Below are 57,671 nucleotides of genomic sequence, written 5' to 3'. Positions count from 1 at the left end.
TTTAGCGTGATCTTTCCCACCGCCGGTCCCATGGTCAACTTAGTCTTTATTTACATCGCTGTATTTCCGGTCGCCATGTTAGAAGTTTCTAATGCAACCTTTATGTTTATAAACTTTGCGGCCTGTGTGTTGGCGGTATTAACCAGCGAACTTGCTACTCATAACTATCACAGCAACGTCAATGAACAGATCTTCACCGCACTTTTAAAGTTTTCAATTCTGAGTCTGGTCTTTTTTGTCGTGTTTATGATGCGCTCAGTATTAGAGCATCGAAATAACGAAATTTATGACAAGTTCCAAGACGAAGAAGCTGGCGAATAATTGCGACAGCTTCTATAGCGCAAAGAACGGTTCAATTTCAATAGGTCTTTCATTTGCGGGATGCATGAACTTTGGCGCTTCCTGATCCGGTGGCAATAGCAGATAAACCCCAAAAGGCATTTTTCCAGAAACCCAGGTGCGCGGCGGGCGATAGATGTATTCACTGCGGGTTTGTCCATAAACAATGAACTCGTTTTCGTCAGCTTCATCAAAAGCCTTCCACAAAAGACTTTCAAAGATATCAGCATTATCCGCATTTAAAAAATTTAAATATTTAAAGTTGAAACTCGCTTCCATCTTTAAACGTGAATAGGGTTTCGTCAGAGTGCGAGTCCATCCTAGTCTGTTTCCAAACTTTAAAAATTGACGAAAGTTATGGGCGCGTAAAGAATACTGCATCGGAATAAATTCCTGCAAGCCCCCTGAAGACCACGGGGCCGCACAACCAATGACATTTTCGTTTTTATCAATCGCAATAAGAAAGTCATCCAGTCTTAGGCCTTTCCAGCGCTCTAACTTATCAAAGAAACTTTGTGCATCCCACACGGTAGAAAGATCTTTTTCCCGCGACTTGCGAATCAAATACGCAATCAAAGCATCCACATTCCCTTGATTGCCACGTCGAATGCGAAGATGAGGCAAGGGGTTGCTGGCCCAGGGCAGTCGTCCATGCACAGACACCATATTAAAGCGGCGGAAAAGGTGATAGTGGGGAAGTGGACGCTTCATTGTGCGCGGGCGCACGAAGGCATTTAAGGCCTGCACTTCGCTCATGCTAAGAACTGAAAATAAATACTTACAATCAAAAGTACGAAACACTTCTTCCATGGCAGGTAAAAAGTGCTTAGACCATTCCATAACCGCTCGGCGATTGGATGAAATCCGCAAATCGCGACCGAAGGCCACGGTTTGAACTTTATTATCTAAAAGAACGTCTTTGGTGATGAAGCTTGCAATACCTTCAATTTTTTCTTCGTCTTTTAACATGTAAGTCAGATAACGATCTGACTGGATCGAATAAGGGGCGAAGAAATCTTTTTCACGGTCAATTTTAATTTCGACCAAACCACGAACGGGGAAGCTTTTATAAAATTCAGCTAAACTTTGCGCGTCTTGCGGTGTTGCGACTTCTAACTTCATTAAGTTTTTTTCCAAAGCACATCTTTATGGCCGGTTTTTTCATTCACCCAGCGGGCAGCGACGAATAGATAATCACTAAGTCGGTTTAAATACTGTAAAGCCATCGCATAGCGTTCATCTTTAACGGCAATTTCAGCAGACCGTCTTTCGCTACGTCGGCAGCAGGTTCTTGCGACATGCAAATGGGAAGCAACTTGATGGCCCGCAGGAAGAATAAAGTTTTTTAGCTCTGGCAACTGTGCCGTCAGTTCATCGATTTCTTTTTCAAGAAAATGAATTTGTTCAGCAGTGATGGCTGGCAACAGTTTAAAGACTTCGTCTTTTTCAGTAGCTAATAACGAACCAATATTAAAAAGTTCATTTTGCACTTTTTCAAGGGGAGCATCCAAAGAAGTCAGCTCCGAATAGTTCACAAGGTTAGAGCGAACCACGCCAATATAACTATTCAGTTCATCCACTGTGCCATAGGCTTCAACCCGAGGGTTGAATTTTTCAACACAAGAACCGTCCACAAGACGCGTTGTCCCTTTGTCACCAGTGCGTGTATAGATCTTTGCTTTCGGAGCATCAGTCATCGTTGCCGTTCCTTCGATATGCCATACTCCGGCGAAGCAGAGCATAGATAACTAATTCTTGCTTTTTAAACCTAAGAGGTCAAGATGAGCCCATGAGTGCAAATGAAAATATCCCATTGCTGGTGACCATTCCCCATAGCGGCGAAAAAATTCCTTCCCAAGCCCCTTGGCTTAAAGGATTGCCTGAAGAAATCCTGATGTGTGATGTGGACCGTTACGTTGATTTTCTTTACGAACCCGCTTTGCAAAAGCTTAAAATTCCTTTGGTAAAAACAGAATGGCATCGTTATGCCGCGGACTTAAACCGAATTCCAGAAGATGTGGATTCAACTTCGGTGATTGGTAACAAAAATCCAGCAGGATCATTCAACCGCGGTTTTCATTGGGTCATTACGACCTACAAACATCAACTGCTTCCTGAGCCGATGAGTCCTGAAATCCACAAAGAACTTGTGGATCTGGTTTACACTCCCTTTCATGAGTCAGTAAAAAAACAGTTTCAAAACTATAGCGATCAAGGCTTTAAAAAGATTTTTCATATCGATGCCCATAGCATGCCATCAGTGGGAACAAGCGAGCACCGCGATCCAGGTGAAATTCGCGCCGATATTGTGGTCAGCGACAGCAAAGGCAAAAGCTGTGATCCAAGATTTAAGGATCTTGTGATTGCTGCCTATGTGACCGCTGGTTTTAAAGTTGGTTACAACTGGCCTTACTTTGGTGGCCGTGTCACAGAGCAATATGGTCATCCAAGCAAGGGACATCATACTTTGCAGGTCGAAATGAACCGATCGCTTTACATGGACGAAAAAACGAAAAAGTTAAAACCAGAAGAGGCGAAGAAAGTTCAGGATAAAGTCCTTTTTGCGCTGAACTATATCCGCAGCAATTTGATGCACATAATGTAAGGCGTCGAAGTGCTAAGAAGATAGTCCGTGAAGTTGTGTTAAATAATTGATATCTACCGATATTTGAACAGCTAAATTGATGAGGACATCTTCTTGAATAAGGCTTCTGCGCCCCAAAAAAATCTTATCAAAACACTCAATAAGCCCCTGGCTTCTTTGAAGCTTGCGGTCTTTATTATCATCTCTCTTGCAGTTATCACGGCCGTCGGAACTTTTGTTGAAGCAAAGTATGATGCCTATGCTGCAAAAAAGCTCGTCTATGACACTTGGTATATGTACGCCATCATGGGGCTTTTGGTTATCAACCTAACTGCCGTAATGTTGGATCGCTGGCCGTGGAAAAAGCGCCATGCCTCTTTCGTTTTAGCCCATATTGGTATCATCATTTTGTTAGCCGGCGCCTACATTACTGCGCACCATGGCCTTGATGGTTCCATGCGGGTAGGAATCGGTGAAAGCAATAATTTAGTGCAGGTTCCTGAAACAGATCTCACTGTCTACACATCGTTTGACGGTGATCGCTATTCAAAAACCTTAGAGCAAGAAGTGGATTTCTTTAAAAAACCGCCAAGCTCTGAAAAGCCCTTTGTTGTTCCCACTTACGAAGGACAAATTAAGATCGTCGACTACAAAAAATACGTTCTGCCTTCACGCAAAGTTGTTCCTGGGGAAGAAGGTAAAGCGGGTGCAGGGGTTCGCTTCCAGTTGCAAAATCCCAACGTAAATGTCGTTGAATGGTTGGTGCAGAAAAAACCAAACGCTTTAGCGAGCCAAAATTTCGGACCTGCGCAAATTTTCTTAGGCTCCGCACCGATCAAGGGGCGTGGTAAGAATGAAATCTTCCTGACTCCAGATAAAGAGGGCCTGCAATACGTCGTCTTTCAAAAAGATTCTGAAAAACCTTTGAAAAAAGGCTTCGTGAAAGAAGGCGATGTTTTTGATCCAGGCTTTAAAATGGCCCTTTCTTTTCGTGTTCTACGCTATTTGCCAGCAGCCCTTGAAGAGTGGGATCTGAAAGATTCTGATGCGCCTACGCCACTAACAACTTCGGCAATTAAAATCATATTCGAAAATAAAGAGCACTGGGTTTTGCTAAACGATATGGTGAAACTTTTCACGAACAACTCCGTTTATCTTTTAACCTATGGCAACCGTCGTATTGATATCGGTTTTCCAATCAAGCTGCACAAATTCGAAGTGGCTCGCTATCAAGGAACCATGCGTGCGGCGGCTTACCAAAGTTTAGTGGAAGTACCAAAAGCGGGTGAACATTTAATTTCGATGAATGAGCCTTTAAAACACAATGGCCTGACTATTTACCAAGCAAGCTTCCAAGAAGAGCAAGGTCAGCCCGTGGCTTCGATTTTTTCAATCAATCATGATCCAGGTCGATTCCTGAAATATTTAGGATCGTTAGTGATAAGTTTGGGTATCGTTTTATTGATGTGGTTTAAGCATCTTGATTTTAAAGTTGGAAAATCACGTAAACACGACGGGGATAATGCATGAAACATTTATTTCTAATTCTCATTTCACTTTTTGCGGTTTCATTTTCAGCCTCGGCAAAAGACGGTGATGCTTTAAAATCTTTGCCAGTTCAAGACGGCGGAAGAATTAAACCTTACGACAGCTTTTCTCGGGAAATGCTTGAAATCGTTTATGGCAAATCGAAGTTTGAAGGCCGTGCCGCCACTGAAATCGTATTAACATGGATGCTTTCGCCGCAAGCATGGCATGACAAGAAAATCTTTGAAGTGCGCAATCACGAAGTTCTGACAGCGCTAAATCTGCCAAAAGAACAGCGTTATTTTTCAGGGGAAGAGTTATTTGCAGGTGACCGTTTCACACTTCTTCGCCAAGAGCTTCAGTCTAAGCGCGAAACCAAGGAAAAGCTAAATCCCTACTTCCAAGCTTTGCAACGCCTTGAAAATCAGTATTTTGTATTCCAAGAAATCGCATCGGGTCGTATGCTGAAAGTCTTGCCACCAAAAGAAGGCGATACATGGCTTTCAATTGCGGATCTTGAACCTGCCTTCCAAGAAAAGTTCATGAACATCACGAAGAGCTTCGTGATCAATATTGGAAATGTCGCAAAAGGGGAGTCGACAGAGCAATCGGCAAAAGACTTAGATAAATCCGTTCTGGATTTTCAAGATGCAGCTCGTGCGCAGAATCCGGCACTCTATAATGTCGACTCTCGCATTAAAGCAGAGGTGCACTATAACAATTTTCATCCGTTCCGTTGGGCTTACATTTTTTATTTCTTAGCGTTCATCGGTTTGTTGTTAGTGTGGACTTTGCGCAAAGAAAGTTTGATGAAGGGCGTTTGGGTTTTGATGGCCCTTGGTTTTATATTGCACACCTACGGTTTTGGTTTGCGCATGTATATTATGGAGCGTGCCCCCGTTTCAAACATGTATGAAACTGTTGTGTGGGTTTCCTGGGGAACTATTGTTTTTGCTGCGATCTTAGAGCTTATCTATAAATTCCGTCTTATCCTAGTGGCCGGAACTTTGGTGGCGGCATTTGGTTTGGTCATCGCCGATTTTGCTCCGGCCGTTTTAGATCCAAGTTTGCAACCGCTGGAACCTGTTCTTAGAAGTAACTACTGGCTGACAATCCACGTGATGACTATCACTATCAGTTACGCGGCCTTTTTCTTAGCGTTCGGGCTAGGTGATATTGGTCTTTATTATTATTTACGTGGGGAACAAAAACACCAAGAACAGATCAAAGGAATCGTCACCGGAATTTACCGCGCGATTCAAATCGGCGTGGCCTTCTTAGCGCCGGGAATTATTCTTGGCGGTATCTGGGCTGACTATTCTTGGGGACGTTTCTGGGGCTGGGACCCGAAAGAAACTTGGGCGTTGATCGCATTATTAGGATACCTCGCGGTTCTTCACGCTCGCTACGCGGGTATGTTGAAACATTTCGGTATGGTAGTGACATCGATCGTGGCCTTTTCACTTGTGATTATGGCTTGGTATGGAGTGAACTTTGTTCTTGGCGCAGGGCTTCATTCCTACGGATTTGGTGCGGGTGGAGTGGAATATGTGTCTGCTTTTGTGGCAGCGCACATTCTATTAGTTATTTATGTGTCTGTGATTCGCAGCGGAAAAAGAAAGTTAAGCAGCTAAAGCGCTAAACTGAAAAGTGCAGAGTTGCTCAGTAAGTGAGCGAGTCTGCCGCTTTTTCATTAAGCTTGCAAAAAGATTATGGACAACTGGACTTTTCCACCATTAAATTAGAGCAAAATAAAATTTAGGACAGCATTCGTTTGTCTTTGGCCCAAACATAGACAGCTAGCGAAGGATGATTATGCATCGGGTATTTAGCAGAACGTTGGCGAGCGCAATCGCGTTGGTAGGCGCGCTCATCTTATCAACAACTCTTCTCACAGGTTGTAAATTTCAACCGGGGTTTGGATACAATAAGGGGTATGCTCCAGAGCAACCAATTCCTTTTGATCACTCCCTTCACGTGGGAACTCACAAGATTCAATGTCAGTACTGCCACAACCAAGTGGAAAGAACGAAGCATTCGAATATCCCGGCACTTTCAACGTGCATGAACTGCCATCTTCAAGTGGCAACGGATAAACCAAATATTCAAAAATTACGTGATGCTTATGATGCAGGTAAGTCTATTGAATGGACTCGCGTGCACATGCTTCCGGATTTTGTGCATTTCAATCACAATGCGCACATCGCTAAAGGCGTAAACTGCCAAACTTGCCACGGCGAAGTCGAAAAAATGGCGAAGGTAGAACAGTTCTCTGATCTATCTATGGGTTGGTGTGTGAACTGTCACCGTCAGCCAGAAAATAAAGCGCCACTTAACTGTTCAACTTGTCACTACTAAGGTTTCGGAAGGTTGCAATGTCTGAAATACATACTGATCACGAATTAGAAATGAAAAAAGCGCTTCGCCCGAAAGTGGAGCGTGATAATACTTACTGGTTAAGTCTTGAGCAGTGGAAAAACGACCCTGAGTTCATGGCTATGGCTGAAACTGAGTTCAAATCTTCGCCGCTAAAAGAAAAAGACGGTGAAGACGGTTGGGCACGTCGTGAGTTCCTAAAACTTATGGGTGCTTCTATCGCGATGGCTTCTGCAGGTTGCATTCGCCGTCCGGTACAAAAAATCGTTCCTTATAATAAACAACCTGAAGAAGTAACTCTTGGTATCGCCAACTATTACTCTTCAGCTTACTTTGATGGTTCTGACCCCATTGCGACGTTGGTGAAAACTCGCGAAGGTCGCCCTATTAAAATTGAAGCGAACAACAACACACCATTTAGCCGTGGTTTGGACATTCGCTCTCAAGCAGCTTTGTTGGCTCTTTATGATCCTGAGCGCTTGCAAGGTCCTAAGCGCAACCTTTTCAACGAGAAAAAATCAAACAGCCAAGTTGTTGATGTTAAGTGGGAAGAGCTAGATAAAAAGATCGTTGCTGAACTTCAAAAAGGTGACGTTGTTATCTTGACGGGCCCGGTTGCTTCTCCAGCGACTCGCGCTGTGATTGGTGACTTTGCTCAAGGCTTTAATGCTAAACACGTTGTGTGGGATGCATTTGCCAATGAAGAAGTTCAACAAGGTCAAAAAGCTTCTTACGGCGAAGCCGTAGTTCCTAACTACCGTTTCGACAAAGCAAAAATGATCGTTTCTGTTGACGCTGACTTCTTGGGAACTTGGATTGCGCCAACGACTTACACTGCACAATTCACTGAAGGTCGTCGTGATATCAAAAACATGAGCCGTTTGGTTTCATTTGATTCACACTACTCTTTGACGGGTGCTAATGCGGATATCCGCATGAAGATCAAACCTTCGCAACAACTTGATGTTGTGATGGGTTTGATCCATGAAATCGTAGTTAACAAAGGCAACTCTGTATACGCTGGCAACGCAGGTGTTAAATCTGCTCTTAGCTCTTATGCAAATGTTGCGAAGTCTTTAAATATCGAACCTGAGTTGTTTGCGAAAGTAGCGGCGGACCTATGGGCTGCTCGCGGTGAATCACTAGTAGTTGCTGGTGGTTTGCAAACATTGACGGAAAGATCTGCAGAGCTTCAAGCTGCTGTAAACTTCCTAAATTCTGTATTAGAAAATGACGGCAAAACTGTAGAAAGCCGCGGTCACTCTGCATTGAAAGCGTCTTACACAGACATGCTTTCTTTGATAAAAGATATGAAAGATGGCAAAGTTAAAACTTTGATCATCCACAGAGTAAATCCAGCATTCGTACTGCCAGCTGAAGCAGGCTTTGCTGATGCGATCAAAAAAGTAAACATGGTTGTTTACACTGGCGATCGTATCGATGAAACAGGTATCTACGCTGACTACGTAACTCCAGACAATCATGCTTTGGAATCTTGGAATGACATCGAACTAGCTAACGGCGTGTACGCGATCTGCCAACCAGCGATCCGTCCAATGTACGACACTCGTTCTTTCCAATTATCTTTGATGACTTGGGCTTACACTGCTAACAGAGGCCCTGCGCGTCTTCGTGATTACGAAACGTTCTATGACTATCTTCGCGTATTCTGGAAATCAGACATTTTACCTAAAGTAGGTAAAGGCAAAGACTTCGAAGATTTCTGGCAATCTACTTTGCAAGCGGGTTACGTAGGTGAAATGGCGAACGGAAGTTCAGCTCGTTCATTTAAAACTGACGCTTTCACTTCAATCAAACCTGCATCCGCAAAAACAGGTTTTGAAGTTGTTCTTTACCCAACTTCACAAATGGGTGATGGATCTATGGCCAACGTTTCATGGCTTCATGAAACTCCAGATCCAGTAACAAAAATCGTTTGGGATAACTACGTAAGCGTTTCTTTGGGCACAGCTGAAAAGCACGGTCTTAAAGAAGCGACTGTGGTTGAAATCACAATCGGTGATAAAAAAATGGAACTTCCAGTTCACATCCAGCCAGGTATGCATGATGACGTTCTTGCTATCGCAGTCGGTTACGGCCGTACACGCGCTGGTAAAGTTGGTAATGGCGTAGGTAAAAATGCCTTCGCACTTGCGACTATCAAAGATGGTCAAATGATCTTCTCTGGTCAAACTGCGACGTTCACCAAAACTTCTAAAAAGTATCAGTTAGCAAACGTTCAAGGTCACCACACAATGGAAGGCCGTAACATCGTAGCGACTGCGACTTTGAAGGATTATAATAAGAAAAAAGATGCTGGTATTCACAGACACCACACTTGGTCTATCTGGAGTGGTCACGAATACTCTGGTCACAAATGGGGTATGGCAATCGATACAAACACTTGTACTGGTTGTTCAGCTTGTATGGTGGCCTGCCAATCTGAAAACAACGTTCCTGTAGTAGGTAAAGAGTACGTACTTATGGGTCGTGAAATGCACTGGTTGCGTATCGACCGTTACTACTACGGTGATCCTTCAAATCCAGAAGCGGTTTTCCAACCAATGCTTTGCCAACACTGTGACAATGCTCCGTGCGAAACGGTATGTCCGGTATTAGCAACTGTTCACTCCGATGAAGGTTTGAACGACATGGTTTACAATCGTTGCGTGGGAACTCGTTATTGCGCGAATAACTGTCCTTACAAAGTTCGTCGCTTCAACTGGTTCAACTTTGCTAAGCAAATCGAAAAACCACTTCACATGGCTCTTAATCCTTCAGTGGGTGTACGTACTCGCGGGGTTATGGAAAAATGTACTTTCTGCGTTCAAAGAATCCAGGAAGCAAAAACTGTGGCTCGTAATGAAAAACGCGCATTGAAAGATGGCGACGTGAAGACTGCCTGCCAAACGGCGTGTCCTCCGGGCGGTATCGTATTCGGTGACTTGAATGATCCAAACAGTGAAGTGCACAAAATCTTCAAAAATGACGAGCGTGGCTTCTTTGTTCTTGAAGAGTGGAATGCGAAACCAAACATTCGCTACCTTTCTAAGATCCGCAACAATGATAAAGAATCAACTGGTGGCCACAATGGTCACGGTACTGCAAAACAAGGTGAGCACTCATGATTAAGCGCAACCCATTAGTCCTTGGTAACAAGACACTTAAAGACGTAACAGATGACATCTGTGCTCCGGTGGAAAGATTCCCTTCTAAAGGTTGGGTGGGTCTTTTCCTAGGTGCGAAGACGTTGTTACTTTTCTATATCGTTATCCTTGCATCAGTTGTGGGTGTGGGTATCGGTTTGCTTGGTATGAGCAACCCGGTTTTCTGGGGAACGATGATCGTGACGTTCGTATTCTGGATCGGTATCGGTCACGCCGGTACTCTGATTTCTGCGGTACTTTTCCTTTTCCGCCAAAAGTGGAGAACTTCAGTAGCCCGTACAGCGGAAGCGATGACGGTATTCGCGGTTATGACAGCGGGTCTTTTCCCGTTGCTACATACCGGTCGTCCTTGGCTTGATTACTGGTTATTCCCTTACCCAAATCAACGTGGACCACTTTGGGTGAATTTCCGTTCGCCACTTCTTTGGGACGTTTTCGCCGTATCTACATACGCGACTGTTTCAATGGTGTTCTGGTACATCGGTTTGGTTCCTGACTTTGCGACAATCAAAGACCGCGCAAAGAATAAATTGCGTCGTACTGTTTACGGTGCGCTTTCTTTAGGTTGGCGTGGAACTGCTAAAAACTGGTCACATTATGAAATGTTGTATTTGATCCTTGCGGGTCTTTCTACTCCGCTAGTTCTTTCAGTACATACGATCGTATCGTTCGACTTCGCGGTTTCCCACTTGCCAGGTTGGCATACAACGATCTTCCCTCCATACTTCGTTGCCGGTGCGATCTTCTCTGGTTTCGCGATGGTTGTGACTTTGATGACGTTGGTACGTATTGGTTTCAAAGAATTCCAAAACTACGTAACTCTAGATCATATGGAAGTGATGAATAAAATCATCATGACGACTGGTATGTTAGTTGGTTACGCGTACGCAGCAGAGTTCTTTATCGCTTGGTACTCTGGCAACCAATACGAGCGCTTCGTATTCGTAAACCGTGCCTTCGGTCCTTACGGTTGGTCTTACTGGATGATGGTAACTTGTAACGTAATCATTCCACAGGTTTTCTGGTGGAAGAAAATGCGTCGTTCAATCCCTGTGATGTTCGTTGTTTCTATCTTCGTAAACATCGGTATGTGGTTTGAGCGTTTCGTAATCACTGTGACTTCATTGCACAGAGATTTCCTGCCTTCTTCATGGGGTATGTACCACTGGTCTTGGTTCGATACCGGGGTTCTGGTCGGATCCTTCGGTATGTTCCTGACACTGTTCTTATTGTATCTACGTTTGTTCCCGGCGGTTTCTATCGCGGAAGTGAAGCCCGTATTGCACGTGGGTTATGACGAAAAAGGAGGGCACCACTAATGGCTAAAATCGTAAAAGGTATTGCCGGAATTTGGGAAGATGAGCATTTGATTTTGAAAGCGGCAGCGAAAACTCGCGAAATGGGCTTTCAAAAGTTTGAAGCTATCTCTGCTTATCCTGTTCACGGAATGGAAGAAGCTTGCGGTATCAAAAGATCTTGGATCCCTTACGTAACTTTCGTAATGGGTGTCGTTGGTTTGACTGCGGGTTTGCTTTTAACTTGGTGGACTTCAGCAGTAGACTGGAAAGTGAATGTGGGTGGTAAGCCTTTCTTCTCTTTACCAGCGTTCATTCCAATCATGTTCGAATTAACTATTCTATTTGCAGCGCTTTCTTCAGTAGTAGCGTTGTTTAAAGCTTGTGGCATTCCACGCATTGATCCGCCGATCATCGATCCGGATCTAAGCTCTCACAAATTTGCGATCTTCATTCCTCACAATGATGTGAATTATGATGAATCAAAAATTGAAGCTATGTTTAAAGAGCTGGGCGCAACTTCAGTGAAGAAGACGGAGTACTAAAAGATGAGAAGCCTTGTGAATTTAACGGTTGGTATGGCAGCAGCGGGCTTAGCGATTATGGCTTTAACAAGCTGTGGTCCTCGCGGCAACAAACCCAACGTAGAAATCATTCAAGATATGATGGACACTCCGGCAATCAAAGCTCAGGAGTATGACGAATCTTCACCAAACGGCAGCGGTATGCGTGTTCCTCCAGAAGGAACTGCTCCTGTAGGTTTTGAGCCGTACAGATATGCTACTGATGTTGAAGGTGCTTCTAAAATGAAGAACCCAATCGCTGGTGACATGGAAAACAGCACTTTGTTAGTAGGTCAAAAATACTACGAAACAAACTGCGCAGTTTGCCATGGTTCTAAAGGTGAAGGCGGCGTTGAAGCTAAATCTTCAGTCGCAGCAAAAATGGCTTTGAAACCACCTGCAGTTGTGAGTGACAAAGTAAAAGGTTGGACCGATGGCCACCTTTACCACGTGATCACAATGGGGCAGGGTGTGATGGGACCTTACGCTTCTCACATTCCGCAACAATATCGTTGGCAAGTTGTTAACTACATTCGCTTCCTAGAGAAGCAATCTAAGTAGGTTTTAATATGGGTGAACATAAACACGTAAATCTACATGTTTCTAAATTTGAAGCTCCAGCAAAGTTGAAAACTTTGTGCTTCGCTTTGATTGCGATTGGTCTTTTGACTTTCGTAGTTGGCTTGATGAAAAACCAAGAAAGACTTTGGACTTCGTATCTAGTGGCTTTCTTCTTTTTCTCTGCAATGGCACTAAGCGGACTTTTCTGGGTGGCTATCAACAACACAGCTAAAGCGGGTTGGTCAGTGACTGTACGCCGTTTTGCTGAAGCAACTTCTTCATTCATCCCTGGTATTCTTATCGGTGGTTTGATTTTGCTTGCTGGTTTTAAATATCTTTTCCCTTGGGCGAATCCAGAAGTTATTGCTCACAATCCGGTCATCGCTGCTAAAACAGCTTACTTGAATACGGGCTTCTTCGTGGTTCGTTTGTTCATTTTTGCAATTGGTTGCTTGATCTTCCGCTGGGTGATCGTTGGTAACTCTCTGAAACAAGATCAAACGGGTGATGCGCACTTAACAGAGAAAAACGTGGGTCCTGCAGTTGGTTTCATTGCTTTCTTCGCTTTGGCGTTCTCGTTCTTCAGCGTTGATTTGTTGATGTCACTTCTTCCAACTTGGTACTCTACAATCTTTGGTATCTATACTTTCGCGGGTATGTTCCAAGCAGGTATGGCATTCCTTTCTATCGTTATCGTTTTGATGAAAAAACACGGTTACGTAAAAGGTTATGTCACTGATGAACACCAACATGACGTTGTAAAATACCTTAAAGGTTTCTCAATCTTCTGGGCTTACATTGCGTTCTCTCAATTCATGTTGATGTGGTATGCGAATATCCCTGAGGAAACAGAATACTACATCATGCGCGCTCAAGGCGGCTGGTTAGGAATCTCTGCATTGCTAGTGATCTTCCGTTTCGTGGTTCCTTTCTTGGCATTGCTTCCTCGTGGAGCGAAAAGAAGTGATTCTACAGTTTTGGCGATCTCTACAATCGTGTTGATCTTCCAATACGTAGATATCTACTGGATGGTTTATCCAAACTTCTTCGATGGACACGTAACATTTGGCTTCTGGGAAATCGGCATCTTTGCTGGTTTTGCAGGGATCTTCTTGTTAACCATCATGGCTTTCTGGGCGAAGCATTCTTTGGTTCCTCTTAAGGATCCAAGAATTCATGAAGCGATCAATCACCACGTAGCTTACTAGTTACGTCGGTCGCCGATAAGGGCTCAATCGACTTCGTTGTGCGGTCCTTCGCTTCTCTCCGACGTACCTTACAGGTACGCCTCCGTTTCGCGAAGGATCCTCCGCCTTGCGCTTGAACCCTTCTCGCCAACCTTGGGCCTCGGTTTCGGGGGAGGCGAGAATGACAGATTTAGTTTTTTAAAAAAGGAAGCTTAAGCTTCCTTTTTGTATTTTTGGGCAGTGGCTTGAAGGTGCACCTTTGATTTTGAATGATTAGCCATCGGGGGATTTATGGCTAAGTCGTTTCTCTTGGTTCTTATTCTTAGTTTTTCCAGTTTGGGTTTTGCTAGTTCTTCTAAGGTTTCAAATCTTGTGAATGGTTATTATCAGCAGAAGGCGCTTTGGGCGGTGATGCTTAAGAAGCAGCCTTCTAATTCTTTGCCTCGGCCGCTTCCTGATCCTTCTGAGGATGAGCCTTCTGTGCCTCCACCTCGACGTAATCCAAATCCTGGGCCTATTGATTGTCGGCCTGCGCCGGGGGATTGTGTGGAGGCTGTTTGTCAGCAGCTCAGTCGTTTTGAGTGTGATGATCGGGATGATCTTTTGGACATCGCTAACGAATGCAGAAACGTTTCTGCTGACTGTGTGAAGTCGGTCTGCAGTCGGGTTAGTCGTTTTGCTTGTGATGAAAAATCAGAGATGTTTGAAGTGACGGCGATGTGTCGGGGGCTCTTTGATGTTTCTTGTATCGACTATGTTTGCTCGCGGATTTCGCGCTTTGATTGTGATGAGCTTTCAGAGTTGCATGAGATCGCTCGCCAATGCCGTTAAAAAAAAGGGAGCTTTCGCTCCCTTTTTGGTTTTAGTAACCAGTCTTATCTTTCACTTTATCAACCGTCGTGTCTTTTCCTTCTTCGACACGGTTGCCTGCTTTTTTAGCGGCGCACTCTAGGTCGCCTTCCATGCAGACGGCTTCTTCAACACGGTGAGCACCTTTTTTAGCCATACGTTTGGTTTTTCTGCCGGCTGATTTCATTTTGTCAGTGGCAGAGTCCATTGTGGATTCTGTCTTATCACCAACTGTATCATCAGCGTAAGAAACTGGAGCGAAAGCCAATGTTGCGATCATTGCCATCATAATGAATTTCATAGTCTCTCCTTGTTGTTTGAAGCCCTTAGGGCTGACTATTTGTTTCCTATTAATGGTGGTTCGAGAATTTATTGAGGTAAATCAGTAATTTAGCAATGTTGTTTAAACCTTTTTGTACGTATGGCCACGCTTTTGACAGCAAAACGGCTTTAAATTTTAACTGAGCTTAGGCTTCGACTTTGCAATGAAGGTTCGTATGTCAAAAGCGCCTTTGCGGAACTTGGTTTATCTCAATTCGAGTCACTCCTTGCCTTCATATTTGCAGGCTCTGGAAGGGGTGCGCTGGAGTTATACCACTTCTGCCGAGCAGCTAAAGTATTTCATCAACTCTCATCATGGGGAACTGACTGTGATTATTCGTGCTGATTTTCTAAGTTTGCGTGCGGTAAAAGCCTTTGCTACGTGGGCCCATCAGAGTGCTCGTTTAAGCTTTATCTTTATTGCGCAAACTATTGAAAATGCAGCATTTCAATTGGGTGATGGAACTTCAAAAATGGTCTTTTTATTGGAAAATGAAGGTTCAAGAATTACTTTACTTATCAATCGTTTCTTTTCTGGTCAGGTTGTTAAATGCCGTCGTCAGGAACGCCAAGCGGTTCAGTCCCAAGTCATGCTAAAGAAGTCTGTTTACGCCAATCATTCGCCGACAGGGGCCGGGGTTCAGTTCCTTCGCGAAGGTCAGATGAATGACTTTTCCCAAGGTGGCGCCCAAATCAGTGTCGAAGAAGGTGGAGTCCGGGAAAAGGACTTTATCAGCCTGATGTACCAGAACCGATTTGGCCAATGGGTCTCGGTTGAATCCCAAGTACGCTGGGTTGTGTCGACCAGTGCAGGGGAGCAAATTATAGGTGTGCAATTTCTTGCTGTGAATGCTTGACCCCATGTGCCTTGGCGGCTACTAATTATGTGATGCAAATGCATATTTCTTCATCACATTTAATTACTACAGAAGATCGCACATCCGCGGTCACTCCATCATAATGTCACAAATTACTATTATTCTGCCGGATAACTCTACCAAGGTGTTCGACCATGAACCGACGGCGCTCGAAGTAGCGATGTCTATTGGTCCTCGTTTAGCTAAAGAAACCTTGGGCGTAAAAATCAACGATTCTAAAGAGATCTCTGACCTGCGCACGCCGCTTAAGGATCAATCTAAAGTCGCCTTAATCACCACAAAAAGCCCTGAAGCCGTGGAAGTGATCCGTCACTCTTGCGCGCACATCATGGCCCACGCTGTACAAGAAATTTGGCCAGAAGTGAAAGTCACCATCGGTCCCGTGATCGATAATGGTTTCTATTACGACTTTGATTCTCCGTTTGCCTTCAATGAAGAGCATTTCGAAAAAATCGAAAAGAAGATGGCAGAGCTGGTTTCTAAAGACCTGCCAATTCACCGTGAAAACTGGCCGATCGCGAAAGCCATTGAAACTTTCAAAGGCATGAACGAACGATTTAAAGTTGAGTTGATTGAAGACTTGGCTAAAAAAGGCGAAACGACTGTTGGTATCTATTTTAATGGAACTGGTTGGTTTGACCTTTGCCGTGGACCGCACATCCAAAGCTCTGGCCAAATCAAAGCTTTTAAACTTCTCTCAGTGGCCGGCGCTTACTGGAGAGGGGATGAAAAGAACGCTCAACTGCAGCGTATTTACGCTACAGCGTTCGGCGATAAAAAAGATCTTGAGCTATACCTTCACAATTTGGAAGAAGCTAAGAAGCGCGATCACCGTAAGCTTGGTAAAGAACTTGGTTTATTCATGTTCCATGAATACGCTTCAGCTTCTCCATTCTTCACTGGCAAGGGCACGACTGTTTACAATGAACTTGTAAACTACATCCGTGAACTTTACATGGAATACGACTACCAAGAAGTGATCACTCCGCAGGTCTTTGACGTAGAGCTTTTTAAAGCTTCTGGTCACTACGGAAACTATAAAGATGCGATGTACTTTACAAAACTTGATGAGCGTGAAAATGCTTTGAAGCCAATGAACTGTCCATCTCACTGCTTGATGTTCGGTGCAGAAAAGCATTCTTACCGTGAACTGCCAATTCGTATGGCCGACTTCGGTCGTTTGCACCGTTATGAAAAATCCGGTGCGATTCACGGGATCACACGCGTTCGTACATTCTGCCAAGACGATGCGCACATCTTCTGTTCGCTGGATCAGTTGAAAGTTGAAATCTATCGCTTCGTAGAGATGCTAAATAAGATCTATCATGTTTTGGGAATGCCAAATTATAAGATCTTGCTAGCAACCCGCCCTGACAACCGCATGGGGGATGATTCTGTTTGGGATCGTTCGGAAGGCGCGTTGGCAGAGGCGTTGAATGAACTAAATCTTCCATTTGAATACTCTCCCGGTGAAGGGGCCTTCTATGGTCCTAAGCTAGAGTTCCATTTCGTCGATGCGATTGGACGTTCTTGGCAAACAGGAACCATCCAAGTGGACTTCAACATGCCAGCAGCATTTGATTTGAAGTACACTGGTGAAGACAATAAAGAACACCGCCCAGTGATGCTTCACAGGGCAGTACTTGGTTCTTTAGAACGCTTTATCGGCGTTTACTTAGAGCATACGGCCGGTCACTTGCCACCTTGGTTGTGCCCTACTCAAGTGGCTATTTTAAACGTTACTGACCGTGTGAATACATTCTGCGAAGACTTACAGAAGCTTTTAAAAGAGCACAAAGTTCGCGTGGAATTTGATCGTCGCAATGAAAAGCTAAACTATAAAATCCGTGAAGCTCAGTTGCAGAAGATCCCGTACATGATCATCGTGGGTGACAAAGAAGCTGAAAATAAAACAGTTTCATTGCGCCTGCGTGATGGTTCAGAACATAAAGGTGTCACTGTAGATGACCTTTTAAAATTGATTACGACAGATATTAAAGAACGACACTTGCAGTCCTCACTTGCGAAGGCTGCAACAACTAACGAAAGCCAGGCAAAGACCGAATAACCGGTCGCTTGGTGATTAAAACGAAAACCATTGGAGGTTTCCCATTAGCAAGTTTGAAGGTAATTTTAGAGGTGGTGGCGGCGGACGTTTTGACCGCGGCAAAAAAGACTCTAAAGACTCTTTGAGAGTAAACCGCGAAATTCGCGCACAACAAATCCGTGTTATCGATGATGAAGGTAACATGCTTGGAGTGATGACTGTTCCAGAGGCGTTACGTATTGCTGAAGATAGAGGCCTCGATCTTCTTGAAATTGCTCCAACAGCTTCACCTCCAACTTGTAAAATCATGGATTACGGCAAGTGGAAGTACGAAAATAAAAAGAAAGCCACTGCAGCTCGTAAAAAACAAACTGTTGTGACAATCAAAGAAATCCAAATGCGTCCTCGTACGGACCAGCATGACTTTGAAACTAAGATGAACCACGCTCGTCGTTTCTTACTAGACGGTGACAAAGTGAAAGTATCATTGCGTTTCATGGGTCGTGAAATGGCCCATCAAGAGCTTGGTATGGAAGTAATGAAAAAGTGTATCGCTTTCGTTGATGACTTAGCTTTAGTAGAAGCTCAGCCAAAAATGGAAGGTAAAAACATGTTCCTAATGTTGGGACCTGATCCACTTAAAATTAAAGAATACCAAAAACTTCACCCGAAAGGTTCTAAGCAAGACACTAAAGAACTTGCCGAACTTAAAGAAGTCGAAGAAGAAGAAGGCGAAGAGTAGGACCGCGGACGCGCGCAGAGCCGGAGCACCGGCAGGTGCGCAGGCTGGTTGCTTCCGAATCTTCTATATTCAAAGCCCACGAAAGTGGGCTTTGTCTTTTCAAAAGGTGCCTGCTTCTTTTTTCGGTCCCCACCGCGTTAAAAAATCAGGAGTATCATGAAAGCCGTAGTTCAAAGAGTCACTAACGCTTCCGTTACGGTAGATGGAAAAACTATTTCTCAAATCGGCAAAGGCTACCTAACTCTGCTCGGAGTTGCTAAAGGCGACACCGAAGAACAATTAAGTAAGCTCATTCAAAAAATCCTCGCGCTAAGAATCTTCCCCGATCAAGACGGCAAAATGAACTTGTCCCTGAAAGACGTGGGCGGGGAGCATTTGATAGTTTCGCAATTCACACTTCTAGGTGATGCCTCAAAAGGCAACCGTCCAAGCTTCATCAACGCCGAACTCCCAGAAAGAGCCAAAGCCCTTTACGAAAAGGCCTTGAAGCTAAGCTCCGAACAAGTCCCAACTCAGGGCGGTGAATTCGGCGCTGACATGAAAGTAAATCTACTCAACGACGGCCCCGTAACGTTGATCATCGAAATCTAAAAGGTGCCTGCTTCTTTTTTACGTCTACAGAGCGTTAAAACAAAAAAGCCCAAGCGTTTAACTTGGGCTTTTTAAATTTTACTTTAACCTAAGCGACTGCCATCGCTTTAGCTCTGCGGCTTCCGCCACTTATTTCTTCAAATTCAACGGGATCAAATCAACCGAGAATCTAGCGCCTTCAACATATTGATAGTCGATGTCGCCAGAAAGTTGGATCGAGTTGTCTTCTGGATTGTACAACCAACCACCGTTTGCACTTTGCGGGATCAACTGATTTCCGTAACGAACGCGCACTTGCAGTTTACCGTTCTTTTCAGCGCGAGGACGTTGGCTAAGGAAAATCGTTTTTTCCAAAGTTTTAACAGTGATATCAGAGCCGATCTTTGCTAGGTCAGAACCGAAAGTAGGGCTCACGATGCTCATGATGCGGTTGTTTCTAATTTGCGTCGGAGTCAAACCTTGGCCTTCATTCGCTTTCACGATGAACTTTTCTAAACGCTCTGGACCAAAACCAGTACAAGTTCCGTTGTTTTTTGCAGTTTGTTTAACTGCAGTAAAGCACTCCGGGTGATACTTAGGATGAATTCTTAAAGCCCAGTCTTTATATTGATCTGGATCGTTAGCGCGGACTAGGACGCCGTAAGCAGACACTTTTTTAGCATCGCCACCTTTAAACTCAACAAGCTTTTGTGCCAATTGTTCTGGATCTAATTCTTTAGTGCCGTCATCAGCATCACTCACTAGAACAACAACTAGCTGAGCATCGTCACGGAAGAACTCTTCATTGGTAGCACCACGACCTGTTTTTTCAATAGCCGCAGCTAAAGGAGAAAACATTTCTTCAACCTCAGGTCCGCCTTTTTCAAAAGGGGCAACACCGATGTTCAAAGTAGAGGCAAGAACACCTTTACCGTCGGCTTTAGTAACAAAGCGATAGTTCTGGTTTGTGCCACCTTTTACCAAACGAAGATCACCCACTTGGTAAGAGTTTGCATTGGCCTTTGCATAACGCTCAGACGAATCCCAAACTGACATTACGCCGATATGGTAATCGATCATTTTGTTTTTAGTGATTCTAGCTGTGAAGCCATCAATGTTTTTAACAAGATTTTCTTGCGCTGACTTCATACTGTCAGAGTTATCAACCACAAAAAGAATATCTACGCGAGGATTGAACTCTAGCTGGCTTTGGCCACCATCTTCAGTGATCCACTCAAAAGTTTGCTCAGGAACGTGTTCGGTTTGGGGAACAACAACCAATTCGTCATGCAATGGTTTTTCAGCACGCAAAGGAACTGACTCTGGGCTGCAGGCAGATACCAATAAAAAGGCGCCGATATAGATAGCAGCGATGATTAGATTTCTCACATCTTCCTCCTAATCCCCTTAGCACACACTTTCCCCGCAACTTCAAACTTATCCAATTCATCAATCCATGGCAGACCGTCATCCATAAACACCAATTGATCGTCATCCACGTTTTTGAAATTGCCTTTTTTGAACAAAGACTGACTTAATTCTAAATCAGTGTGAACGCGGTGGATGGCTTCAACCTCCACAAGGTTCAACTTTTGAATCACTTTAAAATTATTTTCTGTCTCAGTACTTGCGATTTCTTTAATGCGATCTTTCAAAGTCTCAAGACTTTTCGCATTGATTTTTTGCAGCGAAGACACCACTTTTTCGTGACGGCCATCTAAAACGGCGATGGCTTTTAGCGAAGCCTTGTAACGGAAAAGTTGCTTTTGAAATTCAACGTCTTTGTAAGTCAAAAGCGGAAGCTTCTGAACTGAATCCGTCATGTCTTCTAATTTCATCGGGAACTGATCTGCCTTAGCAACCACAGTCGCTACGCCATCATTCCAGCCCGTTTTAGCAAGATTTTGGATTTCCATGACGCGGGATTTTTGTTTTTCTTTAAACTTCGTATGGGTTTCGAAGACACCTTTATAGTCACACATCTTTAACTGAGTTAAAGATTGTAACAAGTAAGCCTCAGAATTAACGATCTCGCCAAATTGTGGGCTAAGAAGAGTTTTAGTTTGGCTCAAAGCTTTTTCGAAATCTTCTTTACGGAAGTAAGCCCAGCCTTTTTCTTCAACCGCCGCTAACCAGTTTGCTTCACCACGAGGAATAGAATTGTAAGCGGCAAGAGCAGCATCAAAATCACCCTTAGCAAAAAGTTTACGGGCATTTTTCAGGTTAGCTTTACTATCACAATCAACACATTTGGTTATGATGCTTTTTTCAACATCTTCAGTATCAAAAGTGCGTGTGGTTTTATCTTCAAGATTTTTAACCCAAGCCTTAGCCCAAGCTGTCGCAGATACAGTCTCAGCATTTGCTTGAGAGTGAAAAGCAACAAGAGCTAAAACAAAGGTAGCAAGAGCTAACAAGATTTTACTCATAAAATCCATCCCAAGCCAAGGCTGCCTACAACGGTATTCAAGTTGCGAGCACCAGTGACTAGTTGGTCTTCATATTTTTGCATACGGATTTCAGCACGAGCTGAAACGTGTTTCGTGATCCAAGCACCTAAGCCCACACCTGCAGTTAAAAGCGAAGTATTGCCGCTAGCAAGGTTCATCGAACCACCACCGGCAAGAAGATAGATATCAAACTGATTTACACCCATATCAAGGAAGCTTGTTTTTCCATAAATCGGGTACCAGTTTAGAACAGCCATAGTTGCATTTTGTGGAGCATCGATATCTACGATTGTCGCACGGCCACCAGCATTATAAGACGCTCTAGCGTCGTCAAAAATTCTTTGACCTTCCGCTGAAAGGGTAGAACCAAAATCAAGGTAACGGGCACCCAAAGACCAGCGTGGAGTGATGTGATAATCAACTTGAAAACCCACTGTTTGAGTTTTTAAGTAAGCATCCCCGCTAAATACGCTTCCGTAAGATAGACCGAATTCCAGAGTGTTGTTGCGATCCACCATACGTTGTTGAACGATGCGAGAGCGGCTTTCAGATTTAATCTTCGTAGCCATTTCCATAAGGTCTTTATTGCCACCCAATGTATCGATATCTTGGCTAGCATTGATTTGTTTTGCTGACTTCGTTGAAGAAGCCAAAGCGGGTGCTGCTAAAAGACTGAAAGTCACTAAAGCCGATGAAAGAAGAGTTAAAGTTCTCATTTTGCAGCCTCCGCAGAGCATAGAGTCGCGTCTTGAGTCGCAACAACTTTAATTTTAGCAGCAACTAGATTTGAATTTCTGCCGTTAACAATACTCAAAGCATTTACAGTGATGTCACCGTTTAAGTTTTCTAATTTGGTCTCACAAGAAACATTCAATGAAAGAGTACAGTTTTGTTTGTTAGCTCCCGTTGAAGCGTCCACGCAAGTTAATGAAGGATTCACATCCAATGAAGTTACTGGAGACTCAACTTTAACTTCAGCTTGCGCATCCGCAGAAGATACGGTGAAGTTTGCAACCACTGTTTTACCAGGGGACGCTTTTAAACCAGTTTGACCAATCGAAGTCAGGTCAAAACGGGGAGCTGAAATAGGTTTAGTGTAAGCAATCTTAATACGTTGAACTGTCGGAGCCGTTTGTAAACCATCGTAAGCTACGCGGAAAGCAACACGCACGAAAGTTCCATCAACGTTTTGCAAAATCGCACCTGTTTTACCTACCTGAGGTTGAACAGGGATATTTTGTGTATCAAAAGTCTTAGTGAACTTCCAAACAGAGTCCTTAACGTATTCAACTTTAGTATCAGCCGGGATGTGGCGAGAACCATCAAGGTCTTTAAAGCTTTGGCCAGCCGAAGATTGGTTCTCATCGGCAGTCACAATTAAAGAAGGTTTTTGTGGAGCATTTGCATCTGTACCTGGAACCTTCGCAGTCACAGAGAAAGTAGTGATTGAACCTTCAGAAACTTGCGTGCCCAAGCCTAAAACTTGAACCTCAGAAGGAGCATCTTCAGTTCTAAATACAGTCAAATTAAGTTCTTTCGTTCGAACAAGGCCTTCGTATTTTGCAGCGTCAGCGGCATTTTTAGTCGAAGTCACAACCGCTTTAAGTACAACTTTAAGCTTTTGTTTCTTTTTGTTCGCAGGAACTGTGTATAAAGCAGGAGTGTAAGTTAAAATATAAACGTCTGCTTCTTTTGTCGATTTTTCGATAGAAACTTCTTTAGGCTTTTCTTCAACGTTTAATTTAATTTCTACAGAAGGATCCAATACGCGGGCTTGGATTTTATATTGTTTGGTTTTGCCTTCTTCAAAATCCATATCTTCATCAGCGCTGATCACTAGCAAGCTGCCGTTGATAGTGGACTCCTCGATTTTAACGATGCGGTCTTCTTTAACGATCACTTCTTTAGTGATTTCACGAACAGAGTCTGGACCTTTTTTAAGTTCCAGTCTTGCGTTGTCACGCATAGCTGCTAAATCCTGAACAGGATTTTTAGAGTATTCGCCGCATCCAGCAGCAAGCAAACTAAGTGATAAAACTGAGATCAATGCGTGGTTCGTTTTCATGGTCAAAACTCCTTTTAGCGACTGCTCACGCGCATAAGTTCGAAGGGATAAAGAACATCAACATTTACTTTTCCAACCGGACGAGGGAACTGCCATGTTTTCATTTTAGACAACATGCAACCTTCAACAGTTCTAGAACCTAATGAAGACTCTGCTACGTTAGCAGTGGTGATACGGCCCGAAGCACCGATCACGAAAGCAACTGCGACGCGACCACCGATAGATGGTTGAGCTTGCAATCCTTTTTCATAACAATAGATGATTTGACCTTTGTTACGATTGATAACCGCAATGATTTGATCGCGGTCTAAACCGCCTTCAACAGTCGCTTCATCATCAATTGGTAAACTGACTGCAGAAGTGCCACCAACCATTGGGATTTTTCCATAGCCCGCGCGACCGCCACCAGAACCACGAGTTCCGTAGCCACCAGCACCTTGAGCACGAGCACCTTCACCAGCACTTCCAGCAATCAAACCGCTGCCAGGTAAGTAACCACGAGCGCCACCGCGACCCGCATTACCGATGCCACCGCCACCAGCGCCAGTTCCTGCTGCTCTGATGTTTTTAAGAGATCTCATATCAAGACCTTCAGCATCACGAGCACCTGTCGATAAACCACCTAAAGCTGCCAAGGCGCCAACACGGCGAACATCTTTAGCTTTAGCTGTATTCACATGGTAAGGCTTAGAGCGAAGTTTTTTAGCATTAGGGCTGTACTTCTTAGTAGTTTGTTTGATCTTAGTTTGTGACACTTTCACATGGGGACGAGCCTCAGGGTGAACTTTTTCAATTTCCTGAGGAATATTGATTGTAACTAAAGCCGGTTCTTCGGCTTTAGCAAAATACTGATTGTAGATCCAAGATCCACCCACCAATAAAAGCACAGCTACTAAGTGACCAATACCAGTTTTCTTAATTAATGTAGTTAAAGTTTTTTCGTCTTCTTCTTCACGAAGTTCATAAGTCGGGCTGTTATTCACTTCAACTGGGTAAAGGCGCAAACGTCCTAAACCTTGAAGCAATTGACCTTCTTCAGAAAGTTGCGAAAGTTGGATTTGTTGCAACAAAGTGTAGTTCACTTTGTTTTCATCAAGTTCATTTAAAGAAGCAAAAGCCTCTACACGGCGCGAGTCTTTTAAGTACACAAGGTTCAACGCTTCTGCTTGAACAGCAAAAGTACGAACCTTTTGGCCTAAAGTATTTTCTAGTATTAGAAGTTTAGCTGCGCTCATAATTAGTTTCTTTCAAGTTCTTCGTTGATACGATCTTCAAACTGCGTACGGCCTTTAAGAAGATCCTCGAGTAACTTATCGTTTTCGACCGTTGCCGCTGTATTCATCGAGCTTTGGTATTTACCGCGTAATGCGCTTCCATCAAACTTAAAGGAAGTACCTAGTTTCGCTCTTTTAACTGCAGCAGGATTCACGCTTTGTGAATTCTTGCCAGCGGCAAAGGTCGTTACTGATACCAGCAAAACAAGGGCCAAAGAAATTACTGATTTCATAGGCTATTTCCCTTCTGTAAGTGGCTTATACGCGCTTCCAGATAAGTGGCCATAAGTGGATGGCCAATTTTTGTCTCAATCTGTTTCAATTGTTCAATTTCGCGCACGTTAGCAGGGTCTTCTGCCACTACCTTGCGCGCGGCAGTTAAATCGCGTGCCGATAATTGTCTCTCATCCAAAGTGTCCTCTAAAGCGTCCTTCATAGGGCCTTTACCAGGGATTGAATTTAACAGAGTCAATTCACGAGCTAAAAGCTTACGGATCTCTGGGCGAGCGATTTTATAATCACGTAAAGTCTGTGATAGTCCTAAAGAACGATTCCAGATTTCTTGCTGTTTTTGTTGGGCATAACGAGCTTTCAACAAGAACGGCTTAGAACGGCCTTTAAGAATAGAGATATATTGTTGTTGTTCAGCTTTTGTTAAACCTTGAGGCATTGGTAAAGAAGCAAGGTCCTTAACCATACGCTCGTTTTCACTAGAAACCAGGTTCAAAGCTAGCATCTGAGCAGTCACATCCTTATAACCAAGGCTGTCTGCTTGAAGACGGTCTGCTTTTTTAAGCATTTTCACGCGCTCTTCGATCGTCTTTTGCATTAAACGATCTTTGCTTGAATCTAGCTCGTGCTTAGCAATCTTAGCTTTTTCATTTTGTAGCAGAGTATAGAACTCTTGTTTTTTAATGAATAGGTTCGCCGATTGTTTACGCATTTCTTTTAAATCAAGAACTGATTTCAAACCGTCCGCATTGCCATTCTGAGCGTAAACCAAAAGAACAGTCTCGTTTAAAAGAGCTGGCTTTTGTTTTAACTCAGGAGCTTGAGCTTTCAATTCACGAACTGGATTTGCAGAAGTCAAAACCAGACGAGTGCGCACCACTAAAGAACGCTCGCCACGAAGTCCTGCATCTAAAGATCTTCTATAGTGTTTAGAAGCAGCATCAAGACCCGCAAGGTCCGCTAATGTACCAAGACGGAATTCTTTTTCTTTTTCAGAAATCTTAGAGTTTTCTAAACGCAAAGCTGTAACATAAGCGTTCTTAAAGTCTAATTTCTTCTCATAATAACCAGTTAATTGCTCTAGGCTTTTTTCACGAAGTTCTGAGCTGATGCCAGGAACGGCTAATAGGGAAGTGATCGCGCCAACATAAACTTTTTCTTCATCAAGCTTTTTAGCAAGCACCGCCTGGTTATTATAGAAAAGGATTTTTTCTTGTTGGGAAGCGTTTTGCAATTTACGTGAATCCATGCTGTTCAAAGCTGACTTAAGATCAGACTTCGAAGATTTAGGATTGTTCGCAACTGCGGCAACACGGTTCATTAAGCTTTTACGAGCAATACTTTCAAATTCAGTACGAGCCAATGGGAAGATCTCAGAGTAATCCCAAGCAAGTTCTTCCAAAGTTTTTTCATTTTTAATTTGTGCTAACGAATCTAACGAAAGGTCAGCTGCTTTTTTACGAAGATCTGCTTTACCGTTTTTATCTTTAGCTAGGTCTTCAAAATCAGCGGCTGCATTAGAGTAAAGCTTTTGCTCGTAAGCTAAGTAAGCCAATTGGTATTGAACTTCAAAAGACTTTTCACCTTTCGGAGCTTCATCGATAAAGTGCAAGTAAGCTTCACGCTTTAAAGCCGGGTTGCCAGATTTTTCTGCTGCAGCTACTTCGTTTAGTAAAGCTTCTTGTCTTTCTTTTTTAGAGAAGGAACTGCTTTCACTAACTGTGCGGTACAATTGTACGGCCATAACGTAGTTACCAAGATCCATCGCGATCTGAGCCCCACGTTGGGTCATTTCCATGTCAGACGGGAAGGTCTTATTATAAGTTAAATAAGCGTTCATCAAGTCTTGGTCAGGTTTAAGTTTCTTAGAACGATGAAGTTCCGTTACATAACGCTTCATCGTTTTTTGGAATTCAGCGCATTTGTCTTCAGAACAACCGCTTTTTTGTAAAGCCGTAGCTGCCTTAGCAAATTCAGCAATGGAGGCAGAAGTTTGACCACGGTCATAGTTGATTTGTGCTAATTGAACAGAGGCCTCGATACGCTCTTCTTTAGTCAAAGAAGAATCAGCTAAGTAGCGGTTTAAGATATCGTGGGCCGCCTGTTTTTGACCAATACGGTCTGCTTCTTTAGCAAAATAAAGCATCAAACCTTTACGTTTATCAGCCGGAGCCAAATTCTCAAACGTATCGATTTCTTTTTTAGTAATGTCTTTTTTGGAATAGAAAGTAGCAAGATCGCGCAAAACATCCGTGTGGAAAGGAGCATCGTATTTGCTGCCTTCTTCGGTATCACGAACGATTTTAGATGGATCTTTCAACAGGTTTTCAAAAATAACGATAGCAGCATTTAAGTTGCCAAGGTTGAATTCACACCAAGCTAAGTTATAGATGGTCAAAACGCGATTTTCAAGACCAGCATCTTTTAAAGCGATTTGGTAATGAGTTTTCGCTTCAGCAAAACGAGATTTAGAAAATAACAAATCGCCAAGGCTTGCGTGGGAACGTGACACGATAGCTGGAAGAATGGATTTCTTCTTCGCATCGCGGATGATTTCTTCATATAAATTAATAGCTTTATCCGTTTGGCCAGCCATTTCATAAAGATGGGCCAATTGGAAAAGGATCGGACCGTGTTCGTTTAACTTAACTTCTTTAAGTAAGTTCTCATAGATTTTAACGGCCTTAAGACGGTCGTCTTTAGATCCTTTGCAACCTTCACAGTTAGCTTCAATTTCAAGCATAAAACGCGTACGAGCGCGCTCTGCAAGCAAATCAGCTAGACGTTGCTGGCTTGGTAGCCAAGCTGAATCAGAACGCTCCAAAGTCGATAGGACGCGTTCCATTTTGTTAATAACGAGATCCTGAGTCTCTGCATTCATTTTCTCGGCAAAAGCCGACGATGTGACCAAAGATCCACCTAAAAGAGCAATGATAAGGATTCCGTTTAGTGTTTTCATTGTGCAGGCACTACCGCAAATTTCATTTTTTCGATACCAGACAGGGAACTTGCCTTAAGCAAAGGATCCAAGTCTTCGTACGCCATCTCTTGGTCGGCCTGAACCAAGAGTGCTACAGATTTTTCTTCTGACTTCTTTTTTAACTCAGCAAGCTTTTGTCCAAGGTCTTTCTTTTGAACAACCTCGTCATTCAAACGGTAAACGCCTTTTTGAATGCTCAAGATCGGAGTTTCTTTTTCAATCCCAACGCTATGAGAAGCCGTCGGTAAACTCATTTTAGAAGGAATGGTTGTTTCCATCCCAGAGTTCTGAGTACCGATTAGCAGATAAATAACAATGATTGAGAAAGCATCAATCAAAGAAGTCAAAGGAAGTGCCAAAGCTAAATCCTGGAACTTACCTTTTTTAGACTTCATCCCTGGTTTCAAACTTTGAATGTCTGAAAGCGGGGAGCGAACTTGATTTACTTTTGTAAAGGACGAGGTTTTCATAAGTCCTACCCAAGTGGGGATAATCCCACTCCTTCAAATTGAAACTGTTTAAGTTTATCCATGATACGAATCACATCGCCGTAAGAAGCTTGCGCTTCAGGACGAACCACGCCGGTTTTCAAATCTGGAAATTTCTCTTTCAGCGCTTGAAGTTTTTCAGCCAAAGCATCCAAGTTCACTTTGTTGTTGGAGGCTTTGATCTCAACTTCATAGGTCTTCTTATTAGGAAGATCGCGAGCAGAAAGTTGAACCGCACCTTGCGTGTTCACAGAAATCCATAGCGACGGGGGATTAACAGCACCCGCCGTGGAGTTGTCGCCGATGGCCTGTCTTGTATCCAGGGTCCCGATTTGAATCCAAACTGCTGTCAATAATAGAAAGCAGATCAGAACCGACAAAATGTCGAGAATCGGCAGAATGTTTAATTCAAAATTCAACTTATCGTTGCCGCTACCGCTAGTCATAATTATCTCCCAGAAACTGAGGAAACATCTTTCTTGTTAGAAACTGGCTCGTAATGGAAACCAAGTTGGATAAAGATGTTCAAAGCACCTTTATTAAGGTCATCCGTTAAACGAGTCGCACGGTTTTGAAGAACCGCATACATAATCAAAGCAGGAACTGCCACGATCAAACCGTAAGCTGTCGTATTCATCGCAAGGGAAATACCTTGAGAAAGAATCGTCGCTTTTTCAGCAGGGTTTGCGTTCGAGATACCCGCAAAAGAGTGAATAAGACCTGTGATCGTACCTAATAGACCTAATAAAGTTGCAACGTTTGCAAACATCGCAAGGAAGCCAATGCGTTTTTCTACGCGAGTTGCTTCTTCTAATAGAACTTCATCCATTTTAAGTTGGATTTCTTCTTTGCCGCCAAGATCGATAGCTGCTTGGATACCAGCAGATGCAACAACACCCATTGGCTCACGAGCACCGATTTGCAATGAACGGCGAAGAGCTTTCTCAAGGTTACCAGCTTTAATATCTTCAGCTAATACCTTCGCGATTTCTTTTTGGTTCGGTTTACGAGAACCATAAAGAGCCATCGCACGCTCAGCAATAATAGCGATAGAAACGATTTGTGCCGCTAAAATAGCCCACATCCAAATAGCATCAGCAGAAGTGAAGCCGCGACCAAGTGATAATAAGAATTCCATATATATAACCTCCACGGTTTTTTTAATCCTGAGGTTCTAGGAGCAATGAGGATGCCAAAAAATAAGACGATGTTTGCAAAGGCCCAAAAAAGTCGCCAGCCCTTTACTATTTGCAACAGACCGGTATTTTTACGATTTAAAGCAATAGGAAGGGGCATAGAGGCTTATCAAAGTTTAGCAAGACAAACTGTCACACTCGCAAGAAAGTGCCCATAATCGTCAGTAGATAAGAACTACCGGCCCCAGCCGCAATTTGTAGCTTCGTCTCAATTCGAGACACCAGAAAGGTGCCTGCTTCTTTTTACGGTTTCGCCGCGTCAATTGGGGCATATATATTGATATGTTTTTTAGTTAGAGGAATTTGATGGGATTTAGAAGCTCTAGTTTTATTTATACGGCATTGGTGTGTCTATTCGCTGTTCAAGTGCATGCGCAGATGGGCGCTATTCCTATGGAGAATCATTGTCCTGAGATCTCTGCTTTTGCAGGTGTGGAGCTTTGGCAGGATGCTGCTACGTTAGCTCAGTCTTCCTGTCAGTTTGCCTCTTTATATACTCCAGTTATTTCTGAAATCCACAAATGGGCACCTATTGATAAGAAAGTTTTCCTTTCATTGAAAGATTCTGCTTCTGGCGCTTCTTATGATGGAATCGGTATTCTTTCTTCGGCAGAGAAGCTTTACTTTGAGAGTGCTGATAAGGAAAAGCACCTGAGATCTCACCAAGCCAACCTTGTTACTTTTGCCCATGAATATGGTCATGTGATCTTTAGTGAATGGTTAGCCCGCGAAATTCCTGCTTACAAGCAGCTTCAATTAGAAATTCGGGATTCTACTATTGCTAGCCAAATGATTTATTCATTAGCTAATAAGCGGGCTCTTTTAAATAAATTTTTAACTCAAGCTCCAGCTAATCAGCGTGAAGCTTTGTCTGCTGAACTTAAAGACGTTGAAAGAAATTTGGGGCAGGTTTATTTCCAGGCGTCTGAATATACTCAAGAACAAACCCGAATCTTAAATATCATTGCTCCTTACCATGAACTCTTTGCTGATGTAGTGGCAGTTCTTTACGCTCAAGACCCTCAGGCGATGAGACATTCTATTGAGTTTGCTGGTGCCCAAGGTAAAGATTTATATGCCGCTGAAGCTCGGGATTTTAGTCATAATCATTCAGCAGACGGGTGGCAGGATACAACCGCTCATTACATGCTTTCACCAACAAGATCGTACTTGTTCGCTGACCATTGGGTAAAAAACTATTCAGGCAACGAAAAAGCCGCATATATCAAATTAGTTTTTAAAGTACTAAAAGAAGAAATCCAAACGTCATGGAATAGTGATGCGATTGATGCAGCTTCGGCGAATAAATCTTTAATTAAACGGTTTCAATCCCATAAACAATAAAAGGTGCCTGGTTCTTTTTTACGTCTACGGTGCGTAAATTGAAAAAGGGACAGCATTTGCTGTCCCTTAGTTTTTTAAATGTATTGTGTTTTTATTTGCAGAAAGGCGCTTCTTTATCCTTCTGACAAAGATAAGATTTTAGTTCCTGATTTTCTTTTTCAAGGGCATTAAGGCGAGTTTCTTGGGAAACATATTTTTGATAAAGTTCCTGAATCGCTTTTACAACTGGTGAAATCAACTCGCTATAGCTGACCCCATAGTATTCACTGCTTTTATCCAAGATGCCGGTTGCTGTAGCAGGGGCGCGTGTTTTATCTTCGATGTTCTTTTTCAAATCCTGCGCGATAAATCCATAGTGGATTTTTCCTTCAGCACCTTCTGACTTCCAACGGTATTTAACTGCCGAAATGGAGTTAATGAAATCTAAACCCAAATCCACAGTTTGGATTTCAGTTTTCAAACGCTCATCAGAAGTTTGGATAGTTCCATTAGAGGCGTAAACGGTGTTCCAACGATTGCCGGAGCCTCCTAAGTTAACTGTGGCATCTGTAGAAGGGTAGAGACTTCCAACGACCTGAACCCCGCCCGTATAGAAAAGTCTTAATCTTTCAGAATTATCTGTTTTAAAGATCACATCACTACCTGAGTTCGCATTACCGCCGATCGCGAACATTCCCGTATCGCCATCCGATTGGAAAGCAAAGCCAGCACCACCATCATCGCCTGAAGGTTGACCTTTTAGAACGCGAACGCCACCGTTCACGGTCAGTTTGTCATACATGCTTCCAGGCATAGCACCTAAACCGACGCGTCCTAATTCGTCGATATTAAACCGATGGGTCGACGTCGTTGAATCGTAAATATAAAAGTTACGAGAATTGTTGGTGCTTGCATCAATCCCCATTTCATATTGAGGGACGTTGGCAGCTCTAAAAGTGATTCCAGTTCTTTTAGTGGTTGTACCTTTGTTGTTGATTGTAATGTAAGGATATGTGGCCGTGTCGTTGGAATTTGCAACTTCTAACTGAGTATAAGGTGCAGTGGTTCCAACCCCCAGATGTCCATTATAATCAATTCTCATTCTTTCAAGGCGGGTAGCGGCGCCATTCTTCGTCGTTTCAAAGATCATCTTAGAGCCGCGATTGGTTGAAGAATGATTTTCTTCAGCCGTGACTTCAATAGCTGCAGTCGTAGTTCCAGTGCCAGAACCATCATGACCACGGAAGTAAATACCACCTAAGGTATCGCCAGAAAGCACAGCCGAGTTAGTCCCAACAGTTCCTCGGGTGCGAGTCATCATCAGCGCGGCTCCGTTTGAAGCGGTATTTGAAGCGTGGAAAAGACGTTGTTGAAAAGCGTCTGATGATTGCACATCTAACTTAAAAGAAGGGGAATTAGAACCAATACCAACATTTCCGGAAGCCAAGATCGTAAGCTCATTGCTTGAACCACCCATACCAAGATCGATTCGATTGGTCGTCATGTCGGTATAAAGAATATCCGTTGCCGCAGAACAAGTAGTGTCAGTACATTCACCAAGCCCGAAATCCCAGCCATTGGTGTACATAGTAGCAAGACTATTCCCACGATCCATGATCAGACCTGCGTATTGACCAGCATCACCTTTAACGATGAACGGATGGCCAGTTCCTGTATAGGTAGTGGCAGAGCCACCAGCAACGATAGGACCATCATCATAAAAAAGTTTTGTACCAGACACACCCCATTGCCCCAATGTAGAAGGAAGTGCACTGGCAGGAAGTCTTCCGCTGCCATCTAATAACAGTACTTCATTAGCCGCGGTGCCAGCAGCTTTCGTTGAAGCAGTTCCCAAGCCTGAAACTTGAGTGTTGGCAATCGCGATACTCTGACATTCAAACTTGTCAGTGATAGAACTCCAGTTCATGGTTTGGGCTGCTGTACAACCAGCAACGTTGAAAGCACTTCCACCCAAAGCATTAGTAAGTTCGCTTAATTTAACAAACGCCGGAGCCCACTTGCTAGTGCCACCATCCCATTTCAAAACTTGATTCGCACTGCCACCTGTAGAAATACCTGTACCGCCATTTGCCACCGGCAGAATTCCACTAACATCAGCAGTTAAACTAACCGCAGCACCATTGCTCGCTGCAGTCAAACGACCCTGGGCATCCACAGTGATATTAGCGCGAGTATAGGAACCAGCGGTCACCGAAGTATTTGCTAACGAAATTGTACCAGTTCCAGTAATAGGACCACCAGAAAGCCCCGTACCCGTAGCGACACTGGTCACAGTTCCGCCAGAAGAAACATCATTAGCCGCAACAAACTTAGTTCCGTCATATTTAAGGACTTGGTTGTTAGCTAGCCCCGTTGTATCAACCTCAATGCCTTTAATTTTATTTACTGCCACTGCGCCAATCGTACCGCTGACATCGCCAGCAACAGATACGTTGATCGCCTGACATTGAAAGGCCCCAGCCACAGAATTCCAATAAGGAGTTTGGTGAGCAGCGCAGTTAGCACTTCCGACAGCAGTATTAAAAGCTGTTGTAGTTAAGTATGTTCCTAATGTCGAAGTTAAATTCGTAACATCACCAATTGCAACGGCTGCAGATAACCAATTAGTACCGTCAAACTTTAAAAAATGCCCAGAGGTCGGAGCTGTCGCAGAAACAGCAACGCCTTGGATTTTTGCAACGGTCGGATTCGGATAAGTGCTGCTTAAATCTCCGCCTGCATTTCCAGTCGGAGTGCGCGCATCAGTGAAGCGTGCATCATTCCCAGCTGCCAGGGTATTTGCCGCGGTTCCGACATTTAAGGTAATAACAGGGGAGGTGGTGTTATTCGTCACAGTCGCATAAGCATTTGCGGAAGTGACATTGGTAACAGTACCACCACTTGCGCCCGCAACACCGGCACAGGAAAACGAAGTGCCATCATAAGTTAAAAAACTATTCGCAGGACATGTCGTCACCGCAGATTTCAAAACAAAATCACTAGGAGAGTTTGTACCAAGCTTATCTGAAGAAAGTGAATGGGCCGCATAAGGAACAGAACGGATCACGTTATCAGGGGAAATCGTCTTCCAACCAGTGCCATCGTTAAAGCGCACGCGCAAACGACGTAGATCGCCAGCTGCGGCGTTGTAAGTAGACCCACCGTCACAAGCAAAAGAGGCCAAGTTATTAAAAGAATCTAAAAGTTTAAAAGTCCCCGTATTCGGATAACTTTGCGTTCCGCCACCAATTGGAACATCAAACACACCGCCAGAATTAGTCATGTCAATGGAATCAACTTGTTCTCGATATACCACACAGTGTCCGTTTGGACTGGTGATTTCAAATTGAAAACTCACCTGATTGTATTCAAGCGGAGTACCATCTGATTTAATAATTCGACCTTGATAGGTAAGTTCTTGCGGCGAAGCATTGGCAAAGCTTGCAGCGAATATCAAAAAACCAACAAGGGACGTTCCAGTGATTAGATGTTTCATAGTCATCTTATCGGATTTTCACGACATTTTATTAAATTACCGGCACCGAAATAATCCGGTATTTTGCTGATGAAATCTCAGGATGAGACACCATTAAACAAAAATCTGAATTTAATACGAAACACTCTTCATTTGCATATGTCCCAATGATCTTTATAATGACCTAAATCCTTCACGGACCGGGATATAAAAAGTCTCCCATATGAAATCCAAACGACTTTCCAAAACAATAAAGGAATTGCTATGAGTAACACCACAGCATGGATCATTCTTGTTGTCGCAGGGATTTTAGAATTTATCTGGGCAACAGGCTTAAAATATTCTGAAGGCTTCACAAAACTGGGTCCTTCAATCTTCACCATTGTAACAATGGGAATAAGTTTCTATCTGCTTTCATTATCGATGAAAGTCTTGCCCATCGGCATTTCATATACAGTATGGACCGGTATCGGCGCAGTGGGCGCCGTGATCATAGGTACGGTAGTCTTTAAAGAACCATTGTCGCTTATGAAGATTATCTTTCTCGCAATGATCATCGGCGGAATTCTAGGCCTAAAATTTACCGAATCCTAATTTCTCAAAAATCTATTTTCTAGATCCATTTTCCAGATCTATTTCTATCAGCGCCAGTGCGCTGATAGAAATTTCCAAACTTCAGTACGGCGGTCACCGATATCAAAGTGATTGCCGTCAAACTCCACATAGTCGTGGGGGATGCTGTGACTTTTCAAAAGTTTTGAAATTTGGCGTGATCCGTACTGCAAATGAAAATTATCCTTCGTTCCGACATCAATATAAATTCCATGCAAGTGCTTAAGGTTTTTTACGCGCTTTTCAAGAAAGTGCAGTGGATCTTTCTCTAACCATTTTTCCCAAAGACTCGGGATTTTTTCGGCCGTGTGCATATCTAAGGGCAATTCAAACTCACCCTTATCACCCTTGGCGCCATAACAAGCAGCCATACCGAAAACGTTCAAAAGATTATGCCAGTTCTTCATCTTAGTCAGTTTTCCATTGCGTAAATCATCTAAAGCCTTCATGGAACTGCCTTTATACTTTTCCCATAACGGCAAAGCTTGATAAATTTCCGGCAGAAGACTTGCTTCAAAAAAACAATCTGGGGCCACCGCCGCCACCACACCAAACATTTTAGGGTGCTTTGAAGCCAAGTGAAGCGCGCCGTAACCTCCGCTTGATCCACCAGTCACACACCAGTCTGAAGTTTTATCAGACACAGAATATTTTTTCTTAATGAAGGGAACAAGTTCATGCACGATATAATCTTCGTAATTACCGGTAGCAGGGGAGTTAATAAATTGCGACCCACCCCAGGTCGTCAGCGCATCAACAAATACATAGACCGCCTCAGGCGCTTCACCCCGTGAAAAAGCCTGATCAATTACTTGCACAGCATTGGCTTCATTAAATTTAGAATTAAAATAAAAAGGAGCATTGCCTGTGAATCCACTTAAAACAAAAATTACTGGCCACGGACCTTCAGAATTTGCTGGAATTAAAACTGGATTAAAGCGGGTTGCAGAATCTCCCAGAGGATTGTTTTTTAAGACGCTGCTATCAATGCGTAAAGTTTCAATTTGGAAGTTCTTAACGTCGTAGGTGCGCAGATTGTGCAAGATTTCTGTTTTCATGACTAGAAGTCTTGCACTCTCTGCAGGTCAGATCAATTCAAATGACCACTGATGGTTTCAATATTCTCTAAGCTTAAAGATTTCGTCAGTTGGCCGGTGTAATTTAAATTTTCATCAACATGGGCAGAGACTTCTTCGCGAATCTGCACCATGCGGGTTGCCTCAAAAAATCTTCCACTTCCCGTAGATTGAAATCCTAAAAAGAAAGTATAGGAAGCTCCGCATTCCATCCAGCCGCCTCTGCCAAAAGAGGTTTGCACGAAACCCGTCGCCATCACTTTTCCGCAGTTCGCGAGATTATTATTCGCGGGACTAGCTTCTTCGCCACAATTTTCAATTTCGAGTTCTTTTTTGGCGATGGCCAAAGAAGAATCAGGATCGACTAAAAGCTCTGCGATGAATTTTTTAATTTCTAAGCCATCGATGTAACTTGCAGCTTGGATTGAATCTTTGGTGTCGGTGGTAATCACGACCTGCGCTGTCATTGGACCCGTTTTCTTGTAATCGCGGGTTTCTGCATAGGCCAAAGAAGTAAGAAAGCTGAGGGCTAAAACCAGAAGGCATTGCTTCATAAGAACTCTCCTTGCTGAGGGTTGGTGAGCCTAGTTTTTGAGCAATTCAAGCTATCAATTTTTTCCTAAGAAAGCGCGAAAGATTCAGGGCTTGTGTTGTAAATCACCGAAATCACGCAAGATTTTTGATCGCTTCTGGGAATCAGCAAATTCCCCTGAAATCCCGCTAAGCCCTTAAAAAAGCTTGCCTTTAGACATCAATCGGCCTAAAACCATGAGTCCGTATTTATGACTGTCTAAGGCAATGGTTAAGAGTTTTCCCTATCGGGAAGAACGCCTTATCGGTGGAAGGTAAGATCTATGAAAATGCGCACTCATTCTGGCGCTAAAAAACGCATGAAAGTTCTTTCAAGCGGTAAAGTTAAGAAAAAAAGCACTCGCATGCGTCACTTGAACTCACACATGAGCTCTAAGACGAAAAGACAACTAGGTAAGACATCATACGTTGAAGATGCAAACATGCTTCAAGCTCGTCGTTGCTTGGTATTCTAATTATTAACATTGTCTTTCTCGTATAAATTTTAGAGGTATAAAATGGCTCGTGTAAAAAGTGGTAAAACAAATCGTGCTCGTCACAAAAAGGTTCTTAAAAGAGCAAAAGGTTATTATTCAGCAGGTTCTCGCGCGTACATCCACGCGGTAGAGAAAAATGACCGTGGTATGGCTTTCGCTTACCGCGATCGTAAAGTTAACAAACGTAATTTCCGTACATTGTGGAATCAACGTATCAATGCAGCTGCTCGTTTGAACGGTACTACGTACTCTCGTTTAATCGGTGGTTTGATCAAAGCTGGTATCCAAGTTGACAGAAAAATCTTGGCTAACCTTGCTATCACTGATGCAGCAGCATTCTCTGCACTTTGCAAACACGCTTTGCCATAGGCATTAAGCTAGTTTGAAGGGGTTACCCCAATGAACGAGTCCAACTCGCAGTTTGAACAGAGAAAGCGCGACCACATCAGAATCGCGCTGGATCCCCGGTCGCAGACCGACGGTCAAAATGGATTGGACTCGATCAATTTAGTTCATGAGGCTTTGCCTGAAATGGATTTTAAAGAGGTCGATATTTCGACCTCTTTTGTTTTTCAGAAACAGACAATTCTTCTTTCCTCTCCGATCTTTATTTCCTCGATGACGGCTGGACACGAAAAAGGCCGTGAAATCAATCAAGCTCTCGCAAGACTCAGTGATCGCCACCAAATTTTAATGGGGGTGGGGTCGCAACGTCGTGAACTGGAAGATTCCAATGCCGCTGAAGAGTGGATGGCCGTGCGCAAACAAGCGCCGAACGCAAAACTCATCGGCAATATTGGAATCGCTCAGCTTATTCATACTCCCATTGATAAAGTTCAACGCCTCATTGAATCCACGGAAGCCGTGGGTTTGTTCGTTCACTTAAATCCTTTGCAAGAAGCTTTGCAGCCCGAGGGTGATCGTGATTTCCGCAAAGGTCTTCAGGCGATTGAAAATCTAGTTAAAACCGTACAAATTCCAGTGATCGTAAAAGAAGTCGGGTGTGGTTTTTCAACTCTGACTTTAAAGCGTCTGCAAGATGCTGGAGTTTTCGCAGTCGACGTGAGTGGCAAAGGTGGAACTCACTGGGGCCGTGTCGAAGGGTACCGTTCTGAAGAATCAGATTTACTTTATAAGGTAGCCCAAACTTTTTCTAATTGGGGTGTAAGCACTTTACAATCCATGCTTAATGCCAAAGAAGCCCAAGTTAATTATCAACTTTGGGCTTCAGGTGGGGTAAGAAATGGTTTAGAAGTCGCTAAACTTTGCGCTTTGGGTGCAAGCCAGGTGGGGATCGCAAAACCATTCCTGGAAGCGGCTTTGGCAGGAGATGAAGCTTTAGAAAATCTGCTGCAAAAATTAGAACTCGAGCTTAAGATTGCGATGTTTTGTACGGGTTCTAAAACACTTAAAGACCTTCAAACGAAGTGGGTGATGTCATGACCAAACAGCTTCAAGATATCTTTAAAGGTTTCTCTAAACTTTCTCGTGAAGAAAGATTGAAAGCCCTGATGGAAGTCGGCGCTCTTAACGACACCGATATGGAGTACATCGCTAAAGGTGGACTTCGTGATACTTCCTTAGGTGAAAAGTTCATCGAAAACGTGATTGGTTATTTCCAACTTCCTCTAGGTGTAGCGACGAACTTCCGCATCGACGGCAAAGATTTTATTATTCCTATGGCGGTAGAGGAAACTTCTATCGTTGCTGCCGTTTGTAAATCTGCTAAATGGATTCGTGAATCTGGATCAATCACTACAGAAGTTGTCGGTGCAGAAATCATCGGCCAAATCCAGTGCGCAAAAATTAAAAACTTCGCTGATTTTGAAAAACAAATCCATGCGCAAAAAAATTATCTTATCGAAATTGCAAACCGTGAAGTCGCTTTCGGCCTAGTTCGTCGTGGCGGCGGGGTTCGTGATATTCAAGTTCGTCGTGTGCCTCGTGGTGATGGTTCAGACATGGCGGTTGTTCACGTACTTATGGATCCGTGTGATGCCATGGGTGCAAACATTATGAACCAGGTCTGTGAATATCTAAAAGAACCTATCGAACAATTCACGGGCGAAAAAGTTACGATGTGTATTCTTTCAAATCTTGTGGATTCAAAAATCACAAGAGCAACTGTGCAAATCAACGACATCGATCCGGCATTAGCTGAAAAGATCGAAGAAGCTTCTTTGTTTGCGCAACAAGATCCTTATCGTGCAGCTACGAACAACAAAGGTGTTCTTAACGGCATTGATCCCGTGTTGATTGCAACTGGTAATGACTGGCGCGCTGTTGAAGCTGGTATTCATGCTTTTGCAGCTCGCGATGGTCAATACCGCTCCATCACTCGATGGTTCAGAGACGGCAAGGGTGGCTTGACGGGCGTGTTTGAAGCTCCGCTGATCGTTGGAACAGTTGGTGGTGTGACAACACTTCATCCAACTGCAATGATGTGCATGAAAATGCTTGGCACAACTTCCGCAAATGAACTTTCAAGAGTCATTGCGGCCGTTGGTCTTGTGCAAAACTTAGGTGCTCTAAAAGCCTTGACCACAGTGGGTATCATTGAAGGTCACATGAAACTTCACACTAAAAATCTAGCACTTGGTGCTGGAGCTGAAGAAAAAGAAATTCCTTTGGTCCAAAAGAAACTAGAGGAAATCTTGGCCGTGCGAAAACGCATTTCCTTAAGTAATGCCATCGACGTACTAAAAGAGTTACGCTCTTCAAAGGTAGCTGCGACAACCCAACACCCTTCTTAGGAGTCGGCCTTGTCTTTAATCTTTTCGGTCCCAGGCAAAACCTTCCTTGCTGGAGAGTATTTAGCTCTTCAAGGGGGCCCTGCTTTGGTGTTTTTATCTCAACCCTGTTTTGAGTTAGAAGCAAAACCCGGAAAAGGAAATGTCGAAGCAGTTCATCCTGATTCTCCAGCGGGATTATTTATCCGTAAACATACGGATTATTTTTCTCACTATGATTTAACTTTCCGTGATCCTTACCAAGGTAAAGGTGGCTTTGGCGCATCAACCGCGCAGTTTCTTTCGGCCTTTGCATTGTGGCTTTATAAAACCTCCCAACAACAAGATATGGAAAAGGTCTTAGACCTAAAACATCTGCTTGAAGAATATTATCAGGTTGCTTGGAACGGCGAAGGGCAAAGACCTAGTGGCGCTGACTTAGTAGGACAGTTTAAAGGGTCCATGACCTTTTTTGAAAAACGCAAAGGTTTGATTGCGGTAAAAAGCTGGCCGTTTGATGATTTGGAATTTTTCCTGCTTCACACAGGAAACAAAGTGGCGACCCATGAGCATTTAAAATCTATTAAAGAGTTTGATGCTTCATCATTAGAAAAAAGTTTTAATTTAATTAAAGAATCTTTTGAGATTGGCAATAGCGAACATTTCATTCAAGGAATTGATTCTTACGCCAACGACTTGAAAGATTTAGGTTTTACGTGCAAAGAAACTCTGCAAATTCTAGAAGAGATGCGCAAAGTTCCTGGAGTCAGAGCAGCGAAAGGCTGTGGTGCTTTAGGAGCTGACGTGATTTTAGCTGTCACACAGAAAAATCAAACCGAAGAATTCGGAAAATTCTGTGCAGCTCGCCATTTGCCGATTCTATCATCGGTGGATAAGATCTCTTTAGGTTTGCAAGTTCGAGGAACTCTATGAAGCAAGTTTTGGTCTCGGCTCCGTCTAATATCGCGCTTATCAAATACATGGGAAAAATCGAAGGAACGGGAAATAAACCAACTAATGGTTCTTTATCCTATACTTTAGAAAATCTAAGAACCTATGTGCGCTTAACTGAAATCAGTGAACCTAAAGATCGCTGGCAGGCTTTGGTGCGCGAAGATTTAGAAAAAATTGATCTTTCTGAAAAAGGCCAAGAGCGTTTTTTAAAGCACTTACAAAATTTAAAAAACAAATGGGGAGTTAAAGAAAACTTCCTAGTTGAATCAGCTAATAACTTCCCGTCGGACTGCGGTCTTGCGAGTTCCGCATCTAGTTTCGCGGCTTTAACTTTAGCAGCAGCTGAAATGTTTCAACAAATCTCTCCGCAGCCGTGGGGCACTGACAAAAAATATCTTTCTGAATTATCTCGTCAGGGCTCTGGCTCTTCTTGTCGTTCCTTATTTACTCCATGGGCTTTATGGCAAAACGAATTTGCTGAACCAATGGGATTAGAAATCACAAACATGCATCACATCGTGGTGGTTGTGGAAGATTCTAAAAAAGCAGTTTCTAGTTCTGAAGCCCACAAGCTTGTTACAACAAGCCCAAGATTCCATGGTCGTGTGGACCGTGCGGAGCTTCGCTTAAAGGACCTCGTGCACGCTTTACGATTCAATGACTGGCACATGGCTCGCCAAATCGTTTGGGATGAGTTCATCGACATGCATCGTTTGTTTGAAACGAGCCAACCCGCGTTTACCTATATGACAGAAGGTTCTAAGAAAGTTCTAGCGGACTGCCAGAACTTCTGGGGCAAGTGGCAAGATGGTCCTTTGGTGACTATGGATGCGGGCGCTAACGTGCACATGCTTTTCCGCCATGATCAAAAGAAGTCATTTGAACAATATCGCGAACACTTTAAACAAGAATTTAAAGTTCTAGCGTTTGAAGGTTACAAAGATAATGTCCATTGATTTTTCTTGTCGTTCCTTTGGAAAGTGGATTTTAGCAGGGGAACACGCGGTATTGCGTGGGGTGCCTGCTATTGTTTTTCCCATTCAATCAAGAAACTTAGAGTTAAATTACTCCAAAGGTCCGCAAGATTTGCAACTTACCCTGATCGGTGATCACGGTAAGGATTTGCAATTGTTAGTGTGGGGAGTTTTAGAAAAAGCCTGTGCGCTTAAAAAAATCTCTCGCCACGATCTTAAAGGCCATTTGCTTTTAGAAAGTTCCATTCCAGTGGGCGCAGGCATGGGTGCTTCCGCAGCTCTTTGCGTGGCGCTGACTCGTTGGCTTGGTTACCTAGGTTATGTCGATGCAAGTGAATACTATGAATTTGCCCGTGACTTAGAAAACCTCTTCCACGGCGAAAGCAGTGGCGTAGATATCGCCGTCGCACTTTCTGGTGAAGGCTTAAGATTCATTCGTAACGGCGAAAGAAAACCCATAATCACAGCCTGGAAACCAAACTGGTATATTTCTTATTCTGGCAAGCGTGGTGTCACGGTCGACGCTGTTAACAAAGTTAAAGATCTGATTTTACAAAACCCAGAATTGGGCGAAAAGATCGACAATCAAATGAAAGAAGCAGTGGCTTTATCAGAACAAGCTCTAAAGCTTGATGATAAAGAAGGCTTCCCACTTTTAGTAAAAGCAATCGAACAAGCCGGAAACTGCTTTGAGCAATGGAACCTCAACGAAGGCGATCCAGCACAACACATCCAGTGGCTCAGAGACTCCGGCGCAAAAGCCGTTAAAACAACCGGCTCCGGCGGCGGCGGCTACGTCCTATCCCTCTGGGACAAAGAACCACCAAAAGAAATCCAACAAAAACTAATCCCCTGCTAAATGCTAAAGGTGCCTGGTTGTTTCAGGCTCCTGCCCTCAACCCCTTCGGGGCTGACGCGAAAAAATGCCTTCCTGGCATTTTTTGCTTTTTACGGTATAGAAGTGTCTTTTTTTTTATTTTGAATTTGCGTAGCTGAATAGCGCGATGCTGGCTGCTACTGTGGCGTTCAGTGATTCTACACCTTGAGTGGCTACGGATAACCGTTTTAATCCTTTAAGTCCGCTGAAACCAGGGCCTTCTTCGCCGATGGCGAGTCTTACGTTCTTTGGCCATTTGAAAGTTGCTACGTTTTCGCCTTTCATATCAAGTGCGAAAACTTCTTCGTTACCTGCTACGAAGTCTGCGAATTTTCCGACTTTGAATAATGGCAACTTCAACAAAGCTCCCGCTGAAGACTTGATCGCCTTTGGATGAAACGGATTGCAGCTTTCTTCGGTCAGAATCATTTTTGATGCGCCAAAAGCCAAAGCGGATCTTGCGAGTGCTCCAAGATTAGAAGGATCACCAAGCGGGGATACCACTTCTAAACCTTTTGCTGCAGTTTCAGTTAACGGAGCAATCTCTTTTGGTTCTAACACCAATAGATTAAAGTGAGTGCCAACCACATCAACTTCATTGAACAATGCTTTAGGTAATTTAAAAACAGGAATGCGCTGGCCACGCAAAGAAGGTGCTGTCATCGTTAATGACTTTAACTCTTCATGAACGATTTCGCCTTTTACTTTAAATGATGGGTTTTCTAAAAACTCAGCGATCAGCTTTTCACCCATTAAAATAAATTCGTTATGTTTTTTAATTCCGCGGGCGCTAGAAAGATCCATCCAGCGTCTGAAGTGGTCATTGGTTTTAGAGCTAATATCAATCACAACAACCTCGCTTATTTGTACTGAGCCCAACGGCGTTTTTCATCGCTAGATAACTCGTCCATCAATAACTCTTCACCTTCATCATGATCTGGTAAAGGCATGTGTTTGATTTTTTCGTAAACTACCAAACGGCGTTCGTGAGGAGTGTTAGGTAGTGAATAAGCTACGTCTTGAACAAGCTTATAGTACTCGCCCCATTTAGATTTCGCGGCTTCAATTTCAGGTCCCACGCCGGGGCCTTTCATGAAGTAAACGCGACCACCCAGTTGCAAACAGCTCATGACGTTATTCAAAGTATTGCCAATATCTTCAACCGCGCGAGTGATAGCGCCGTTCACAGGATAAACGCAGTCGCGATTGATGTTGCGACCAAGGATATCTAAATTTTCAAGACCCATTTCCGAACGCACGTGTTTTAAAAACTCCACGCGACGTTGCACGCCTTCACCAAGAAGGACTTTTTCTTTCGGGAACATGATTTTTAAAGGAATACCCGGAAAGCCCGGGCCTGTGCCGACATCAAGTAAAGGAAACTTAAGATCCGTGTACTTCATGATGATAATGCTATCGATAAAGTGTTTGATCGCAATATCACGCAGCTTTAACAAGCGAGTGAAGTTTTCTTTTTCCTGATTTTGCATAAGCAAACGGTAAAAATGCGCCAACTGCTTACGTTGTTCGTGGCTAACTAGGTCAAAACCGTGATTGCGAAAGACATCGGCCAAGCGATCATTGGCCTCATTCAGCTCATAAATAACTTCAGGCTTTTTATGGCGACCCATGTTCGAAGTGGGTGCTGCGGACCCGCGAGCTTCTTGACGGGCTTTATAGGGGCTATAATTGGTTTTATTCTTATGTGCCATAGGGGTCCTGCACGATAGGTGGAAAGGCCCAGAACCTCAAGTGTTTTCTGCGCCGTGTGTAAAAGCTAAATGCTTGAAAATACGAGCCTCTGAGGTGATTATGGGTACCTATGTCGACGACCAAACTTGATTCAATTAAAGATGCGGCTTTGGCAGCCTTTAAGGCAGCGCCAAGCTCAAAAGACCTCTATGACCTGAAAGTTCAGTATCTCGGTAAAAGCGGCCAGCTGACTGAGATTATGAAAGAAATGGCTTCTTTGCCAAAAGAGGAAAAACCTCTGTTTGGTAAAAAGGTCAACGAGGTGAAGCAACTTCTTGAGGGTGCTTACTCTGAGGCGGAAGAGGGTCTAAAGAAAAAAGAGATCTCCGCAAAAATGGCGGCTGAAGAAATCGACCTTACTTTGCCAGCGTTTTCGCAGCCTAAGGGTTCGCAACATCCAGTGCACATCGTAATCGATGAAATCTTTACGGTGATGAGCCGCCTTGGTTACAGCGTGCGCACCGGTCCTCAGATTGAAAAAGATTATTATAACTTTGAAGCTTTGAATATTCCTGCAGATCACCCAGCTCGTGATATGCAAGATACTTTCTTCATTGATAAAACCCATGTTCTAAGAACGCACACGTCGCCAATCCAAATTCATTCTTTGGAAACTGAACAGCTTCCACTAAGAGTGATCGGCACGGGTCCTGTTTTCCGTTGCGATAGCGATATTTCGCATTTGCCAAACTTCCACCAAATCGAAGCTTTGTGCGTAGATGAAAAAGTCTCTATGGCGGATCTTAAAGGCACGATTAGTTTTTTCGTGCGTGAGTTCTTTGGCCCTGGTTTAAAAACTCGTTTCCGTCCAAGCTTTTTCCCATTCACAGAGCCTTCTGCAGAAGTGGATTGCTCTTGCCCGATTTGTAAAGGCAAAGGCTGCAGTCTTTGTAAGCAATCAGGTTGGATTGAAATCGGTGGTTGCGGCTTAGTGAATCCAAAAGTTTTCCAAGCAGCAAAAATCGAATATCCAAAATGGCAAGGCTTTGCATTCGGTTTTGGTGTTGAGCGTATGGCCATCATCAAATACGGCATCGAAGACATTCGTTTATTCCCTGAAAATGACGTCAGATTCTTAAGGCAGTTTGTAAAATGAAGATCAGTTTAAAATGGCTCCATGATTATGTTGATGTGACCGAGTTCTTTCAAAAACCTGAAGAGCTTGCGGAGGCTTTGACTCGCGCAGGACTTGAGGTTGAAGAAATCACCAATCGCGCCAAAGACTTTAACAACGTCGTTGTTGGTCACATCTTAGAAAAAGATAAACACCCGAACGCGGATAAACTTTCCCTTTGCCGTGTTTCAACGGGCGACGTGGTTCATCAAATCGTTTGCGGCGCGCAAAATCACAAAGCGGGTGACCGCGTGATCGTGGCTTTGCCAGGCGCAGTTTTGCCAGGCAACTTCGCAATTAGAAAATCAGCAGTTCGCGGCGTCGATTCTGCAGGTATGCTTTGTTCGCTAAAAGAGCTGGGCTTAGCGAAAGAATCTGAAGGTATCGCGATTCTTCCTACAGACGCTCCAATCGGTAAACCTTACGCAGAATACGCAGGCTACGACGATATTACTTTTGAATTAAAAGTAACTCCAAACAGAGCAGACTGCTTAAGTCATTTCGGGCTAGCGCGCGAAGTAGCTTGTCTATTTGGCAAAGAATTAAAAGCACCAAAAGCAGAACTAAAAACTTCATCTGACTCAACGAAGTCAGCAATCGGTTTAGAAGTAAAAGCTTTCGATCTTTGCCCACGCTATACAGGTCGCTACATTAAAAATGTAAAAGTAGGGCCTTCCCCAGAATGGTTGAAGCATCGTCTAGAATCAGTAGGATTAAACTCAATCAACAACATCGTCGACGTGACAAACTACGTGATGATGGAATTGGGTCAGCCTCTTCACGCATTTGATGCGGCTTTTATTGCTGGCAACAAAGTGATCGTTGATCGCGCTGTAAACGGTGAAAAATTCATCACACTTGATGGCACTGAAAAAACACTAACGGGCGAAGAGCTAACAATCCGTGACGTTCAACATCCAGCCTGCCTAGCAGGTGTTGTGGGTGGTAAAAATTCAGGTGTATCTGATTCAACTACTACGATCTTCCTAGAGGCAGCTTATTTCCTGCCAATGAGCGCAAGAAAAACTTCTCGCCTTCATGGTATTGATACGGATTCAGCTTACAGATTTTCTCGCGGTGTAGATCCAGATGGAACTTTGCGTGGTTTAAATCGTGCGACGGCTTTAATTTTAGAAGTGGCGGGCGGCGAAGCTTATGGTGATCACCATGACTTCTATCCAAACCCAGTTAAAAAATCCCCGGTTTCAATTTCTATTCAAACTGTGACGGATCGTTTGGGTTACCAAGCTGAAGAACACAAGTTCGTTGATTTTATGAAACGCCTAGGCTGCCAAATCGAAAAAACAGGGGAGACTTACAAAATTCTTCCTCCGACTTTCCGTTTTGACCTAGAACAAGACATGGACTTAGTGGAAGAATACGCGCGCCTTAACGGTTACGAATTCATCCCTGAATCTTTGCCAGTTCTTAAAAACATGCCTTCACACCACGATAAAGCGTTCATGTTAAACCGCTCAACAAGTGAACTTTTGCGTGCGGAAGGTTACCAACAAGCCTTCAACTTTGCCTTCGTAGGCTCAAAAGGTGAAAAGCCTTTCTTGGGTCCAATGGAAGCTTTAAAAGCGGCAGGTCTAGCAAGCTCTGAAAAAGAAATCCGCATCATGAATCCATTAAACGAAGAAATGGACGTGATGAGATCCACTTTAAGTTATGGACTTTTCAAAAACCTGAACACCAACTTCCATTATGGCAACATGAACGGAAGACTTTTTGAAATCGGCGCAAGCTTTGCCGTCAAAGAAGACGGTGGTTACGGTGAATCAAGCCGCCTAGGCATGGCAGTTTGGGGTCGTACACAGAATCTTTGGAACAAATCTTTAGATTTCCCAGTGGTGTATGAACTTAAAGGAACGGTTGAAGCTTTGCTTAAAAGTCTCAACATCTCTGCTTACACGTGGGTGACTCCGGCCAATAAAGCAGAAGTTCCCGCGTTCTTGCATCAAGGTCAGTACGCGCAACTTTTAGTTGAAGGTAAAAAAGTAGGTTTCATCGGAACTCTTCATCCAGTCCTGCTTGATGATAATAAGATCCGTGTTCCTGCGGCTTTAGCAGAGTTTGACTTAGAATTACTTTATAAAGGTCAACCTCGCCCGTACCGCATTTCAAGTGTTTCAAAATTCCCAGTGGTAGAGCGTGACTTTGCCTTTGTGATGCCAAAGACACTTAAAGTGGGCGATGTTCTTAAAGACATCCGCAAAGCAGCGGGTGGCTTATTATTGAACGTGGATGTCTTCGATCTTTATGAAGGCGAAAAAATGGAGCCAGGCAAGAAATCCGTAGCGATTCGTTTGTGGCTTCAAGATAAGAATGGCACGCTGCAAGAAAATCAAATCAACGAGACGACAACAAAGGTTCTTGAAAGCCTCAAGAAGAACTTTGATTTGAGTGTTAGATAATAATTGTTGATTGTTTTCAGTAGCTTGTTACGATTTCTTTGTGCTTTAAATTTTTTAGGAGAAGTATTTCGCTATGGCTGGCCAGAACTTAGGTAAATCAACGGTGACTAAGGCCGATATCGTCGAGAACGTGTATCAAAAAATCGGATTCTCGAAAAAAGAAGCGTCTGAACTTGTGGAACTTGTTTTCGACTCCTTGAAGGATGTTTTGCAAAACGGTGAAAAAGTTAAGATTTCCGGTTTTGGTAACTTTGTTGTTCGTGGCAAAAACGAACGCATCGGTCGCAATCCGCAAACAGGGGAGCAGATCAAAATTTCTGCCCGCCGTGTACTTACCTTCCGTCCGTCGCAAGTGCTTAAAGCAATGCTTAATGGCGAAGAGTATGCTCACTTAACTGATGAGGATGATGATGATGACTACGATGACAATGAATGATGCCGAAGCTCTTGAGCTTGAAAGCTCGGAGCTTTCCCTAGGTGACAATCACGTCGAATTAGCTACTGAGTCTGAAGCGATGGAAGAGGGTATGCCAGTGATGGCGTCAGCTCCGATCTCGATCCCTGCCATGCTTTGTGATGATAAGCTTTTAGAAGAGATCAAAGCCATCCCAGATAAAATGGGTTTTAAAATCGGTGATGTGGCTGAAATCCTTGGCATCAAACAATACGTTCTTCGTTACTGGGAAACTGAGTTTGAAGTTCTTCGCCCGAAAAAAGCTTCTAACAATCAACGTATGTACACTCGTAAAGACGTTGAAAACGCGCTTTTGATACGTAAACTTCTTCACCGCGACCGCTTCAGTATTGAAGGCGCAAGAAACGCGATGAGAGAATTAAAAGCCCATGTCAGAAAAGAAAAAGACATGAACCAAGTTTACACACGCATTGATAATATCCATGATTCTATTGATGCTTTAGTCGGCGACATTCAAAGACTTCGCCAACTTTTCAAATAAATCCAAAGCCCGGTGTTCCCGGGCTTTTTTTTGTCTAAATTTCTTCAGCAGGACTTAGCTTTCTATTTCAACATTTTCATTCTGTGTTGACTGAAGGATTCTTTTTCCAACTTTTCTGCATTTGGGCAGGGTTTTTGGTCTGTCGTTGAAGCCCTTTTTTTTAGTCGCACAGTCATCGGGCGTGATGAAAAGGAGTTGATAATGGGCTTTAAGATTTACGAAGAAAAAGGTGTTCCTTTAGAAAAACAAATAATGAGTTGGAAAGAGATGGTCGCCGAACCCATCAGCAAAATGGATGACGATGCTTTTAGCCGTGTGCGAATCATTTTAATGAACGGCATTGAACTTGAATCTATCAAGTTTTCCCACAGCTTTGCGCGCATGAATTCTAAATATCAACTTCCTTTGGCTTTAATGCGCAGAGTGGATCATCAGCAGGCCACAAAAATTAACTGGCTCCTTGGAGCGGATCATTCTCCTTTAGAAACAACCATTGCCTATGAACAAGTGGCTATTGAAATCACGGCGGCAGTGGCGCAAAACGAACCTGATCCTTATTTAGCGCAAACCTATCGATTTGGGCTCCTTGAGGACTTCGATCATATGTATCGCTATGCCGCTTTGATGGACCGTCTAGAAGGTAAAGATGCAAATAATATTTTGCAGTCTTATACGGACATTCTTCCTGGGCGTCCAACGATTGATGAACATCGATCTCCAAGTGATGATTTACGCCATCCCTATGATAAAGAAACTGCTGCACCGATTTCTAAGATGCATGCGCTTACCATCATGGCCGCTGAACAGCAGACGTGGAACTACTACATGAATATCGGACCGTTGTTTGCAGATCCTTTAGCGCGACAACTTTACGCTGAAATTGCTTCCATCGAAGAACAGCACGTCACGCAGTATGAAAGCATCATCGACACCAAAGAAACGTGGATGGAAAAGATGCTATTGCATAAGGCTAACGAAGTTTACAACTACTATGGCTGTGTTGCTTCAGAAAAGAATGCAAGACTGAGAGCGTACTGGGAAAGATTCCTAGATTATGAATTTGGCCAATTCCACATGGTGGCAGAGTTATTTAAGGAATCCGAACGTCGGGACCCGCAGGAAATCATTCCTACAGAACTTCCAGAGCCCATTGATTTTGCAAGCCAACGCCAGTTTGTGCGCGACACTTTGAAGAACGAAGTGAATATGAGTGCCCTAGGTAAAGACTTCGTCGATCGCAGTGAAGAAAGCAATGAAACAAAAATGTACCGCCAACAGGTTCACCGCGACGGTGTGCCTTCGGAAATAGTGTCCTTAAATTATATTTGGACACCGGGTGGGGAATTAAATCATCGCGCGAATTTTGCTAAAAACTATCAAAAAGAATTTAATAGAGGAGCTTCTCTATGAAAGAAAAATTAAGTTTTGGATTAAATAAAACCGGAATGAAAGCAGCACCCTTTCTTTCTAAAGAAATGCTTTTAGAACACGAAGAATTAAATCGAGAGCCAGAAGATTCAAGTAAAGACGCGATGGATATGCGCGAAGAATATATTAAAGGCTCTGATGATGTGGGCTCAGTGCCGTTGCCTATGTCTCCGCAAGGGGTGATAAGCGCAGGCCTGCAAGTTCTTAAAGGCAATGATCCAAAAATACTTATTGATCAACTAGGCGAGCGCCTGGCTTTTGAAAGATCGGGCGTGCGCTTATATGATGCCCTTTTAACTAAGTGCATGGCCTTTGGTGAAACTGAAACAGTTGATGTGGTTAGAGACTTCAGAGAAGAAGAAGCAAGGCATTTTGATTTGATCCGCGATGCGATCGAAGACCTTGGTGGTGATTCAACAGCTGTAACTCCAGGAGCTGACGTGGCGGGCGTTTTGGGGATGGGTATTATGCAGGTTTTAACCGATCCGCGCACGACTTTACCTCAGTGTATTGAAGCCATTCTTATCGCAGAGCTTGCAGATAATGATGCGTGGAAAGTTCTTATTCAGCTTTGTGAAAAGGTAGGAATGCCTGAATTGGCAGAACAGTTTCGCGAAGCTGAGATAAATGAATCAAAACATCTCAATTTCATGCGCAGCTGGTATGAGGCTTTGATTATTAGAGATGAAAGTAAAGCTCAGGCCCATTAGTTTTTTCCGAGCGTTCCTTATGCAGTCATAAAGCGGCGGCAACGACAACATCATCTTGAGTAGCAAGTTCTAATTCACCTCCCATTCGCGTCTATTCTCAAAAAGATACGTTTGTTTTGCTTTCATGTAATGTTCAAAGTTCTGCAGCAGACCGATAAGTACTTAAGGTTCAAAAGGAACTTTTATGAACTTCATCTTTCGTATGACACTTGCAATATTTTTTAGCATCTTTAGTGCAGGCTGCACGATGGATGCTGAGCTTCTAAAAGGTGTCTCAGATCAACTTTCTGAAAGTCCCGATGATCCTACACCAACTCCAGATCCAGTATTAAAAAATACTTTCCCTATTGGTGGTGCGAAACACTACTACTCATTTCCACTTAGCATGACTTTTACAGATGACGGAAAGTTGTTTGTGACATCCTATCAAGACATGGCAATGGGTGTGCAACAATACGATATCGCGACGGGCGATTTTGTTTTCGGCTTTGGAACTTATGGTAATACCTCTAACAATCAGTTTGAAGCTCCAGAACGATTGGTAATTAGTCCCGCAGGAAAAATTCTAGTTATCGAAAGATTCCAACATAAAATCAAAGTCTTTGATATGGATGGAACCTATCTTTCGTCCATTGGCAGTGAAGGCGTAGGTCAGGGGCAATTTAAAGAGCCAACGGATGTTGTCTTTGATAAGGATGGGCGCATGTATGTGTCTGAAAGGCAGAATTGTCGAATTCAAGTGTTCAATGCAGATGGGTCCCACAACCGCTTCATTGGCTCAGGCCCTGGCGCTCTGGTCGGCCAGTTGAATGCGCCCACGGGAATTGATGTCGATGATAATCTAAACGTTTACGTGCTTGATGCCGCTAATAAGCGAGTTCAGATTTTTAAAGCCAACAACACTATTACAACTTTTGGCACTCCAGGTAATAGTCCTGGCCAATTCAATTTGCCCTATAAAGTTCGAGTCAATTCAGAAGGGGATATTTTCGTTAACGAGCGAATTCGTGGCGAGCTTATTAAGTTCTCTCCGACCGGAATTTTGATTGGTTACTACACTGGCAACCCGGCAAATCCATTTAATGATCCCTATGATTTTCAGTTTGATGAAAATGATAATGTCTATGTCGCCTCTTTGATGGGTGGAAACATTCAGATTCTTGATAAGAACGGGAATTTCATCAAGGCGTTTGAAAAGGAATCGCCATTAGGTGGCATCATGGGGTTGTTCATAGATTCCACTAATAACATCTATAGCACGCAAGGGTTTGCTCCGGGATCACCTCAGTATATTTTTAAATTTAATTCTTCAGGGCAACAGGTTGGACGCTTTTCACAGTCGGGAACAAATCCAGGTCAACTGCAGTTCGCGATAGCTTCAGTCGTGGATGCTCAAGGAAACATCTATACTTCTGATATGCTGGCTAATAAAGTTTGGAAGTACGATAAAGATGGAAACTATATCAAATTCATTGGTACGGGCGTAGCAGGAACATCCAATGGCGACTTTGGAAGTGTAGCTGGTCTATGCTTTCGTGAAGGTTTTTTGTATGCAACGGACACCCTCAACGGCAATGTACAGAAATTTGATACAGATGGTAACTTTGTCAGCGTGATTGGCGCAACTGCAGGTCCTGGCAAACTTAGTTCACCGGTAGCTTGTTATGTCGATCTTCAACACAATCTGTACGTCATTGATCAGGCAGGGAAAATCTATAAGTACGACGAAGATGAAGACTACGTGTTTGATTTTGCTCATCCTCCAAGTTACGGCATTTATGTTGATGCTACTGGAAATATATTCGCGACGGATTTGATGGGAAGCAGGGTTATCAAATACGACAGTGGTGGGAACATGCTCACGTCTTTTGGTACAGTGGGGCGCCTATTAGGAGAGATGAACGGGCCCTCAGGCATTGCCGCAGACAGTGATGGCAATTTATACGTGGCAGAGGCGTTTGGAAAGCGCATTCAAAAATTCTCACCGCTGGGAATACCGCTCACAGAATAGTATCTAACGAAAAATAGGAATAAAAAAAGCCCACCGTAAGATGGGCTTTTTTTATTCTAACCAAGTTCGGAAACCCGAAGATTCCCAAGGACTACAGGTATTAGTGCCTAACCAACTCCGGAGCTTTTTCCATCGCAAGCTCGTTTAAGCAATCAACAAAGAATTTGCAAATGATGAAAAGATGAACTTGTTCATTCGCCTCAAGCGTTGGCTCTAGATCTGGCGACATGAAAAGTTCTTCGATGATGTAGTTCATGATTTCTGGTTGGCCGTTGGCGGCGGCTTTGTCTTGAAGGTCAGCGATCACATCGTCATCGATCTTAAGCAAGTTTTGCAGTTCAGCTTCTGCTTTATTAAAGCGCTCAACAACTTCTTCTTCGTTCATTTTACGAAGAACTTTGTATTGATCTTCAAAAGATTTTTGTAAAATCAAAGCCATCATAAAGCCAAGGTCTTGCGCACCTTCGCTCATGTCTTCGATAAATTCCATTAAAAATCCACCCAGATCAGGTTGCACATCAAAAAGGTGGCTAGAAGCTTTTTCTAGATCACTTTCTTCCGCGATACCACAGATCGTGTCGATTGAATTTTGCACTGTTTGAAACGGGATTTTTTCCATGGATGAATCCTTTTTTAGGGTTCAAAGACATAACTAGAATAGCTGCCGCAGTCCCTTGAAGCAATGGATTAAGACTGGGCACCTCGGATTTAGACGGTTGCGTCTCAAATATGAATAATTGTTGTTCGGCAGAGCTAAAGCTTTTACGGATTGAAATCAAATAAGAATTTACCGCTCAACTCGTCCCAAGTGATCTTGTAAACCACGCAGTTAGGGATTGGTAAGGCTTCCTGCAGTTCCGGGCGCAGAGAGTGTAGAAAACGGCGCATGATCAAACCATGGGTGCAAAGACCCGCATTTAAAAATGACCTCTCAGAACACAAACGTTTTAAAGCATGGGAAAAACGCTCAACGGCCACCAAAGCACTTTCTGCTTTAGGGTATGTAAAACCAAAGTGCATTGGATCTAAAGAAGTCCACTTATCCCAAGATTCAATCCCAAATTTTTCATGGGCTTCTGATTGTGTCATGCCCTCAAGTTCGCCTAAAAACACTTCACGAAAATCCGCATGATATTCTAAAGGTAGACCCAATTTTTCGTTCGCAATTCCAGCCGTTTGTTGGGCGCGAATCAGGTCACTAGAAATAAATAACTCCACCGGGTTTTCTGCAAAATAAGTCTGAAGGGCCAAGGCTTGTTTGCGACCTTCCTCGTTTAAAGGAATGTCAGAATGACCCTGCATGCGGCGGTTGATATTCCAGTCAGTTTGTCCGTGGCGAAATAGGTGAATTGTCTTAAGCATATAGGGCCTATTGAATCATTTGCCAGGGGTTAAAGGAAGCTAGATTTCATAAAAAGCACCTGATATAAGTTCCCCTTATGAAATGTGGTCAGGAGCGCAAAAACATCAATATTGAGGCTTTAAACGAACGAGTTCGTAAGGCGGGGATGAAGCTGACTTCCCAGCGCACGCAGATATTAAAGACCCTTTTAAATCATCCTGAGCCTATTTCTGCTGACGAGATTTTTAAAAAATATGATGGCCGATCTGAAGCCATGGATCTTGTTACGATCTATCGCATCCTAAAGAAATTTGAAGAATCCTTGATTGTCTCACGTTTAGAGTTCGGTGATGGCGTGGCAAGATTTGAGCTGACTTTAGAATCAGGCCATCACCACCACCACGTGATCTGCCGTCAATGCCAGCGGGTAGAGCCGATTCATCTTTGTGATTTAGAAGAACACATCAAAACTGTCGAAGCGATGGGTTATAAAAGTCTGTCCCACCGCTTGGATTTTTTCGGGATTTGTTCGCGCTGCCAGTAATTAATTTTCCTTTTGCCATTTCGGAAGCTGCATCACAAACGTCGTATGGGGCGAGTCTTTTTTAAGCATCAACTGGCCACCGTGACTGCGTAAAATCCCGGCTGAAATACTTAATCCCAAGCCCGTTCCTTTACCAACTTCCTTCGTCGTAAAAAACGGCATCATGATTTGTTCTGCAATCTTAGGATCAATTCCACGCCCCGAATCGGTCACATGAATTTCAATGTTCTTTTCAAAATCTTTGACCGAGATTTTAATCCATTTGTCTTCTAAATCCTGAATCGCATCAAAAGAGTTATTTAGTAAATTCAAAAGTACTTGTTCAATCTGAATAAGACGACATTCGATTTCTAAATCAGGATCGATTTCTGATAACTCAATTTCAATTCCGTGATTGTAAAAACGCTGGCGGCAAAACTCTAAGGTTTCTTCGATGATCTGACGAATCGGTGCAAGTTCAAAAGGATCGTGAGTTCCTTCACGTGCAAAGGATCTTAGCGATTTAATGATTCTTGCGATCTTATCAGCGGTACGACTAATGCTGTCGGCGGCTTGGCGAACTTTGGCGTTATCAACTTTGCCGGAATCCACCATTTGTAAAAGCTGAAACGAACGCGCCTGAATTACGGTTAAGGGATTATTGATCTCATGGGCAATACCGCCAGACATTTCACCTAAAGCAGCCATCTTTGTGGCAGAAATAAGTTTGGCACGGGCCTCAGAAATTTGATGTTCGGTCATGACCTCTTCTGTTGAGTCCCAAGCCACGCCATACATCTGATTTTCATTAATAATTTTCCCGTAACAACGAATGTGGTGAACTTCATCGTTTTTAAGACGGATTTTATAACTAAGATAAAGATCTTTTTTCTCTGCTAATGATTCTTTGATTTTAGTTCTAGCGTTTTCTAAATCTTCGGGCGCCATGACTTTTAGTAGGGTTGCGGCAATGTTTTCGCCTTCTTTAAGCCCGTGGATCTGGTACATACGTTTATCCCACGTGACATCTGTGGAACCAACCTTCCATTCCCACATTCCCATGTTGGCAGCTGACAAAGAAAAATTTAATTTATCGATACTTTTTTGCAAGGTTTCTTCATGGGCTTTACGCTGATCGATTTCGCTTGCGACACCTAAAAATGCCGTGGCTTCCCCTTTGTCATTGCGCGAACAAACGGTGATGCGATCGCTCACCCAATGCGTGTTGCCTTCGCGATTCTTTAAACGATATTCCAAGGTCAAAGCTTCGCCATCTTTAAGGTCACGAATGCGATCCATTAAGTTCGCTAAGCCTAAAAGATCCTCTGGATGCACGGTGCGAATTTGATATTCTTTTCCCATCTTACGGATTTCATCTAAGGTGTATCCGTAGGTTGCTTGACCATAGTGATTCATCCATGAAAGCAGACCCTCGTTTAGGTCATAGATATAAATCGTGCTTGCGATGGCGTTATTGAGTTTTTCAATAAGCGCTTCTGGGGCAATGGGAGAGTTTTTATCCATAATTTCCAAATGTTACCCATAATTTGCCTGACGCGAAACAGCTAAATCTAAATAAAACCCTGACAATACACGGCGGCATAATGGTGCTAGATCTTAGCCCATCACATGAGGTGTCTATGTTTAAATCTATGATTCTATCTGCAGCTTTGTTTTTAGGTGTTGCCGCTCACGCGCAAGTACCAGTCATTAAGATCGATGGATCCAGCACAGTCTTCCCAATCACGGAAGCTATGGCTGAAGAATTTCAAACAGCACAAAAAGGAAAAGTGCGCGTTACCGTAGGTATTTCTGGTACCGGTGGTGGCTTTAAAAAATTCTGTCGTGGCGAAATTGATGTGCAAAATGCGTCTCGTCCCATTCAAACGGCAGAGCTAGAGGCTTGCCGTAAAACAAGCGTGAAATTTATCGAACTTCCGATCGCTTATGATGCAACTGCGGTTGTCGTAAATCCAAAAAACACTTGGTTAAAATCAATCACAGTGGCTGAACTTAAAAAAATGTGGGAACCAGCAGCACAAGGTAAAGTTATGACTTGGGCTGATGTGAATCCAGCATGGCCAAAAGAAAAATTAAAACTTTACGGAGCAGGTTCAGACTCTGGAACTTTTGATTACTTCACCGAAGCTGTTGTTGGTAAATCAAAATCGTCTCGTGGTGATTACACGGCAAGTGAGGATGACAATACCCTTGTAACGGGTGTTTCAACGGATCTTTATGCTTTAGGTTATGTGCCGCTAGCATATGCTGCTGAAAACAAGGCAAAACTAAAAGTGGTCCCAGTTGTTGGTGGTGATAAAGCGCCTAAAAAGGAAGCTATCATGCCCTCTCGTGAAACGGTTGAAGCTGGAACTTACTTCCCACTTTCTCGTCCGGTATTCATCTATGTCAGTGAAGCTTCTATGAAGAAAGCGGAAATTAAAGATTTCGTGAATTTCTACTTAAGCAATTGTGCGACTATCGTCCCAGAAGTTAAGTACGTTCCACTTCCAGCTAAAGCATACGAAACTGGCAAAGCGCATGTTAAAAACAACAAGCTTGGCACTGTCTTCGGTGGTCACTCTGAAGTGGGTCTTAAAATTGATCAGTTGATGAAACGCGAAGGTTCGTTGTAGTTTAA

54 protein-coding genes (1 of these 54 only partly in view) are annotated in these 57,671 nt (G+C 43.4%); 33 read left to right on the top strand and 21 right to left on the bottom strand.

Translation table 11 applies throughout. The features are described 5' to 3' along the window. Positions 1-321 carry the 3' portion of a hypothetical protein gene (locus MNR06_RS05090; protein ID WP_243539522.1) on the top strand. 249 nt of this gene lie to the left of the window's left edge, so only the last 321 of its 570 coding nucleotides appear in the window; its start codon lies off the left edge, out of view; it ends in the stop codon at positions 319-321. A gap of 12 nt (positions 322-333) precedes the next feature. Here MNR06_RS05090 and MNR06_RS05085 read toward each other — a convergent pair whose 3' ends face one another. Beyond that, positions 334-1,476, bottom strand: a complete 1,143-nt coding sequence (locus MNR06_RS05085) for a hypothetical protein (protein ID WP_243539520.1) — start codon at positions 1,474-1,476, stop codon at positions 334-336. Then, on the bottom strand, positions 1,461-2,081 hold the full coding sequence (locus MNR06_RS05080; protein WP_243539518.1) for a cob(I)yrinic acid a,c-diamide adenosyltransferase: 621 nt from the start codon (positions 2,079-2,081) through the stop codon (positions 1,461-1,463). The genes MNR06_RS05085 and MNR06_RS05080 overlap by 16 nt, the downstream gene beginning before the upstream one ends. Before the next feature lie 47 nt (positions 2,082-2,128). Here MNR06_RS05080 and MNR06_RS05075 point away from each other — a divergent pair, with 47 nt between their 5' ends. The 10 genes from MNR06_RS05075 (at position 2,129) to MNR06_RS05030 (ending at position 14,430) form a co-directional block, all read left to right on the top strand. After that, a complete protein-coding gene (locus tag MNR06_RS05075) occupies positions 2,129-2,944 on the top strand; it encodes an N-formylglutamate amidohydrolase (protein WP_243539509.1) in 816 nt (271 codons plus the stop codon). A 93-nt stretch (positions 2,945-3,037) separates the two neighbouring features. Next, positions 3,038-4,453, top strand: coding sequence for a cytochrome c biogenesis protein ResB (locus MNR06_RS05070; RefSeq protein ID WP_243539501.1), 1,416 nt, complete (start codon positions 3,038-3,040; stop codon positions 4,451-4,453). Continuing rightward, positions 4,450-6,084 carry a cytochrome c biogenesis protein gene (locus MNR06_RS05065; protein WP_243539492.1) on the top strand — a complete coding sequence of 545 codons (1,635 nt, stop codon included), beginning with the start codon at positions 4,450-4,452 and terminating at the stop codon, positions 6,082-6,084. Before MNR06_RS05070 ends, MNR06_RS05065 begins: the two co-directional genes overlap by 4 nt. Before the next feature lie 181 nt (positions 6,085-6,265). Further along, positions 6,266-6,808: a cytochrome c3 family protein gene (locus MNR06_RS05060; RefSeq protein ID WP_243539484.1), complete on the top strand. Its 543-nt coding sequence runs from the start codon at positions 6,266-6,268 to the stop codon at positions 6,806-6,808. Positions 6,809-6,825: 17 nt separating this feature from the next. After that, a complete protein-coding gene (locus MNR06_RS05055) occupies positions 6,826-9,954 on the top strand; it encodes a TAT-variant-translocated molybdopterin oxidoreductase (RefSeq protein ID WP_243539472.1) in 3,129 nt (1,042 codons plus the stop codon). Continuing rightward, entirely contained in the window at positions 9,951-11,312 is a 1,362-nt protein-coding gene (gene nrfD, locus MNR06_RS05050) for an NrfD/PsrC family molybdoenzyme membrane anchor subunit (protein WP_243539471.1), read from the top strand. The genes MNR06_RS05055 and nrfD overlap by 4 nt, the downstream gene beginning before the upstream one ends. Continuing rightward, the gene (locus MNR06_RS05045; protein ID WP_243539470.1) at positions 11,312-11,833 is read left to right on the top strand and encodes a DUF3341 domain-containing protein; all 522 of its coding nucleotides are present in this window, start codon (positions 11,312-11,314) and stop codon (positions 11,831-11,833) included. Before nrfD ends, MNR06_RS05045 begins: the two co-directional genes overlap by 1 nt. Before the next feature lie 3 nt (positions 11,834-11,836). Further along, complete coding sequence (locus tag MNR06_RS05040; RefSeq protein WP_243539469.1) at positions 11,837-12,412, top strand: c-type cytochrome; 576 nt, start codon at positions 11,837-11,839, stop codon at positions 12,410-12,412. A gap of 8 nt (positions 12,413-12,420) precedes the next feature. Beyond that, a complete protein-coding gene (locus tag MNR06_RS05035; RefSeq protein WP_243539468.1) occupies positions 12,421-13,620 on the top strand; it encodes a molybdopterin oxidoreductase in 1,200 nt (399 codons plus the stop codon). A gap of 270 nt (positions 13,621-13,890) precedes the next feature. Continuing rightward, a complete protein-coding gene (locus MNR06_RS05030) occupies positions 13,891-14,430 on the top strand; it encodes a hypothetical protein (RefSeq protein ID WP_243539467.1) in 540 nt (179 codons plus the stop codon). 31 nt (positions 14,431-14,461) lie between these two features. Here MNR06_RS05030 and MNR06_RS05025 read toward each other — a convergent pair whose 3' ends face one another. Further along, positions 14,462-14,749, bottom strand: a complete 288-nt coding sequence (locus tag MNR06_RS05025) for a hypothetical protein (protein ID WP_243539466.1) — start codon at positions 14,747-14,749, stop codon at positions 14,462-14,464. A 247-nt stretch (positions 14,750-14,996) separates the two neighbouring features. Here MNR06_RS05025 and MNR06_RS05020 point away from each other — a divergent pair, with 247 nt between their 5' ends. From MNR06_RS05020 to dtd, 4 genes are all read left to right on the top strand, one after another. Continuing rightward, a complete protein-coding gene (locus MNR06_RS05020) occupies positions 14,997-15,626 on the top strand; it encodes a PilZ domain-containing protein (protein ID WP_243539465.1) in 630 nt (209 codons plus the stop codon). A 103-nt stretch (positions 15,627-15,729) separates the two neighbouring features. Next, the gene (gene thrS, locus MNR06_RS05015; RefSeq protein ID WP_243539464.1) at positions 15,730-17,715 is read left to right on the top strand and encodes a threonine--tRNA ligase; all 1,986 of its coding nucleotides are present in this window, start codon (positions 15,730-15,732) and stop codon (positions 17,713-17,715) included. A 121-nt stretch (positions 17,716-17,836) separates the two neighbouring features. Then, entirely contained in the window at positions 17,837-18,436 is a 600-nt protein-coding gene (gene infC, locus MNR06_RS05010; protein ID WP_243539463.1) for a translation initiation factor IF-3, read from the top strand. A gap of 156 nt (positions 18,437-18,592) precedes the next feature. Continuing rightward, complete coding sequence (gene dtd / locus MNR06_RS05005; RefSeq protein WP_243539462.1) at positions 18,593-19,027, top strand: D-aminoacyl-tRNA deacylase; 435 nt, start codon at positions 18,593-18,595, stop codon at positions 19,025-19,027. 129 nt (positions 19,028-19,156) lie between these two features. On the opposite strand, the gene MNR06_RS05000 is transcribed toward dtd, so the two are convergent. From MNR06_RS05000 to MNR06_RS04955, 10 genes are read right to left on the bottom strand one after another with little or no spacing between them, the layout of a single operon-like run. Continuing rightward, complete coding sequence (locus MNR06_RS05000) at positions 19,157-20,395, bottom strand: hypothetical protein (protein ID WP_243539461.1); 1,239 nt, start codon at positions 20,393-20,395, stop codon at positions 19,157-19,159. After that, positions 20,392-21,435 carry a tetratricopeptide repeat protein gene (locus tag MNR06_RS04995; protein WP_243539460.1) on the bottom strand — a complete coding sequence of 348 codons (1,044 nt, stop codon included), beginning with the start codon at positions 21,433-21,435 and terminating at the stop codon, positions 20,392-20,394. Before MNR06_RS04995 ends, MNR06_RS05000 begins: the two co-directional genes overlap by 4 nt. Beyond that, a complete protein-coding gene (locus MNR06_RS04990; RefSeq protein WP_243539458.1) occupies positions 21,432-22,172 on the bottom strand; it encodes an outer membrane beta-barrel domain-containing protein in 741 nt (246 codons plus the stop codon). Before MNR06_RS04990 ends, MNR06_RS04995 begins: the two co-directional genes overlap by 4 nt. Further along, positions 22,169-23,521, bottom strand: a complete 1,353-nt coding sequence (locus MNR06_RS04985; protein WP_243539450.1) for a hypothetical protein — start codon at positions 23,519-23,521, stop codon at positions 22,169-22,171. The genes MNR06_RS04990 and MNR06_RS04985 overlap by 4 nt, the downstream gene beginning before the upstream one ends. A 14-nt stretch (positions 23,522-23,535) precedes the next feature. Next, a complete protein-coding gene (locus MNR06_RS04980; protein WP_243539448.1) occupies positions 23,536-24,756 on the bottom strand; it encodes an AgmX/PglI C-terminal domain-containing protein in 1,221 nt (406 codons plus the stop codon). Between the two features lie 2 nt (positions 24,757-24,758). Next, complete coding sequence (locus tag MNR06_RS04975) at positions 24,759-25,028, bottom strand: hypothetical protein (RefSeq protein ID WP_243539440.1); 270 nt, start codon at positions 25,026-25,028, stop codon at positions 24,759-24,761. Next, a complete protein-coding gene (locus MNR06_RS04970; RefSeq protein ID WP_243539437.1) occupies positions 25,025-27,985 on the bottom strand; it encodes a tetratricopeptide repeat protein in 2,961 nt (986 codons plus the stop codon). Before MNR06_RS04970 ends, MNR06_RS04975 begins: the two co-directional genes overlap by 4 nt. Beyond that, positions 27,982-28,476: an ExbD/TolR family protein gene (locus tag MNR06_RS04965; protein ID WP_243539435.1), complete on the bottom strand. Its 495-nt coding sequence runs from the start codon at positions 28,474-28,476 to the stop codon at positions 27,982-27,984. Before MNR06_RS04965 ends, MNR06_RS04970 begins: the two co-directional genes overlap by 4 nt. 5 nt (positions 28,477-28,481) lie before the next feature. Then, a complete protein-coding gene (locus MNR06_RS04960; RefSeq protein ID WP_243539422.1) occupies positions 28,482-28,940 on the bottom strand; it encodes an ExbD/TolR family protein in 459 nt (152 codons plus the stop codon). 2 nt (positions 28,941-28,942) lie between these two features. Next, on the bottom strand, positions 28,943-29,632 hold the full coding sequence (locus MNR06_RS04955) for a MotA/TolQ/ExbB proton channel family protein (protein WP_243539420.1): 690 nt from the start codon (positions 29,630-29,632) through the stop codon (positions 28,943-28,945). 364 nt (positions 29,633-29,996) lie between these two features. On the opposite strand from MNR06_RS04955, the gene MNR06_RS04950 reads away from it, so the two are divergent. Then, positions 29,997-31,034 (top strand): hypothetical protein, encoded by a 1,038-nt coding sequence (locus MNR06_RS04950; RefSeq protein ID WP_243539418.1) that lies wholly within the window; start codon positions 29,997-29,999, stop codon positions 31,032-31,034. A 91-nt stretch (positions 31,035-31,125) separates the two neighbouring features. Here the strand turns inward: MNR06_RS04950 and MNR06_RS04945 are convergent, their stop codons facing one another. Further along, positions 31,126-34,509, bottom strand: coding sequence for a tail fiber domain-containing protein (locus MNR06_RS04945; protein ID WP_243539416.1), 3,384 nt, complete (start codon positions 34,507-34,509; stop codon positions 31,126-31,128). A gap of 243 nt (positions 34,510-34,752) precedes the next feature. Here MNR06_RS04945 and MNR06_RS04940 point away from each other — a divergent pair, with 243 nt between their 5' ends. Next, complete coding sequence (locus MNR06_RS04940; RefSeq protein ID WP_243539413.1) at positions 34,753-35,082, top strand: DMT family transporter; 330 nt, start codon at positions 34,753-34,755, stop codon at positions 35,080-35,082. 47 nt (positions 35,083-35,129) lie between these two features. Here MNR06_RS04940 and MNR06_RS04935 read toward each other — a convergent pair whose 3' ends face one another. Then, on the bottom strand, positions 35,130-36,158 hold the full coding sequence (locus MNR06_RS04935; protein ID WP_243539410.1) for an alpha/beta hydrolase: 1,029 nt from the start codon (positions 36,156-36,158) through the stop codon (positions 35,130-35,132). Between the two features lie 32 nt (positions 36,159-36,190). Further along, a complete protein-coding gene (locus MNR06_RS04930; protein ID WP_243539409.1) occupies positions 36,191-36,730 on the bottom strand; it encodes a hypothetical protein in 540 nt (179 codons plus the stop codon). 300 nt (positions 36,731-37,030) lie between these two features. Between MNR06_RS04930 and rpmI the strand changes: the two genes are divergently transcribed. From rpmI to MNR06_RS04895, 7 genes are read left to right on the top strand one after another with little or no spacing between them, the layout of a single operon-like run. After that, positions 37,031-37,222, top strand: coding sequence for a 50S ribosomal protein L35 (rpmI, locus tag MNR06_RS04925; protein ID WP_243539405.1), 192 nt, complete (start codon positions 37,031-37,033; stop codon positions 37,220-37,222). 42 nt (positions 37,223-37,264) lie between these two features. Continuing rightward, a complete protein-coding gene (gene rplT, locus MNR06_RS04920; protein WP_243539393.1) occupies positions 37,265-37,612 on the top strand; it encodes a 50S ribosomal protein L20 in 348 nt (115 codons plus the stop codon). Between the two features lie 30 nt (positions 37,613-37,642). Then, complete coding sequence (gene fni, locus MNR06_RS04915) at positions 37,643-38,686, top strand: type 2 isopentenyl-diphosphate Delta-isomerase (protein WP_243539380.1); 1,044 nt, start codon at positions 37,643-37,645, stop codon at positions 38,684-38,686. After that, positions 38,683-39,996 (top strand): hydroxymethylglutaryl-CoA reductase, degradative, encoded by a 1,314-nt coding sequence (locus tag MNR06_RS04910; RefSeq protein WP_243539378.1) that lies wholly within the window; start codon positions 38,683-38,685, stop codon positions 39,994-39,996. Before fni ends, MNR06_RS04910 begins: the two co-directional genes overlap by 4 nt. Before the next feature lie 9 nt (positions 39,997-40,005). Further along, entirely contained in the window at positions 40,006-40,905 is a 900-nt protein-coding gene (locus MNR06_RS04905; protein WP_243539376.1) for a hypothetical protein, read from the top strand. Beyond that, on the top strand, positions 40,902-41,882 hold the full coding sequence (gene mvaD, locus MNR06_RS04900) for a diphosphomevalonate decarboxylase (RefSeq protein ID WP_243539374.1): 981 nt from the start codon (positions 40,902-40,904) through the stop codon (positions 41,880-41,882). The genes MNR06_RS04905 and mvaD overlap by 4 nt, the downstream gene beginning before the upstream one ends. After that, complete coding sequence (locus MNR06_RS04895) at positions 41,872-42,759, top strand: mevalonate kinase family protein (protein ID WP_243539371.1); 888 nt, start codon at positions 41,872-41,874, stop codon at positions 42,757-42,759. The genes mvaD and MNR06_RS04895 overlap by 11 nt, the downstream gene beginning before the upstream one ends. Before the next feature lie 114 nt (positions 42,760-42,873). Here the strand turns inward: MNR06_RS04895 and MNR06_RS04890 are convergent, their stop codons facing one another. Both MNR06_RS04890 and rsmG read right to left on the bottom strand, forming a co-directional pair. Next, positions 42,874-43,626 (bottom strand): TrmH family RNA methyltransferase, encoded by a 753-nt coding sequence (locus tag MNR06_RS04890; protein WP_243539368.1) that lies wholly within the window; start codon positions 43,624-43,626, stop codon positions 42,874-42,876. An 11-nt stretch (positions 43,627-43,637) separates the two neighbouring features. Beyond that, positions 43,638-44,489: a 16S rRNA (guanine(527)-N(7))-methyltransferase RsmG gene (rsmG, locus tag MNR06_RS04885; protein WP_243539365.1), complete on the bottom strand. Its 852-nt coding sequence runs from the start codon at positions 44,487-44,489 to the stop codon at positions 43,638-43,640. A 110-nt stretch (positions 44,490-44,599) separates the two neighbouring features. On the opposite strand from rsmG, the gene pheS reads away from it, so the two are divergent. The 7 genes from pheS to MNR06_RS04850 all read left to right on the top strand — a co-directional run bounded on the left by pheS (position 44,600) and on the right by MNR06_RS04850 (position 53,165). Beyond that, positions 44,600-45,625, top strand: coding sequence for a phenylalanine--tRNA ligase subunit alpha (pheS, locus tag MNR06_RS04880; protein WP_243539363.1), 1,026 nt, complete (start codon positions 44,600-44,602; stop codon positions 45,623-45,625). Beyond that, the gene (gene pheT, locus MNR06_RS04875) at positions 45,622-48,060 is read left to right on the top strand and encodes a phenylalanine--tRNA ligase subunit beta (protein WP_243539360.1); all 2,439 of its coding nucleotides are present in this window, start codon (positions 45,622-45,624) and stop codon (positions 48,058-48,060) included. Before pheS ends, pheT begins: the two co-directional genes overlap by 4 nt. Before the next feature lie 103 nt (positions 48,061-48,163). After that, entirely contained in the window at positions 48,164-48,496 is a 333-nt protein-coding gene (locus MNR06_RS04870; RefSeq protein ID WP_374716831.1) for an integration host factor subunit alpha, read from the top strand. Then, a complete protein-coding gene (locus MNR06_RS04865; protein WP_243539354.1) occupies positions 48,474-49,016 on the top strand; it encodes a MerR family transcriptional regulator in 543 nt (180 codons plus the stop codon). The genes MNR06_RS04870 and MNR06_RS04865 overlap by 23 nt, the downstream gene beginning before the upstream one ends. Positions 49,017-49,217: 201 nt before the next feature. Then, positions 49,218-50,426, top strand: coding sequence for a hypothetical protein (locus tag MNR06_RS04860; protein WP_243539351.1), 1,209 nt, complete (start codon positions 49,218-49,220; stop codon positions 50,424-50,426). Next, on the top strand, positions 50,423-51,154 hold the full coding sequence (locus MNR06_RS04855; RefSeq protein ID WP_243539348.1) for a ferritin-like domain-containing protein: 732 nt from the start codon (positions 50,423-50,425) through the stop codon (positions 51,152-51,154). The genes MNR06_RS04860 and MNR06_RS04855 overlap by 4 nt, the downstream gene beginning before the upstream one ends. 184 nt (positions 51,155-51,338) lie before the next feature. Continuing rightward, positions 51,339-53,165 carry an NHL repeat-containing protein gene (locus MNR06_RS04850; protein ID WP_243539345.1) on the top strand — a complete coding sequence of 609 codons (1,827 nt, stop codon included), beginning with the start codon at positions 51,339-51,341 and terminating at the stop codon, positions 53,163-53,165. 100 nt (positions 53,166-53,265) lie between these two features. On the opposite strand, the gene MNR06_RS04845 is transcribed toward MNR06_RS04850, so the two are convergent. Continuing rightward, the gene (locus MNR06_RS04845) at positions 53,266-53,784 is read right to left on the bottom strand and encodes a hypothetical protein (RefSeq protein ID WP_243539342.1); all 519 of its coding nucleotides are present in this window, start codon (positions 53,782-53,784) and stop codon (positions 53,266-53,268) included. A gap of 143 nt (positions 53,785-53,927) precedes the next feature. Further along, positions 53,928-54,527 (bottom strand): histidine phosphatase family protein, encoded by a 600-nt coding sequence (locus tag MNR06_RS04840; protein WP_243539340.1) that lies wholly within the window; start codon positions 54,525-54,527, stop codon positions 53,928-53,930. Between the two features lie 77 nt (positions 54,528-54,604). Between MNR06_RS04840 and MNR06_RS04835 the strand changes: the two genes are divergently transcribed. Further along, a complete protein-coding gene (locus tag MNR06_RS04835; protein ID WP_243539338.1) occupies positions 54,605-55,051 on the top strand; it encodes a Fur family transcriptional regulator in 447 nt (148 codons plus the stop codon). On the opposite strand, the gene MNR06_RS04830 is transcribed toward MNR06_RS04835, so the two are convergent. Then, entirely contained in the window at positions 55,052-56,554 is a 1,503-nt protein-coding gene (locus MNR06_RS04830) for a sensor histidine kinase (protein ID WP_243539335.1), read from the bottom strand. 116 nt (positions 56,555-56,670) lie between these two features. Here MNR06_RS04830 and MNR06_RS04825 point away from each other — a divergent pair, with 116 nt between their 5' ends. Further along, positions 56,671-57,666: a PstS family phosphate ABC transporter substrate-binding protein gene (locus MNR06_RS04825; RefSeq protein ID WP_243539332.1), complete on the top strand. Its 996-nt coding sequence runs from the start codon at positions 56,671-56,673 to the stop codon at positions 57,664-57,666. Positions 57,667-57,671 lie beyond the last annotated feature (5 nt).

Origin of the sequence: Bdellovibrio reynosensis, assembly GCF_022814725.1 — a bacterium.
Taxonomy (GTDB): domain Bacteria; phylum Bdellovibrionota; class Bdellovibrionia; order Bdellovibrionales; family Bdellovibrionaceae; genus Bdellovibrio; species Bdellovibrio reynosensis.
The sequence above is the reverse complement of the archived record's forward strand: the minus strand, read 5'-3'. Positions and strand labels throughout refer to the sequence as shown.

What these genes read in the sequence shown, in the direction of transcription:
- MNR06_RS05080 (WP_243539518.1), bottom strand. Translation starts at nt 2,081, where the DNA reads ATGCTCTGCTTCGCCGGAGTATGGCATATCGAAGGAACGGCAACGATG.
- MNR06_RS05075 (WP_243539509.1), top strand. Translation starts at nt 2,129, where the DNA reads ATGAGTGCAAATGAAAATATCCCATTGCTGGTGACCATTCCCCATAGC.
- MNR06_RS05065 (WP_243539492.1), top strand. Translation starts at nt 4,450, where the DNA reads ATGAAACATTTATTTCTAATTCTCATTTCACTTTTTGCGGTTTCATTT.
- MNR06_RS05060 (WP_243539484.1), top strand. Translation starts at nt 6,266, where the DNA reads ATGCATCGGGTATTTAGCAGAACGTTGGCGAGCGCAATCGCGTTGGTA.
- MNR06_RS05055 (WP_243539472.1), top strand. Translation starts at nt 6,826, where the DNA reads ATGTCTGAAATACATACTGATCACGAATTAGAAATGAAAAAAGCGCTT.
- nrfD (WP_243539471.1), top strand. Translation starts at nt 9,951, where the DNA reads ATGATTAAGCGCAACCCATTAGTCCTTGGTAACAAGACACTTAAAGAC.
- MNR06_RS05045 (WP_243539470.1), top strand. Translation starts at nt 11,312, where the DNA reads ATGGCTAAAATCGTAAAAGGTATTGCCGGAATTTGGGAAGATGAGCAT.
- MNR06_RS05040 (WP_243539469.1), top strand. Translation starts at nt 11,837, where the DNA reads ATGAGAAGCCTTGTGAATTTAACGGTTGGTATGGCAGCAGCGGGCTTA.
- MNR06_RS05035 (WP_243539468.1), top strand. Translation starts at nt 12,421, where the DNA reads ATGGGTGAACATAAACACGTAAATCTACATGTTTCTAAATTTGAAGCT.
- MNR06_RS05030 (WP_243539467.1), top strand. Translation starts at nt 13,891, where the DNA reads ATGGCTAAGTCGTTTCTCTTGGTTCTTATTCTTAGTTTTTCCAGTTTG.
- MNR06_RS05025 (WP_243539466.1), bottom strand. Translation starts at nt 14,749, where the DNA reads ATGAAATTCATTATGATGGCAATGATCGCAACATTGGCTTTCGCTCCA.
- thrS (WP_243539464.1), top strand. Translation starts at nt 15,730, where the DNA reads ATGTCACAAATTACTATTATTCTGCCGGATAACTCTACCAAGGTGTTC.
- dtd (WP_243539462.1), top strand. Translation starts at nt 18,593, where the DNA reads ATGAAAGCCGTAGTTCAAAGAGTCACTAACGCTTCCGTTACGGTAGAT.
- MNR06_RS04995 (WP_243539460.1), bottom strand. Translation starts at nt 21,435, where the DNA reads ATGAGTAAAATCTTGTTAGCTCTTGCTACCTTTGTTTTAGCTCTTGTT.
- MNR06_RS04990 (WP_243539458.1), bottom strand. Translation starts at nt 22,172, where the DNA reads ATGAGAACTTTAACTCTTCTTTCATCGGCTTTAGTGACTTTCAGTCTT.
- MNR06_RS04985 (WP_243539450.1), bottom strand. Translation starts at nt 23,521, where the DNA reads ATGAAAACGAACCACGCATTGATCTCAGTTTTATCACTTAGTTTGCTT.
- MNR06_RS04980 (WP_243539448.1), bottom strand. Translation starts at nt 24,756, where the DNA reads ATGAGCGCAGCTAAACTTCTAATACTAGAAAATACTTTAGGCCAAAAG.
- MNR06_RS04975 (WP_243539440.1), bottom strand. Translation starts at nt 25,028, where the DNA reads ATGAAATCAGTAATTTCTTTGGCCCTTGTTTTGCTGGTATCAGTAACG.
- MNR06_RS04970 (WP_243539437.1), bottom strand. Translation starts at nt 27,985, where the DNA reads ATGAAAACACTAAACGGAATCCTTATCATTGCTCTTTTAGGTGGATCT.
- MNR06_RS04965 (WP_243539435.1), bottom strand. Translation starts at nt 28,476, where the DNA reads ATGAAAACCTCGTCCTTTACAAAAGTAAATCAAGTTCGCTCCCCGCTT.
- MNR06_RS04960 (WP_243539422.1), bottom strand. Translation starts at nt 28,940, where the DNA reads ATGACTAGCGGTAGCGGCAACGATAAGTTGAATTTTGAATTAAACATT.
- MNR06_RS04955 (WP_243539420.1), bottom strand. Translation starts at nt 29,632, where the DNA reads ATGGAATTCTTATTATCACTTGGTCGCGGCTTCACTTCTGCTGATGCT.
- MNR06_RS04950 (WP_243539418.1), top strand. Translation starts at nt 29,997, where the DNA reads ATGGGATTTAGAAGCTCTAGTTTTATTTATACGGCATTGGTGTGTCTA.
- MNR06_RS04945 (WP_243539416.1), bottom strand. Translation starts at nt 34,509, where the DNA reads ATGAAACATCTAATCACTGGAACGTCCCTTGTTGGTTTTTTGATATTC.
- MNR06_RS04940 (WP_243539413.1), top strand. Translation starts at nt 34,753, where the DNA reads ATGAGTAACACCACAGCATGGATCATTCTTGTTGTCGCAGGGATTTTA.
- MNR06_RS04935 (WP_243539410.1), bottom strand. Translation starts at nt 36,158, where the DNA reads ATGAAAACAGAAATCTTGCACAATCTGCGCACCTACGACGTTAAGAAC.
- MNR06_RS04930 (WP_243539409.1), bottom strand. Translation starts at nt 36,730, where the DNA reads ATGAAGCAATGCCTTCTGGTTTTAGCCCTCAGCTTTCTTACTTCTTTG.
- rpmI (WP_243539405.1), top strand. Translation starts at nt 37,031, where the DNA reads ATGAAAATGCGCACTCATTCTGGCGCTAAAAAACGCATGAAAGTTCTT.
- rplT (WP_243539393.1), top strand. Translation starts at nt 37,265, where the DNA reads ATGGCTCGTGTAAAAAGTGGTAAAACAAATCGTGCTCGTCACAAAAAG.
- fni (WP_243539380.1), top strand. Translation starts at nt 37,643, where the DNA reads ATGAACGAGTCCAACTCGCAGTTTGAACAGAGAAAGCGCGACCACATC.
- MNR06_RS04910 (WP_243539378.1), top strand. Translation starts at nt 38,683, where the DNA reads ATGACCAAACAGCTTCAAGATATCTTTAAAGGTTTCTCTAAACTTTCT.
- mvaD (WP_243539374.1), top strand. Translation starts at nt 40,902, where the DNA reads ATGAAGCAAGTTTTGGTCTCGGCTCCGTCTAATATCGCGCTTATCAAA.
- MNR06_RS04895 (WP_243539371.1), top strand. Translation starts at nt 41,872, where the DNA reads ATGTCCATTGATTTTTCTTGTCGTTCCTTTGGAAAGTGGATTTTAGCA.
- rsmG (WP_243539365.1), bottom strand. Translation starts at nt 44,489, where the DNA reads ATGGCACATAAGAATAAAACCAATTATAGCCCCTATAAAGCCCGTCAA.
- pheS (WP_243539363.1), top strand. Translation starts at nt 44,600, where the DNA reads ATGTCGACGACCAAACTTGATTCAATTAAAGATGCGGCTTTGGCAGCC.
- pheT (WP_243539360.1), top strand. Translation starts at nt 45,622, where the DNA reads ATGAAGATCAGTTTAAAATGGCTCCATGATTATGTTGATGTGACCGAG.
- MNR06_RS04865 (WP_243539354.1), top strand. Translation starts at nt 48,474, where the DNA reads ATGACTACGATGACAATGAATGATGCCGAAGCTCTTGAGCTTGAAAGC.
- MNR06_RS04860 (WP_243539351.1), top strand. Translation starts at nt 49,218, where the DNA reads ATGGGCTTTAAGATTTACGAAGAAAAAGGTGTTCCTTTAGAAAAACAA.
- MNR06_RS04855 (WP_243539348.1), top strand. Translation starts at nt 50,423, where the DNA reads ATGAAAGAAAAATTAAGTTTTGGATTAAATAAAACCGGAATGAAAGCA.
- MNR06_RS04850 (WP_243539345.1), top strand. Translation starts at nt 51,339, where the DNA reads ATGAACTTCATCTTTCGTATGACACTTGCAATATTTTTTAGCATCTTT.
- MNR06_RS04845 (WP_243539342.1), bottom strand. Translation starts at nt 53,784, where the DNA reads ATGGAAAAAATCCCGTTTCAAACAGTGCAAAATTCAATCGACACGATC.
- MNR06_RS04840 (WP_243539340.1), bottom strand. Translation starts at nt 54,527, where the DNA reads ATGCTTAAGACAATTCACCTATTTCGCCACGGACAAACTGACTGGAAT.
- MNR06_RS04835 (WP_243539338.1), top strand. Translation starts at nt 54,605, where the DNA reads ATGAAATGTGGTCAGGAGCGCAAAAACATCAATATTGAGGCTTTAAAC.
- MNR06_RS04830 (WP_243539335.1), bottom strand. Translation starts at nt 56,554, where the DNA reads ATGGATAAAAACTCTCCCATTGCCCCAGAAGCGCTTATTGAAAAACTC.
- MNR06_RS04825 (WP_243539332.1), top strand. Translation starts at nt 56,671, where the DNA reads ATGTTTAAATCTATGATTCTATCTGCAGCTTTGTTTTTAGGTGTTGCC.